Genomic DNA, 55,809 nt, shown 5'->3' with positions numbered 1-55,809 from the left:
GTTGGCGGACTTCTGGCTGAAGCCGTTCTCGCCGTGGAAGACCAGGGGTCCCTCGGCCTCCAGGTCCAACCGGTAGCCGAAGGCAGCGCCGTCATGCGTGGCCTCGGCCACCAGTTCGAGTCGCGACAGGGCATCCCGGTCCGTGTTGCCGACCCGGCTGGCCAGCGTCCAGTCGTCGAGCCAGGCGCGAAAGGGCGCCGCGATGACGCCGGCCTGGTCGTGTTCGGGAGCGCTTCCCTGCGAGCTGCCCCGGGCAAATCGTTCGGCCACGCGGTGGGTGTCGCCCCGGGAGACGGCCATATGGGCCATCCACAGTTGGTCGGCGGCCCAGGGCCCGGGCGCCTCGGGGCGCTCGGCCGGCGGCAGCTGGGCCTGGCGGAACAGGGTCCATTGAATGCCCAGCGGCTGGCCGGTCTCGTCTTCCAGGTTGGCGGTGAGGTACCACCACTCCAGGCGGTAGTCGGGATGGGGCCCATGATCCTCGGGAAAGCGCAGGCGCGTGCCGGGCGTGGCCTGCACGAAGCCGCCGGCCTCGGCGCCCAGTCCCGCGAAGCCCTGGGACGGGGTGGCGGGCGCGTCCCCTTCGCAGCCCGCCAGCAGGGTGGCCAGCAGGGCCACCGCCAACCAGGTCGGCCAGCGCCTCATGTCGCCTCCTCCTCGGCCAGCAGGGTGCGGGGCGGTGTGCGCCACAGCGTCAGGGCCGGCAGGCCGGCCGCCAGCAGCGCCACCCCCAGGGCGGTGGCCAGGGTCAGCGCGACCTCGGTGGGGAAGACATGCAGCGGCAGGCGCCAGCCGAAGGCGGCCACGTTGATCACCGCCACCAGGCAGGCGGTGATGGCGATGCCCAGCGGCACGGCGGCCAGTCCCGTGACCAGCGCCGCCCCGCCCAGCTGCGCCAGCTGGATGCCGGCCAGGCGACCCCGGGTCACGCCCAGCGCCCAGAGCGGCGCCAGCCGGCGGCGGCGCTCCCGGGCCTGGGCCAGCAGGCTGGCGAGCAGCGCCAGGGCCGCCACGGCCAGGGTCAGGGCGTTGAGGGCCCGGGTGATGGCGAATGTGCGCTCGAAGATCTCGGTGGAGAGCGCCTTGACCTCGCGCTGGTCGCGCAGGGTGTCGCGGCCCAGCGAGAAGCGGGCGTCGAGCGCATGGGAGAGCGTCTCGGCCTGGCGTTCTCCCGGCGGGCCGGTGTCGGCGAGCACGATGCCCAGCGACCCCGGTGCGGCGGCGAAGCGCTCCCGCAGCGCGGCCGTGGCCAGCAACACCTCGCCGCGGGGATTGCCGTAGTCGGGGTAGATGGCAGCCACCGTCAGCCGCTGGTGGTCACCCGGCGAGCGCAGCACCAGCCGGTCCCCGGGGGCGATGCCCTGGCCGAGGGCCAGCTGCTCGTTGATGAAGGCTTCGCCGTCTTCCAGTGCCGACCAGGCGGCGTCCCGTCCGGCCCGGGTCTCGAGCAGTGGCCAGGTCGGGGTGAGGCGGGCGCCCGGGGTGATGCCGAACAGCGTCACCGGCACCGCGAGGCGTCGATCGCCGCCCCCGGCCTGCACCTCGATCAGGGTCGACTCGGCGTCGGCGGTGGGCAGCAGCTCGGCGACCTCGTCGCGCTCCTCCAGCCAGGCCTGCACCGTATCGAACTGCCCGGCCGGCGGGCGCAGGTAGAGGTCGGCGGCCAGCCGCTGGTCGAGCCAGTCGAGGAAGGTGAGGCGAAAGCCGCCGACCATGCTGCCTACCCCCAGGTTGGCGGAGAGCGCGATCAGTAGTGCCATCATCGCCAGCGAGAGGCGCGGCAGCTGGAGCTGCAGGTCGGCCAGGGCCCACTGGGTCAGCGGACGAGCTCGGGCGAGCCTCCCCAGGCCGGCCAGTCCGGCCGCCAGCAGCGGCGACAGCCAGAGGGCGCAGCCCAGCATCATCGCCCCGACCAGCACGAAGCCGGCGAGGAGCCCCTCGCCGGCGGGCTGTGCGGCCAGCCAGGCCCACACCGCCAGGGCCAGCAGGGCGGCGAAGGTGCCGGCGATGGCCTGGCCGCGCAGCTGGCGCTGGAAGCCCGCGCGCCACGCCTGGGCCTGGCCGAGCCCCAGCACGCCGAGCCGGGCGGCCCGCCACAGGATGCCGCTGCCGGCGACGAAGAGCCCGCCCAGGGTCACGCCGAGCCCGCCCAGCCAGTAGTGCCAGGGCAGGCGCAGCTGCGCGCCCACCGCGGCACCGTAGAGGCTCTGCAGGGTGGCCGCCACGTCGGGCAGCAGGGCACGGGCCAGCCAGACGCCGCTGGCGATGCCGGCCAGGGCGCCGATCACCCCCAGCAGCGCGAGCTCCAGCGCCAGCAGGCCGACCAGGGTGCGCCCCGGCACGCCCAGGGCGCGCAGGGTGCGCAGCAGCCCCAGGCGCTGTTCCAGCGCCAGCCCCAGTGCCGCCTGGACGATGAACAGCCCGACGATCAGCGCCAGCAGCGCCATGGCGGTGAGGTTGAGGTGGAAGCTCGCGGTGAGCTCGCCGGGGTCGACCAGGGTATCGGCGCGGCCGAGCCGGTAGCCCTCGGGGGCCGACTCCAGCGCGCCGGCCGCGGTCACCAGCCGGCTGAGGGCGGTACCCCGTTCCAGCAGCCGGGCCGCGACGGCGATGTCCACCACCAGGGTATCCGGCGGCAGCGCCGTGGCCAGCACCAGCGGCGGCAGCCGCCGGCCATCGGCCATTGCGGGCTCGGCGCCCGGGGCCGCCTGCCGCTCGAGCCCCAGCAGTGGGACGGTATCCGGGGCCAGCCGGGTCTGCCAGGGCGGGGTGAAGAAGGCCGTCAGCTCGCCGCGGCTGCCCGCCGTGGCGAAGGCGCTGTCGCCGGGCAGGGTCAGCGGGTCGATGCCGATCACCGTCAGGCGCTCGCCCTCCTGCGTGACCACCTGGCCCTCCAGCAGCGGCGAGACGGCAAGGCCGGCGCGGCGCAGGGTCACGAAGTCACTACGATCCAGGGGCTCGCCATCGCGGCGCTCGAGGCGGTCCAGGCCGGTGGTGAAGAGCGCCTCGGCTCGGTCGTAGCTGTCGCGGGCCGAGGCGTTGATCGCCTGCACGCCGCTCCACAGCGCACCCGCCACCCAGAGGCCCAGCAGCAGCATGGCCAGCTGGCCGGGGTGGCGGCGATAGTGGGAGAGCAGGGTGAGCAGGGCGGTGAGCATGGTGCACCGGAGTGGCGAGCCAGCAGGGCCGTGGGGGCCCTCGTGGCGTTATCGTCTCATACAAGCGACAGGGCGGGAATGGCAGGCGCCGGCAAGACGCCTGCGTTTTGCGTTCACGCATTCAGGCGCGCGACGGTTTCCTCGGTGCTCCACAAGGCATTGGCCATGTAGCGGAAGTTGATCAGGGCGGCGAGGTAGCCGTCGCCTTCGGGGAGTTTCGCTGCGGCTGTGGCATCTTTCACTACGACTACCTCGAAGCCTTGTTCCAGCAGTTCGCGCATGTGGGCTTCGACACAGAGGTTGGCCGACATGCCGGCCAGGATGACCTGGTCGATGCGTTGTTTTCGCAGCTGCAGCACCAGATCGTTCTGCTCGGGGCCATAGATCTTATGGGGCGAGGTGATTATGGTCTTGCCATCCTCGATAAACGAGCGGTACTCGGGCATGAAGTCCGCCCCACTGTTGCGCTCGAGTGCCGCCAGGGGATCCGGGCGATCGAACATGCCGATGTTGTGCATCAGCTTTTCCAGTGGTCCGTTGAATTTCCATTGATGGTCAGATGGATAGTAGAAGTGGGGCGAGACGGCCACGGTCATGCCGCGCTGTTTGGCCGCGGCGAACAGGCGCCGGATGTTCTCGACGGTACCGTGTTCCTGCACGCTCTCGCCGACCACTTGCCAGGTGACACCATCAGGGCTCAGAAAATCGATCTGCGGGTCGGTCACCACGAGGGCGGCTCGCGCGAGGTCGAGTTCGAAACCGCCATCCGGTAAGGCGGCTTTTTCGGGTGGGGCGTAGGGGGCGCCGGCATGATCGGCGGCGACGGCATTGCTGGATATGCCACCGAGGGTGGCCGCAGTGATGCCCGCCAGCCCGCCGGCGAGCAGGCGACGGCGGTCCTTGTCGACGACATGGAAGGTCGGCTCGGTGGTAGTAGGATGATCATTGTGATTGCACATGGCGTATTCCTCTGATGATTGAACGGTACGCTGTCAGGCTAGCGCCATGCCCGTGCCATATTGTTCGTATCAGGTGCCATTTCGGCCATTTCCACCCGGGGGCTTCATGCGGGATCAACTGCTAAAGCGCATGACCATCGAGGTGAGATCCTTCGCCGTCTGCGAGGTGCGTCGCGGATGGCCCCTGGAGACGCCCCCCTTGGGTAGCGTCTCGCTGCATTACGTCCTGCGGGGAAAGGGCAGCCTACGAGATAGCTCGAATCAGTCGCTGCCGTTGGCACCGGGCAGCCTGGTGATCTGTCCACCGAACCAGCGGCTGACCGTCAGCGAGACGGTGGGTGATTCCTTCCAGCTGCCGCACTGCGAGCCAGCCAGTGGCACCCTGGAGTGGCTAAGCAGCCAACGGGACGACCGCTTGCCCGGGGTACTGATCCTCTGCGGGATGCTCGATGTCGTGACGCCTGAGTTGGGTGGTTCGCCATTCGACCGTCTGCAGGCACCGGTGCGAATCGCCTCGGCGAACGCGGCCATCTCGCCGTTGTTCGAAGCGCTGTTCGAAGAGCTCACCACCCAGGCGTTGGGCTGCCAGGCGATGATTGATGCGTTGATGAAGCAGTGCCTGGTGCTGCTGCTCAGGGAGCTCCAGGCCAGTTCGGTGCATCCTGCCTGGCTGCTGGCGCTAGAGGATCCCGCACTGGGAGCGGCCGTCTCGGCCATGACCGAGGACCTCGGGCGTCGCATCGGCATCGAGGAACTGGCAGCGCTCAGCCACATGAGCCGCACGACTTTTATCGCCCGCTTCAAGCGGGCCTACGGCTTACCGCCCCAGCGCTTCCTCGCCGAGCAACGTCTGCGCCAGGGGCGTGACCTGCTGGTCGCGACTTCGTTGTCAGTCAAGCAGGTGGCGCTGCGCTGTGCCTACCGCAGTCGAAGCCAGTTCAGCGCCGCCTTCAAGTCGCGTTTCGGGCGAGACCCCGAGCACTATCGGCGCGATCCGCGCGGCGATAGCCGTTGAGCCGCCAGCTGCCGACTACTCCTCTGGCGTCTCGTCGAGGTGCAGCCAGCGGGCCAACCGTGAGCCACGTCGTCGGCTCAGGTACCAGGGCAGCAGGGTCATCACGGCGAGAATCGCGATGGCGGCCGAGATCGAGAGCAGTGGGTGCAGCTCGAAGGCCAGCCCTGCGGCCGCGGTCACCGGCAGGGTGGGAATCGGGCCGACCACCACCGCCAGCATCATCAACAGCAGGAGCAGCAGCGGGCCCAGGCTGCCCTGACTGTTGAATCATCCGGCGATACCGGAGGGGGAGAAGCTCATGGGCAGGCCCAGCTCCTGGAGGAGGCACCAGATACCGGCCATGATGGCCGCCACGGTGGCGATGAGTGCGGCTCTGAAGACCCAGTCGGAGGGGGCAGTCACGGTGTCGGTGTCCTTTCGACGCTGAATGTCCTGCTAGTCGATACGGCCATGGGTGAGGTGCAGGCGTCGGTCTAGCGGGGCGGCCACCCTCGGGCTGTGGGTAACCATCAGCAGCGCGCAATCAGTGTCGCGTACCAGGGCCAGCAGCAGCTCGAGCACCTCGTCGGCGGTACCTTCATCCAGGTTGCCGGTGGGCTCGTCGGCGAGCAGCAGGGCCGGGCGCGGTGCCAGGGCGCGGCCGATGGCCAGGCGCTGCTGCTGGCCGCCGGAGAGCTGCTCCGGGTAGCGCCTCGCCAACCCGGCCAGGCCCAGCCGCTCGAGGAGTTCGGCCGTCCAGTCGGGCCGTTCGCGACCGGCCAGGCGGGCCTGCAGGCGCAGGTTGTCGAGCACCGAGAGGCTCGGCACCAGGTGGAACTGCTGGAACACCAGCCCCAGGGTCTCGCGACGCAGCCGCGCCCGACCCGCCTCGCCGAGCGACGAGATGGTCCGGCCCGCCACCCTGACCTCGCCGCGGTCGGGCAGGTCGAGACCCGCGGCCAGGTGCAGCAGGGTCGATTTGCCGCTGCCCGACTCGCCCATCAGTGCCAGGCTCTCGCCGGCGGCCAGGGACAGGTCGACACTCGCCAGCACCGTGAGCGGGCCCTGGGGGGTGGCATAGGCTTTGTGGACCTGGCGGAGCTCGAGCATGGCGGCCTTCCTGGCGTTTAATCGTCGATCATGGTGGCATAGCCGCCGGCTCAGACGAAGATCCGCTCGAACTCCGGTGAAAAGTCCTGGCTTGCAGGGGCTATGCCGAGCTGATCGGTACTCCAGGCAATCAGGCGTCGGGATGCCTGGAATAGCGACTCGGTGAGTTCATTAAGCAGATTGAAATGCTCGGCGATTTCCGCGTAGTTGGTCGCATATTCATGAGCGGCCATGTTGCGAACTGCGCGGCAGCGTTGCCAGTCGCTAGTGGAGTCGATGACGCCCTGTTTTTCGAAGAAGGCCAGAACCTTGAGAAAACTGTCGGATGACTCACCCGCGAGCAGGGCGCTGTGGCGCATGGCGGAGGCCAGCGAGTCCTGGAGTTTGGCGAATCGCTCGTTGATGGCGGCGAGCGTCTCGAACAGATCGACATCCTTCTTGTGCTTTGTCAGCCACTCGGGATCAATTGCCCAGTCGATCTTTGCCTCGGACTGGTGAAGAAACCAGGCACAGCGCTGAATGGCTTCCAGTAGCTGGGCCAGATGGTGGCGCTGTTCGTCGAGGATATCGAGGGTCATGCCGCATCCTCGGCATCGATAGGCCGCGCCTGTTTCAGTGCGATGGCTTGGAAGGGTGTCGGTTCGGTGCCCTGTGCATAAGTCACGATATCCACCGGTAGGTGGAGGCGTGCCTCCAGGGCCTGTTTCAGTTCGGCGCGGGCGAGGAGCGGGATCGGGCTATCCGAGATCAGCAGCAGATCGAGATCTCCGCCGCGACGAGTATCGTCCAGGCGTGAGCCGAACAGGCGGACCTCCACGTCGTGATCGACGAGTCGCCTGGCGATGGAGAGAATGAGCTGGCGCTGCTCTCTATTGAGACGCATGGGGACATTCCGGGCGTGAAAGGCTCATGAAGAGTCTAGCACTGTGCCGGCAGTGGCCGACAACGCCACCCGAAGGTGGCGTTGGTCGAGTGGCAAGGCGATCGGTCAGTGGTCGTGGCCGTGGCCGTGATCGTCGTGCTCGTGGTCATCGTGCCCATGGTCGTCATGTCTATGGTCATCATGACCCGGCTCGGCCAGGGCGTCGTGCAGGGTGCGGACGTTGTGGCGCATCATGCCGAGCCAGCTGCTGGCCTCGCCGTCGCTTGCCAGGGCGTCGGCATAGAGGGTGCCGGCCACCGGCAGGCCGGTCTCCTCGGCCAGCTGGTCGATCATCGCCGGGCTGGTCATGTTCTCGTGAAACAGTGCCTGGACATTCTCCTCGCGGATTACGTCGATCAGCCGGGCCATATTGGCCGCGCTGGGCTCGGCCTCGGTGGAGAGCCCCTGGGGCGAGAGAAACTGCAGGCCGTAGGCACGGGCGAAATGGCCGAAGGAGTCGTGGCCGGTGATCACGCTGGTGCCTGCGGGAATCTCGTCAAGGTGCTCACGCAGTTCGCCGTCGACGGCGGCGATCTCCTCGAGGTAGCGCTCGGCGCTGGCCCGGTAGGCCGCGCTATTGTCCGGGTCGGCCTCGATCAGGCCCGCGAGAATGTTCTCCACGTAGACCTGACCCATGCCCAGGTCCTGCCAGGCGTGAGGATCGATGGGGCCATGGTCATGGCCGTCGTGCTCGCCGTTGCCCTCATCGCCATGCGCCTCATGCCCGTGATCATGCGCATCGTCGTCGTGGTCGTCGTGGTCGTCGTGGTCGTCGTGGCCATCGTCCGACTGGGCGGAGAGCCGCGCCTCGATGCCGTCGGTGGCCACCACCAGGGGGCCGGTGAAGTCGCTGGCGTCGATCAGCCGCTCGATCCAGCCCTCGAACTGCAGGCCGTTGAAGACCACCAGGTCGGCCTCGGCCAGGGCGCGAGCGTCGGTGGGGCGCGGCGAATAGACATGGGCATCGCTGTCCGGCCCCACCAGGGCGGTCACCTCGACGTGCTCACCGCCGACGTTCTCGATCATGTCGGCGAGGATGCTGAAGCTGGTGACCACCTGGACGCGCTCGGCGGCCAGGGCGGCGGGCAACGCCAGCAGGGTGGAAACCCCGGCGAGCAGGGCAAAGGGGCGGGAGAGACGCATGGCAGGCTTCCTCGGTGGTTGTGTCAGGAGTTGCTGAATCAGTCGTGTTCGGGAGCGCCCAGCGGCGCGGCATGGCGCCGCCAGCGGGCGGTCAGGCTGTGGTGGCGGCCGAACAGGGCGGAGAGCACATAGCCGCCGCCGGCCAGCAGGATGATCGCCGGGCCCGAGGGCAGGCTGAGGTGGTAGGAGAGCAGCAGGCCGCCGGTGCTGGCCACCAGGGCGATGACGATGGCGATGGCGATCAGCCCCTCCAGGCGCTGGCTCCAGAAGCGCGCCGTGGTGGCCGGCAGCATCATCAGGCCCACCGCCATCAGGGTACCCAGGGTCTGGAAGCCGGCGGTGAGGTTGAGCACCACCAGGCCCAGGAAGATGCCGTGCACCACGCCGCCGCGCACCCCCTGGCCGCGCAGGAACAGCGGGTCCAGGCACTCCACCACCAGGGCGCGGAAGATCACCGCCAGGGTCACCACGATCAGGCTGCTGATGCCGGCGATCAGCACCAGGGCGGTGGAGTCCACGGCCAGAATCGAGCCGAACAGCACATGGGTGAGGTCCACGCTGCTGCCGCCCAGCGACACCAGCATGACGCCGGCGGCCAGCGAGATCAGGAAGAAGCTGGCCATGGCCGAGTCCTCGCGGTGGCCGGTCATTTGCGACACGCTGCCGGCCAGCAACGCTATCAGCAGCCCCGAGAGGATGCCGCCCAGGCTCATGATCGGCAGCGAGAAGCCGGCGGCCAGGAAGCCCAGCGCCACGCCGGGCAGGATGGCATGGGCCATGGCATCGCCGATCAGGCTCATGCCGCGAAGCATCAGGAACACACCCAATGGCGGGGCAGCCAGCGATAGCGCCAGGCCGGCCACCAGCGCGCGCCGCATGAAGCCGTACTCGAGGGGGGCCATCAGCCAGGCGTCAAGCAGTGCCAGCATGGGAGGCATCCGGAAAGGTCAGGGGCAGGCGCGGCGCCCGGGGCACCAGGCCGCTGTGGTGGTCGAGCAGGGCGTCGGGGCTGACCCAGCGGCCATGGCCGCCGGCGAGCAGCAGGACATCGTCGGCCAGGCGGCCGAGCTGCTCCATGTCGTGGATCACCACGAGGATGGTGGTGCCGCGCCGGGCCATGTCGCGCAGCACCTCCATCAGCACGTCCACCGTCTCGATATCGACGTTGGCGAAGGGCTCGTCGAGCAGCAGCAGCTCGGCCTCCTGCATCAGGGTGCGGCCCAACAGGGCGCGCTGGCGCTGGCCGCCGGAGAGCTCGCCCAGCGGGCGGTGGGCCAGGTGCGAGATGCCCAGCCGCGCCATGATCTCGCGCCCGCGCCGATAGTGGGCCGCACAGTACCCCTTCAGGGCCCCGTGGCTCGGCCAGGTACCGGTCATGATCAGCTCTTCCACGCTCATCGGGAAGGTGAGGTCCAGCGCCAGCTGCTGGGGGAGCCAGGCGCAACGCTCACGGGGCACCCGGCACTCCACGCTGCCGGACACCGGGGCCAGCATGCCCATGATGGCGGCGATCAGGGTGCTCTTGCCGGCGCCGTTGGCGCCGATCAGGGCGGTGATGGCGCCATCCATGAAGCGGCCGTCCAGGTGCTCGAGGACCGTCTGGCCGCCGCGGGCCAGCTGCAGGTCGTGCAGTTGCAGGCGCGACATCAGCTCCACCACCCCGCGGCCCAGGAGACCGTCAGCCACAGGGCGGCGAGGGGCGCGGCGACCAGCACCAGGCGGCGGGTCGCGGAGAGCGACATCAGCGAGAAATGGCAGGGCCCTTCCGGGCGATGCCGGTGTCGATGGTGAGCCATGGGGAAGCCTCCTGAAAACTGGCGGAGGTTATAACATAACAATAAGGGCGCTGGCCACCGCGAGACGCGATGCCGGGTTCAGCCTTCTGCCTTTCAGTAGTGCAGCGCCACCCCCAGCTGGTTCGGCCCCACCAGGAAGGCGACCTCCCCCTCCAGGTGCACGTCGCCGAATGATACCGCCGCCGGCTGGAAGCGGTTCACCGCCGCCATGGCCTGACCCGGCTGGGTGCGCAGCTGCAGCTCGCTGACCAGCATGCCGGTGGCGAAGTTGATGGCGCCGTCGTCGGGGCGGTCGTCGCCCACGCCGATCACCAGCCCCGCCGCGGTGTTTACGGCGAGCGACCCCAGTCGTGCCTGCCAACTGCGCCGCCGGCGCTCTTCCTCTGCCACCGTCTCCAGCAGCCGTCGGGCGCCTTTGATGTCGTTCGCCTCGCCCGCCTGCAGCGCCCGGTAGGCGGCGGGATGGGGCTGGCGGTCCAGCAGCATGCCGCCCAGCGCCAGGGCTGACTTCACCACGCCCACCCGGCCGTCAAAGCGATCCTCGTCGTTGCTGGCCTCGCTGGCCTGCCAGGCGCTGAGCGCCAGGCTGCCGGCATAGACGGTGGTCCAGCCCGCCTGCCAGAGGTCGGCCTGCTGGGCGCCTCGGGCCAGGGCATCCTCGTAGGCACGGACTTCCGCCTCCCCGGACTGGGCGAGGGCGGTGGCGGACAGGCTCAGCAGGCAGAGGGCGGCGAGCAGCGGTGGGAGGCGGGTAGTCATGGGGGACTCCAGCAGTTGGTCAGGGATAGTTACCTCATTATAAGCATGGCTCAGATCCCCAAGGCGCGGCGCATCATCCATTGTTTGGCCTGAGGAAGCCGTTCGGCGAGGGCCAATCCTGCTGACCCGGCGGAGCGCAGCCCCTCGCCCCCGGTGAAGACGCGATGGAAGGTTTCGGTGGCCGCCATCATGGCCAGAGTCTGGGGGCGCCTCTCCAGCGCATAGCGGCCGATGGAGGCGAGGCCGCCGAGATCCTTGTTGTGAGCATGGGCGTAGGCCAGCCGCTCGGCCAGGGTAATTACGTCCTGGAGGCCCAGGTTCAGGCCCTGGCCGGCCAGCGGATGGACCACATGGGCGGCATCGCCGACCAGCACGACCCGGGAGGCGGTGTAGCGGCGCGCATGCTGGCGCTTGATCGGGAAGCTGGCGCGGCCAAGCACTCGCTCCAGGCCTCCCAGGCGGCTGGGAAATTCCTTCTCGATGGTGGTTCTCAAGGTCTCGTCGTCCATCGCCTCGCGGGCGCGGACCTTCTCCGGGTCGCCATACCAGACCAGAGAAGCATGATGGCCCGTCAGCGGCAGCATGGCCTGGGGCCCTTCTGGCGTGAAGCGCTGCCAACTGACGTCCTGTTGTGGCAGCGCCGTTTGCACGTTGATGATCAGGGCACGCTGGTGATAGTCCGTGACATCGACCCGGATGCCGGCCCGCTCGCGCACTCGCGAACCGGCACCCTCGGCCCCTACCAGCAGCGATCCCGTGAGCAGGCGGCCGTTGTCCAACTCCAGGAGGACGCGGTCGCGGCCGCTAAGCTGGGCAATCGGCGCAGCCTCGCAGAAGCACTCGACATTGGGCATCTCCACAAGGCTTGCCCAGAGGGCATGGCGGATCACACGATTCTCGACAAAGCTGCCGAAATTCTCCAGACCGATGGACTCGGCGCTGAATCGGGTCTCGCCTTGGCCCTGTATATCCCAGGCCAGGATATGCCGAAAGGGACAGCGTCTCTCTTCCGGGATCAGTGACCAGGCACCCACGGACTCGAGCAGCCGCTGGGAGGCCAGATTGAGTGACGAGACGCGCAGGTCGAAGCGGTCGTCGTCGACGGGCGCCGGTGCCTCACCGGCTTCCACCAGAGCGACCTGCAATCGATCCTTGCCGAGGGCCGCGGCGAGCGCAGCCCCGACCATCCCGCCGCCCACGATGATGACATCAAAGTACTCGCGCATGCTGCTTCCTCAGGGTGCCAACTGGCGGCTTTGGAGATCACCATGATCATGGCGATCGAGATTACCAAGGTGGTAGGCACGCGGTCACGCGGCTTGGCGGCAGGGGCTCAGGGAAGGCAGGTCGAGTGTGCTAATCTCGCACGGTCCCCGACCGGCAAGGAGGCCGCGCATGACCGCGACTCGCTCCCTGATGATTCTGCTCGGCTGGCTGGCGCTGGTCGTGCTGGCCGCGCTGACCGGCATCGCCACCCCGCCCGGCGAGTGGTACGCCGGCCTGGCCAAGGCGCCGCTCACCCCGCCCGCCCTCGTCTTCCCCATCGCCTGGAGCACGCTCTACCTGCTGATGGCGCTGGCCGCCTGGCGGGCCACCCTGGCCGCTCCGCCCGCCGCGCGCTGGCACACCCTGTGGCCCTTCGTCGCCCAGCTGGCCGCCAACGCCCTGTGGTCGATCCTGTTCTTCGGGCTGCACTGGATGGGCCTGGCGCTGCTCGACCTGCTGCTGCTGTGGGGGCTGATCGTGCTCACCATCCGCCGCTTCGCCGGGGTCTCGCGCCTCGCCGCCTGGCTGCTCGCGCCCTACCTGGCCTGGGTGAGCTTCGCCGCCTACCTCAATGCCGCCACCTGGTGGCTCAATGGCGGCGGCTAATGATGACCGCGGTCCCGGGTTGGCTCTGGTGGGGCCTGCTGCCGGCGGGACTGGCGCTGTTGCTGCACCTCTTCCATCGGCGGCTGCGCATCAGCCTGGCCGCGCCGCGGGTGCCGGTCATGCGGGGGCTTGCCGAGCACGGCGTGACGGGCGAGAGGGTGACCATCCCCACGCGGAGAGGCAGGACGCTGGCGGGCTGGTGGCTACCCGGTGCCGAGCGGGGTACGGTGGTGATCACCCACGGCTGGGGGGCCAATCGTGAGCTGATGCTGCCGCTGGCCAGGCCGCTGCAGGCGGCCGGCTGGAACGTGCTGCTGTTCGATGCCCGCAACCATGGCGACAGCGACGCCGACAGCTTCTCCTCCATGCCGCGCTTCGCCGAGGATACCGACGCGGCGCTGGCCTGGCTGCGCGCCCGCCCGGGCATGGCAGAGGAACCGGTGGCGCTGCTTGGGCACTCGGTGGGCGCCGCAGCGGTGCTGCTGGCGGCCTCGCGGCGCGACGACATCGCCGCCGTGGTCAGCCTCTCGGCCTTCGCCCACCCGGATGGCATGATGCGCCGCTGGCTGGCCGGGAAGCGGCTACCGTTCTTCCCGCTGGGCTGGTACGTGCTGCGCTATGTGGAGCACGTGATCGGTCACCGCTTCGACGCCATCGCGCCCGTGACCACCCTGCCGCGTGTGCGCTGCCCTGTGCTGCTGGTGCACGGCCGTGACGACGTGGTGATCCCGCCGAGCGATGCCGAATGGCTCCTGGCCAGCCGCGGCGACACCCCGGCTGAGCTGCGCCTGCTGCCTGGCGATCATGACCTCAGCCAGCACATCGATGAGGAGCTGCCCGAGCTGCTGGCCTTCCTCGAGACGGTTTGGGTCGCGGCCACGCCACAGCCGTCCTGAGCCGAGGCCAGGGGCACAGCCCCGGGCGAGGCGCCCGCCAGGCACTCGGCCAGCGTCAGCCTATTCCGTCGAGCGGCCTCATGCGAGGCACTGCCAGCCTGCCGGCGTGTACAGCTCCAGGCCCGCTTCGGTGCGCCGGCACAGCCATAGCCAGCGGTTTCGGACTAGCTTCGCCACGTCGGGCTGGCGTGCCAGCACTCCCTCGATCCGCTCCCGCGGGGCGTCGATCACCACCGTCAAGCGCAGCGGCTCGTGGCGCCATGACGTTCCGTCGTGCAGTGACTGCAGCGGCAGGCCGATGCGCAGCTGCGGTGAATTTCCCTCGATCACCCCGATGTGCCCGCCCACCACCGAGTGAAGCACCTTGTTACCCGCCCCGTAGAGCTTCGGGACGGCCACCGAGGCGTAGTACTGCAGGTTGATCCAGTTGGCCACCAACATGGGTGCGGTCATCAGTGCCTCCAGTGCGGTACCTTCGGGGTCGCACCCGGGGTCATACTCGTGCAGGAAGACCCGTCCATCGAGGTCGAGGCCGCGGCTGGCCTCGCGCGGCGCCAGCAGCAGCGCCGCGTTGTTGGCCAGTCCCCACTCGGGGCGTGGCTGGGACCAGTCGCCGCCGCGGCGCTGCAGGGCCTCGAGACGCTGTGCATCGCCGACGGCCTGCACACCCAGCGCCGTCGCGCGCTCCTCGCGAGTGGCGCGGCCGGCTTGATTCAGGGCCTGCTCGAAGTGCTCCAGCAGGGAGCTCAGTTCCGACGGGACGGCGTCACTATCCAGCAGCGTGACGCGGTCGGTCAGGGTGTCATGGATGGCGGCCATCACATGCGTCGTGGCGGGCAGGGGAGTGCCGCGGAGCGCCAGCTCCCGACGCACCTCGGAGTCGTTGAGCAGTCGAGCGGCGAGCCGGGCGTTCACGCCGCCACCCTGGCCACTACAGGCACCGCAGGCGAGCCCGGCGTGGTGCGGGTTGTTGTCGCTCGCCGAGTCATGCCCCACCAGCACCAGCAGCGGTGCCACCTCCTTGCCCAGTGCGAGGCTGCCGAGCAGCCCCTGGGCGAGGGCGACCCGCTCCGCCAGCGATAGCGGCTCGCCACCCACGGCGTGGAAGGGGCCCTCGATCGGTGTCGGCGATGGCGCGGGGGCGCGGCGAGGCAGGCTGTCCTTCAGCAGCTTCCAGCCCCAGGCCAGGCCGGTGGTCTCGACCAAGGTAAAGGTCGACAGTGCATGGTACTTGGCGTGACGAACGCCCTGGCGACTGGCCTCCTGCCGATAGCGGCGGCGGTGCAGCTCATCGAGTGGCGTCGACTCCGTGGTGCGGTAGCGCGGCGATAGCAGGCCGGGCGCCCGCGGCAGGGCGCGTGCCGGTCCGGCCGGGTCATGGATGATCGGCATACCGAAGAAGCCCGCCACGCCCAGAGTATCGACCGCGTTTGATGCGGCCTCGAGATGGCGCCGCAGGCGCTCGGAGCGCACATCGATGCAGAAGGCCGCCTGAACACTGGCCGGTTCCGGCCGCGAGGCAGGGCGCGTTGCCAGTTTCTTTGACAAATGGCGCTGATAGCCCAGCTCATAGGCGCACTGCCAGCACCACAGGGCCTGGAGATCGCGATCGGCGCCGGGCGTGGCTTGGTGCCACTGGGCCCGCCAGTGGGCGCGGTGCGGCTCATCGAGTTCGGCCAGGCCCAGCCACTCCCAGGCCAGCAGGATGACGACAAGCTCGTCGATGCCGGCATGACGGGTAGCGACGGGCGTGTGCCAGGCCAGCCCCTGGCACCACGAGGCCCAGCCGTTGACGCGTAGCAGCAGGGTGTGGACCAGGGCTTCCAGGGCTTCCGGGGAGAGTGCCAGGTCGGCGAGCAGCGTCTCCCGCGCGGTCGCCGTGTCGGCAGGCAGTGACGCGACTCGCTGACGCTGGGTGGCGCTCAGCCGCCGGTCGTGGCGACTCTGGGTCCGCCACCAGCCGTAGAGGGTCTCGCCCGGCACCGTCTCCCAGCGTTGCTGGTGATGATCGAAATAGCCGGCACACAGCTCCGCTACCGCCTCGAAGCTATCGTCGGTCGTCGCCGGGGCGTCATGGGCGAGCCACTCCCAGGCGCTCGTCCAGCGCATCGCTTGCTGGTCGGGCTGTTTCAGGGCGGCCAGGAGTGTCGCCTCGTCCAGCGGCGAGTCGCACACGGCGATGGCCGCGCGCAGATCTTCGGGTTGAATCCGTCCGTTCTCCCACGCGTCTCGGTAAAAGCCGGCCGGCAGAGTCAGTGTCACGCCTGCGCGCCGGGCGAGCCGTGCCTCGGCCTCCTCGATGGGTAGGTCGCGTAGGCCCCACCAGGGGTTGACGGCGATCCAGCTATCGAGGGGCCAGGTAGGAGCGATTCGCCCGGCGGCAAGGGCCATGGCCTGATGGTGTGCCTCGGTGACGCATGCGATAGGACTGGGGGCGACAGCAGTCATGACCCTTCTCCTTTGACGAGGACCCGGTTGAGGGGAGCAGGAATCGGGTGGTGGTGGCGCATCAGGCGCTCGATGAGGCGCTCCAGCGGCCGATGGGCGTAGAGGCCCTGGCGGAAGTGGATCCGCCAGTATGCGACCGTGGAATGCTGGGGTTTCAGCACGACGATGAGGGCCAGGCTCACCAGCGTTACCAGCACGGCGCTGCCCAGCAGGCCAGTGCCCAGCGTCAACGCATCGCTGGCCCGCGGCAGCGCCGGCGATACCAGGGCATGCAGCAGCGCATAGAGCGGTACCAGCGCCAGGGCCATGGCGACCAGGGCCAGGCGCCGGTCACGGCCGAGCCCGACCGGCATGCCCAGCAGTGACCCGCCCACGGCCAGCATCAGCAGCGCGCCGAGGATCGGGTTGTGGCTGACCAGCCCGGGCCATGCCATCAGCACTGCACCCGCCGTCCCGGTACCGAGGCCGGCCATCGTCAGCCGCTCGCGCAGCGGAGCCGGCGTTAGCCGTGAGACGCTGGCCGCGCGTACCGTGCGGCCGCAGGCGAGGAAGGAGTGGGCCTTGTAGAGGGAATGGGCGAGCAGGTGAATCAGTGCCAGGGTGTAAGCCCCCAGCCCGATTTCCATCAGCATGAAACCCATCTGAGCGCAGGTGGACCACGCCAAGGCGTGCTTGACGGATGCCTGGGTGAGCATGGTCAGCACCGCGACGACGGCGGTGGTGCCACCGATGGCGACCAGCATCAGGTGCCCCGGGGTGATGCCGTCGAACAGCGGATAGAGGCGCAGCCAGAGGTAGCCGCCCAGGTTGATCACCCCGGCATGGAGCAGTGCCGAGACCGGTGTCGGCGCCTCCATTACCTTCATCAGCCAGCCGTGCAGCGGTAGCTGGGCGCACTTGCACAGTGCCGCCAGCGACAGAGCTATCGACGCCGCCGGCAGCGCCCAGCCCTCACCGGTGGAGGCCGCTGCCGCGGCCAGCAGCATCGGCAGCTCGAAGCTGCCGTAGTGGTGGTAGAGCAAACCCACCGCGACCAGCAGGGCGAGGTCGCCCAGGCGACTGACGGCGAATTTCTGCCAGGCCGCACGACGCGCCTCCAGGCGTTGCGGATAGAGGATCAGCAGGTGGTGAAGCGCCAGACTGACGCCCACCCAGGCCACCAGCATGACCAGCAGGTGGTGGGTGAATACCAGCAGCAACACGCTGGCCAGCACCACCAGACACCAGGGCAGGAAACGGGCGCGGCCCGGGTCGCCTTGCAGGTAGACGTTGGCGAAGCGCAGCAGCACGACGCCGAGGAAGCTGATCAGCAGCGCCATCCATACCGCCAGCCCGTCCGGATAGAGGCCCAGGGGGGTGGCGGCTTCCGGCAGCCCGGTGTTCACACCCGCGCTATCGGCGACCAGCAGGCCGCCGATCAGTGCGCTGGCCAGGAAGCTGCCGAGCATCAGCGTCTGTCCGATTCGCCAAAAGCGCTGCTGGCGCCCGGGGTCGCTCAGGCGAATGGACACGCCGGCGAGGATCAGCAGGGCGACCGGCAGTGCCAGCCAGATGGCCAACGACACATGAGTCGCCGTTTCGAGCAGATTCGTCATAGTACGGCTCCTTGGTGAGAACTGGACGCACTATGTCGTTGTCGTTATGTTATTAAAAATAGTTTATAAAGAAGGTATCGTTCGTTTAAAAAGAACAGTATTCCATGTCATCGGGTAGTGGAATGAAGCTCAACTATCACCATCTCTACCACTTCTGGCAGGTCGCCCGGTCGGGGCACCTGACGCAGACCGCCGAGGCGCTTCACATCTCGCAGTCGGCGCTTTCCCACCAGATCCGTCAGCTGGAGGAGCGTCTGGGTCAGAAGCTGTTCATCCGCGAAGGCCGCAAGCTGCGGCTTTCCGAGGCGGGGCGGCTGGCCTTCGACTATGCCAACGCCATCTTTCGTCAGGGGGAAGAGCTGACCGCCTTGTTTACCGAGGGCGGCCAGGCGCATCGCGAGAGCATCCGGGTGGGTGCAGTAGCCACACTGTCACGCAACTTCCAGGAGGAGTTCCTGCGCCCGTTGCTCGACCGCGAGGACATGGAGCTGAGCCTCCAGAGTGGCGGCCTGGACGATCTGCTGCGCCGCCTCTCCGCCCACCGCCTGGATGTCGTGCTGGCCAACCAGTCCGTGCGCGGCGACGACCAGCATCCCTGGCGCTCGAAGCGCCTGGCGCGCCAGCCCGTCAGCCTGATTGGGGCGTCGGGCCTCGCCCCACTACCGGCGTTTCCCGATGGGTTGCGCGGTCGCGGCCTGATCGTACCCGGCCCCGACAGCACCGTGCGCCAGGCCTTCGATCAGCTATGTGACTACCACCGCCTGTCGCCCACGCTCATCGCCGAGGTGGACGACATGGCGATGATGCGCCTGCTGGCACGCGACACGCTCCACCTGGCGGTGATGCCGCCGGTGGTGGTGCGCGATGAGCTGCGCGCCGGTACGCTGACCGACTTCGGCGCCCTGCCGGGCGTCTTCGAGGAGTTCTACGCCATCACCATTCGCCGGCGCTTCGAGTCGCCTCTGCTCAAGCGCCTGCTGGGACAGCCGAGCGAGGCACTGCTGCCGAAGACGCGGGTGTGACGACTTAAGTCTCGGTATCGACCGCTGTCGGCCGGGCCTTGCCCTGGCGAGCCCCGTCGAGCGTTGGGGGTGGGGGCTCAGCGCTTGCGGGCGATGAACTGCACCACGGCCCCCAGGCCGGTATGGCCGCGGCCCTCGACCACCTGGCGGTCGAACTCGCGGCTCGAGAGGATCTCGAACTCGGCAAAGGCGGACTCCAACTCCGCAGCGGTGGGGGTGCGGTCCGGGGTGTCTGGTCCGCCGGTGTCCCGCGGCACCTGGGCCGGGGTATAGGCCTCCAGGATCAGGAACCCGCCGGGCTTCAGGGTGCGCGCCACCTGGCGGTGCAGGTGCGGGCGGCCCGCCTCGGGCACATGGCAGAAGATCGACACCACCGCGTCGAAGGCCTCGGCGGCGAAGGTATGTTCGGTGAGGTCGGCGACCAGGGTCTCCAGCGGCACGCCCTCCCGCTCGGCCAGCCTGGCCGCCTTGCGCAGGCCGACCGCCGAGGCATCCACGGAGAGCACCCGATGGCCGAGCCTGGCCAGGTAGACGCCGTTGCGCCCCTCGCCATCGGCGAGGCACAGCACCTCCCGCGGCGGCTCGCCGATCAGCCCCACCTGTTCGCGCAGGAAGTCGTTGGGCTCGGTGCCGTAGACGTAGTCGTCGGTGTCGTAGCGCTCATCCCACATGGCAGTCCCTCTTGAATAGCTATGGATATAGCCATCGAGAATACCAAGGCTCGGGGACGGCGTCTGCGGCAGGGCGGGGGTGCTACGCTTGAGGTTCGTCACCCGTCACGGATGACCGCCTGCCATGTCCGCCTTGCCCCGCCTTCCTTGCGTTCTTCTGCTGGTCGCCACCCTCGGCCTCGCCGGCTGCGACGGGCCCGGTATCGACATCGCACCACCGCGGTCGGAATCGATGGAGAGCGACTTCTCCGGCGAGGCCATGGTTCGCCAGGCGGATGTCGTTGGTGCCGCACGCCCGGCCGATGGGGTGGGCGAGGCACCCGACACCCGCATCGAGGAGCGCCGCGGCTACCGCCTGCAGTTCGATGAGGCCGATGCCCTGGTAGCCGCCTACCCGCAGAGCGGCAGGAGATGACTAGGAGCCTCCTAGGGAGTAGCGCCAGGTTCACCGAACTCCTCGGTGTCTACCTCCGCCTGCTGGGCCTCGCCGTAGCGCGCCCCCGCCACCTGGTCCGGGGTCATCATGGCATCCAGCCGGGTCATGGTCTCCGGCGCCAGCCGTAGGCGCTCCGCCGCCAGGTTCTCGCGCATGTGATCGATGGCGCGCGAGCCGGGGATCGGCAGGATGTCGTCGCCCTGGGCCCGCAGCCAGGCCAGCGCCAGCTGGCTTGGCGTCACCTCCAGCTCCTCCGCCAGCGCCGTGAACGCCGCCAGCAGGCGCAGGTTGCGGGGATGGTTCTCGGCGCTGAAGCGCGGCATGCCGCGGCGCATGTCGTTCTCCTCGAGGCGCGCGGGATCGTTGACGGCCCCCGCCAGGAAGCCACGCCCCAAGGGGCTGAAGGCCACCAGCGCCGTGTCGGCCTCGCGACAGGCCTCGATCAGGCCGATCTCGGGATTGCGGGTCCACAGCGAGTACTCCGACTGCACCGCTGCGATGGGATGTTCGGCCCGGGCGCGACGCAGGGTGGCCGCCGACACCTCGGAGAGCCCGATGGCGCGCACCTTGCCTTGCTCCACCAGCCGGGCCAGCGCGCCGACGCTCTCCTCGATAGGCACGCCCTTGTCCCAGCGGTGCAGGTAGTAGAGGTCCAGGTGGTCGGTGCCCAGCCGTGCGAGGCTCGCCTCGCACTGGCGATGCAGCGTCTCGGGGCGCCCGTCGATCACCTTGCGGCCGAGTTCCGGGTCCATGGCCATGCCGCACTTGCTGGCCAGCAGGAGCTCGTCTCGTTTGCCGGCGAGCGCCTTGCCCACCAGCCGCTCGTTGGCCGTGGCCCCGTAGAGGGTGGCGGTATCGAAGTGGCGATAGCCCATCTCGAAGGCCTCCTCCAGGGCATGCAGCGCCTCGGGCTCGGGGAGCGGGCTGCCGTAGCCGTGGGAGAGGTTCATGCAGCCCAGGCCGATCATCGGTGAGGCCACTTCCTTGAGGCGGGCGAAGAGCGTCATCATGGGGTCCCGTTTGATTCTTCCATTTCATGGAAAGATATCAGTAAAGAATAACAGCCGTCCGTCGGACGCGGCCATCGCCCGCCGGGTAAGCTGGGCACCGTGATGTCGGCGCCGCTGCTGGGCGCGCGGCCGCCCAGTCAATGCGCCTCGACGACAATAATACGGACTCAGGAGCGCCAGGTTTGGCCAACCCTACTCTTCTCTCTCCGCGCTATCGCGTGCTGCTGGCCGGGCTGTTCAGCCAGCTGCTGTGCGTGGGCGTGGCACGCTTCGCCTATACGCCGCTGCTGCCGGTGATGCAGCAGCAGGCCTGGCTGAGCGACGCCCAGGGTGGCTGGCTGGCCGCCCTCAACTACGCCGGCTACATGCTCGGCGCGCTGGTGGCGGCCTCGATCCACAGCATCCGCCTCAAGGACACCCTCTACCGCCTCACCCTGCTCCTGGCGGTGCTCTCCACCGCCGGCATGGCGTTGGCCGAGAGCTTCTGGCTGTGGGCGGCCATGCGCTTCGTGGCCGGGTTCTCGAGCAGCGGCGCCATGCTGCTGGCCTCGGGGCTGATCCTGCACTGGCTGATCAGCCACCGGCAGCGTGGCGAACTGGGTATCCACTTCGCCGGCCTGGGGCTGGGCATCCTGCTGGCCGCCCTGGCGGTGGAGCTGATGCGGCGCCTCGCGCTGGACTGGCAGGTCCAGTGGTGGGGCTTTGCCATCCTGGCCACGGCGTTGCTGGTACCCGCCTGGGCCTGGCTGCCGCGGCCGGCCAGGCCGCTTCCCGGCGCCGCCGCGGGCGGCCAGCGCAAGGCCAGGCCGCCCACCCGTACTTTCATGCGGCTGATGCTCGCTGCCTACTTCTGCGCCGGCTATGGCTACGTGATCAGCGCCACCTTCATCGTCGCCATCGTCGAGCGCGAGCCGCTGCTGGCCGGCGCCGGCAACTGGACCTTCGCCCTGGTGGGGCTCGCCGCCGCCCCCGCGGTGATGCTGTGGGACCTGATCGCCCGTCGCATCGGCTACCTGGGCGCGCTGATCAGTGCCATGGCCCTGCAGGTGGTGGGGATCGTGCTGCCGGCGCTGACCAATAGCCTAGCCGGCGTGCTGGCGAGCGCCGTGCTCTACGGCGGCACCTTCCTGGGCTGCGTGAGCCTGGTGCTGACCATGGCCGGCCGGCTCTACCCGCAGAGCCCGGCGCGGCTGATGGGGCGCATGACGCTCGCCTACGGCGCGGCACAGATCATCGCCCCGGCGCTCACTGGCATGCTCGCCGAGGCCAGCGGCCACTACGACACCGGCCTGTGGCTGGCCGGCGGCTTCGTGGCCCTGGGTGCGGTGCTGCTGATCTGGCTGCGCCGGGTGGACCAGACGGCGCAACGACTGGATACCGAGGCCAAGCAGGCAGCGGCAAGGTGAGGAGCCTCCATCCATCGAGCGTGAGCCCCGGCTCCTGAAGCTGGCCAAGCCATATACGTAATCTGAATGATTTAATTGCCGAGTGAATAGTCGAGGATCGGCTGGTAGTCGGGTGAATCCGTGATCTCGGTCGGCGTGATCCCGACGCCCCAGGTCAGGCTGGTGCGATCCTCGTCGATAGGTCGGTCGATGACGATCTCGCCCACGGTGTAGGGCGTGCCGTCCTGATGGGTAAAGGCGGTCTCCTCCTCGCGGAAATAGCGGAAGGTCACGGGCGTATCGGGAAACACATCCTTGCCTAAATCATATCGCTGGGTGGCCACGACCATGCGATATCCCTGCGCCGTGGCCAGTGCGGCCGATTGCGGTGGGTAAAGCAACGCGCCGAACAGGTTTCCGTCGGCGTCCAGATGATCATTCCGCTCGGTCAGTTCCTTCAAAAGCCGGGCGCGAAGGCGTTGCGCACCCATATACTCCTGTGCCGAATCGGTCGTTAGCGTCGGCCAGTCGGCAGAATAGCCGTTTTCCATGCGGATCGTGCGCGCCAGGAAGGCCTCGACACTGGCAGGCATGTCGCCGTAGAGGCTGACGCCCACGACATTCTCGAGGAAATGCGCGAATTCGCCGTTCTGCATGGCGCGGTTGATCGGATCGGGCCAGGCGGCGTGGCCGTTCCCGCCCTCGGCACCCGGTGCGCGATAGCCCATCGCGGTATTCTCGCCCCAGCCGGCATCGCCGGGCAGCCGGCGCGGCAGCGCCCAGGTGCTGTCGATGGTCACGCCCACGCCGGACTGGAAGGTTGCCCAGCCTCCGGTTTCGCGCTGCGGCTCATGCCCCGAGTGACAGCCCACGCACTGGGTCAGCTCAGACGGGGTCTGGGCGCGCAGCGCGCCGCCCGCATCCTCGATCCAGCCGGCGAGGATCCAGCCCGCGCCGTTGTCGATCCAGCCCTCGCTGCGGCTGGCATAGGCGGGGGCGCTTTCCTCCTTGATTTCGGGGCCCGCATAGTCGGGGTCGAACCGCCGGATTTTGTACATGTAGCGGATTTCCTTTACCCGGTCGGCGCGGGCGCCGGGGAATCGGCCCGGTGCGCCCTCGCTGCCATCAGCCTGCGTGTCGACGTAATGCAGCGGATGCGCGAACTCGGTACCGACGGGGTATAGGCCTGGTTTGACCGGTTCTGCTGCAGCAGCGCCCTGATACGTGGTAGGCGCGTTCGTAGGCAGGTGATCGGACACCGCCGCGGCCAGCAGATCGAGGTTCGCGGCATAGGTCTCCAGATCGAACCGGCCCGCGGCATCGCGCATGAACCGCTCGGGCAGGCGGATATAGATGCCCGAGACCGACCCTGTCAGCGGGGTGAAGATCCCGTGGGGGACGAAATTGACCGACCGCCAGCCGGTGATCCATCCGCGGCCATCGTTGAATAAGGCGCCTTCTTGGCGTGTGCTGCGCACGAAACCATCCGCGTCGGCCGGCAGGTCGGCGGGCGACAACGCCGGGAACAGGCGGAACGGGTCATCCTCGGCGCCGCTGTCCCAGGCACGGGCATCGCCGGGACGGCGCGCGGCGGCGGCAGACCAGTTGTCCTGCCGGATCCAGGCTTCCATGTCCCATTTGGCCGGGTCATGCCCGGCCTCGGTGACGGCGGCGCGCAGCTTTTCGGGGAACAGCGTGTTCTCCCAGGGGTTGATCGAGCCGTTGGGCCGGAACGGGTAGTTCAGCGCGGCGAAGGCATATTCCGCGGTAAGATCGCCGATGAACGGGGAAGCTCCGCCCTGTGGTGCGTTGTTGCCGAAGCGGCGATTGGCCAGCCCGTCGGTATGACAGACTTGGCAGGGGTTCTGGGTGCCGCCGGCGGTCTCGATATAGCATTGGGCGGGAATATGGGCATAGGGATTCACAAAGCCCGCGCGCGAGATGTAGTCGCCGATCAGCGGCGCGGTGCCGTTCTGTGCTAAGGCGGCAATACTCAGCGCGGCAAGGCCGGCGCCGGTCAAAAGAGCGGGGCGAAGCGGCATACGGTTCATGGCGTGTCACTTGTTCTAGCATGTGAACGTGAGAAAGCCGGGCCCTGTCACAGGCCCGGCCCCGGTATCAGCAGATCAGAGACCTGGCAGACCGCCCAGATAGCCAATATGCGCGTCGAGCTTGTAGTTCGGCGTGCCGTGATCATTGGTGCCGTAAAGCTCGATCGCAGCGGCTTCCAACTCGGCCACCACATCTTCGGGCATCGAGGAAATCCAGTCGCCCTGGTGCTGGTCGTTGGCCATGATGTAGGCGTGGCCGTTCAGGTTATCGACAACCTGCAGGCCAGTGGCCTCGGCGCCCGACGCGTTGCTGAGGATCCGGCTCAGCTTGCCGGTATCGACGTTGTAGGCCCAGAGAAAGTTGTTGACGTGCGTGCCCGAGTCCTCGCCGATGAACAGCGTGCGCATCTCGTCGGAGAAGAACACGTTATCGGGGTTGGCGATCTTGTCCGGGTTGGCGATGTTGCCCAGCGCGTCGACCGGGATATCCTCGCCCAGCAGCGCGGCAGGCACGCGCATCGCGGTGCCGACCCAGTCGGAGTTGATCGCGGCGCCGTTGGTGTCGACGCTGCCACCGTCCAGCGCCACTTCATAGGTCGCGCCGGCCTTGATCTTCTCGACCTGGATGTGGTCCTGCACGGCGCCCGGCTCGGCCTGCATGCCCTTCTCGTTATAGGACATCGCGACGTAAAGGTTTTTCTTCTTCGGGTCGGCGGTCACGCCTTCCATCTTGTTGAAATCGGTCGTGGCGCCGAGATACGCGGCATAGCGGCGCGATTCCAGGAAGGCCGCAGCCTTTTCCATGCCGTCCTTCAGGCGCAGAATCTCGTCGCCCGAATGACCGGCGCGGATCATGCGATAGCCCTGATCGGCCCAGTCCGGGGTGGCTTCAGCGGTGGTTGACTCGAAGATGTCGTCGAAGGTGACGCCGCCGTCGATGATCGCCTTGATCTCGGCGTCGGTGCCATGGCCCAGCTTGACCCAGTCCAGCGTCGCGGCGCCGCCGCCCTGACCGGAAACCTGGTTCCAGCGCGCGGCATAAAGCGTACCGGCGGACAGGTCTTCGGCGGTGTCGGCGACATACATGAACAGCCCGACATGGTCGCCGTCATCGCCGAAATAGGCGGTGCGGCTGTCGGGCATCACGCGGGCCAGTTCCCAGGTGGCGCGGCCCATCGAGTAGTGCTTGACCACTTCGGTGCTGCCGTCGGCCTTGACTGTCACCTCGGGGATGTAGCCATAGTCGTAGGGGTTGGCCTTTTCGCCATCGAGATACATCTCTTCCAGCGCGCGCACCCCTTCGGTGGCCTTCTTGCGGTTCTTCTCCCCCGACACGGCCTGGAAGTAGAGGTCGTAGTCCTCTTCGGATCCTAGATGGGTGTTCCACGGGGTTGGACCGCCGGCGCAGGGGATCCATAGACCATCCACGTCGGAGAAGTCGATCGGCTTGACCGAGGTCGCCTTCAGCGCGCCATCGGTGCCCTGCTCGACCGCAGCCAGCGACATCGACATCGGCATGCGCGAATACCAACCCTCGGCGCGGCGGGCCTCGGCGCCGTTGCCGAGGATCCAGTCGTATTCGTAATGCGTGACCATGAACAGATTGCCGTCGATGTCCAGCAGGCTGTTGGCGTCCGGCGTCTCGGCGATGATCGGATCGCCGTTCATGTCGGCGAGCGGCTCGCCCTTGGCATTGTAAAGCTGCCCGGCCGCCTCTCCACCCACCTTGTCGGTGTTCTTGAACATCGATATGTAGGAGAGCGGGAATTCCTGGGTGGTGCCGTCGCTATAGCGTACGATCGCCGAGGATTTTGAATGCGTCGTCACCATTTCGGCGGCTTCTTTCGGCGCAGGCGTATCGGTGAACTCGACGGCGACAATATCGGCCGCCATGGCAGCGCTGGCCGTCAGAGAAAGTGCAGCCGTGCCGCACAGGAAAATAAGATTTCTCATGTCATTTAGGTCCTTATAATATTGGAATTTACAATTAGAGAAATTATCAGAAGTAGTGGGTCACTTTGATGACCAGTTTATGGCAATATAAATGCCATCTCAGTCATCATTCATTACAGCGGTCAACGGTGGGGATTCGGGCCTCCACAGCGCCCGCCACCCTCTCTCTGTCGAAGTCAAACGCGCAATGCTCCAGCAACTGCCACACCAACACCACCAGGACGACGAGGAGGCGAAGCTAGCAGTCTGTCGGGTTATGGGCCGCGCACGGTGACGACGCTCACTTCTCTCAGTTTTTCGTGTTGGCGCCGGTCGTACATTCGGTGCTCCAGTAGTGGCCTGAGCGCTTGTGGCGGCCCCCTGTCAGGCGAGGGGGAGCTCTCCCCCCAGCCTGATGCCAGGCGGTGCATCCGCTTGATATTCCACGCCAGGGTAGCCAATCGCCACTCACCTCTGACGTTCTCCAGACCACGCAGCGAGAACTGTCGAAACCCCATCACGTGTTTGATGATTTCGAAGACGGGTTCGACCGTAGGCTTGCGTATCGCATACAGCGCTCGGCCCGCCTGCGTCTTCAAGCGGTGTGCCATTTGCTCGACGGGATCCTCGCTTGTCGGGGCCGGCGGCTTGGTGGCCCTGGGTGCGGTGCTGCTGATCTGGCTGCGCCGGGTGGACCAGACGGCGCAACGACTGGATACCGAGGCCAAGGCGGCTGCCGGGTGAGCCAATGCGATAGCGCCGCCTCCTCCCCTTATCTACCCTGACAGGCAACGGCTCCATTCATATGGTTGAAGGATTCCATGCCCGGGCTTGTGGCCCGGGCATGCGAGGAGGGCGAGCACATGTCTCTACCCACGCAGCGGTTGATTCTGTTGTTCGATGGCACCTGGAACGATCCCCAGGATCGCACCAACATCTACCGCCTGGCTCGGGATCTCCATGATTACGATGACCACGGCGTTCGGCAGCGGTTCTTCTACGAGCCCGGGGTTGGTACGCGGCAGTGGGAACGGCTCACCGGTGGCGCCTTCGGCTGGGGGCTGAGTCGCAACCTGCAGAAGGGGTACGACTGGCTGGTGCGTCACTACATGGAGGGGACGGAGATCTTCGTCTTCGGTTTCAGCCGGGGGGCCTACACGGCGCGTAGCCTGGTGGGAATGATCCGCAAGTGCGGGCTGCTGCGGATTTCCACACCGAGCCTGGTGGAGGAGGCCGAGACTCTCTACCGCGACAAGCAGGTTGCGCCGGACGATGCGCGGTGCCGAACGTTCCGCGAGCGCTACAGCCGGCAGGTCGACATTCACTTCGTCGGCGTGTGGGACACCGTCGGCGCGCTCGGCATTCCCGGCACCAACCTGTCGGAGCACGGACGTTTCGCCTGGCACGATACCGAGCTGTCTTCTATCGTGCATCACGCCTACCAGGCGGTGGCGCTGGACGAGCACCGGGCGGCCTATGATATTGCCCTCTGGACGCATCCCGGAGGTGAGAAGAAACCGAGCCAGCTGGAGGTGGAGCAGCGCTGGTTCATGGGCGCCCATGCCAATGTGGGCGGCGGGTACCGGATGGAGGGGGGTGGCTTCGACCCGTTGGCCAGCCTGGCCTATGGCTGGCTGTGCGCCAAGGCGGAGGTGGCGGGGCTGAAGCTGTATCGGCCTCCGCCCCCGGCCGATGCCTACCGCGCCCAGCCGAGGGATTCCTATGAGGAGTTCATGAAGGGGCTCTATCGCTGGTACCGCTCACTGAGGGATCGGGGTGGCGATGGCAGGCATTACCGGGGCTATGCCAAGGACCGCCAGGGCAACCCGGCGGTGGGCGTTAGCGTGGATCCCTCGGTTTGGCGCCGCTGGCAGGAGGATGACGGCTACCGCCCGCCGACGCTGGTGCGTGCGGGGTGCAAGCCGCCGTCCGAGTCGTGATGGCCTCGGCGCGTCATGCTAGAGGGGCTCTTACCCCGATGCCCCAGGGCATCTCCAGGACAGGCATCATCACTGAAAGCCAGGTAGAACCTTCCATGCCGACCATCGCCCAAATATAAGGACATGCGGCGTCTGGTGTTTTACGCCGCGCGATATCCACGACGCCGCTGCTCCCCGCATCCTGTGCCCTGGCACCCCTCCCATGGCGGGCTTCCGGCTCACATTGGCCCTCGCCGGATGCTGTATTCTGGCGCCGGCAGATTTCCAGGAGGTGTTGATAATGCGAAGGGTACACCCCACCCTTGGTAGTACAGCCAACAACCCTGGAGGTTGAGATGAGCGATCTGAAAGAACATAGCTGTGAAGCCTGCAGCCCGGATGCGCCCAAGGCGACCGATGAAGAAAAGCAGCAGTTGCACAAGGATGTTCCGGACTGGGAAATCCGAGTGGTTGAAGGTGAAGAGCAGCTTCACCGGCTTTTCAAGCTCAAAAACTTCGCCAAGGCGCTGGAATTCACCAACAAGGTTGGTGATCTCGCAGAAGCCGAAGATCATCACCCGGTTATCGTGCTGGAATACGGCAAGGTTGCCGTTAGCTGGTGGAGCCACGAAATCGGCGGCCTGCACAAAAATGATTTCGTCCTCGCCGCAAGAACCGACGCGGCCTTTAACGACATGCAATAACCCCAAGCGTGGCGGAACCCGGCTTCCGCCGCGTTTCCCGCGCGAGACTCCAGTCAGCATGATTGAGCGTCGTACAGATCATCCCCTGACCATGAAGCTGGGTCATGAAGAACTGATCATTCGTCGCCGTTACGAGCTGATCAGCATCGTCAACGACTTTTTCATCGCCATCTGGTTCCTGGCAGGCAGCATCCTGTTTCTGTTCCCCGAGTACGAGAAAGCGGCGATCTGGCTGTTCATTATCGGCAGTTTCCAGTTCCTGATTCGCCCTACCATCCGCCTCATCAGCCACATCCACATTCAACGAATTCCCGCCAGTAACTGGGAGAGTTAGAAGCTTTCGTCGACAGGTGACCGGGCAAGACCCGCCTCAGCGGCCTGGCGTGTGGCGAGAGTGAGTAACGAGCGTGGCGGGACTGATCTGCCTCAAGGCGGCCCCATCGGGTGGCAACTACGCTTTTCAAGGCTGAGCCTTGGTTGCGAGCCCATGAGAGGAGATCCGTCATACCATTTCCAATATCGAGCCGTTCGACTTTTCCTACTCACGGTCGTCGTCGTCGGGGAGTTGCCCTTGTCCTGGGTAGCCTGGCCGCAATGGGGGCCACTATGGCCAGCCTGGCCGCGGATCCCGTCAGGCCGGATTTGAGCCCCAAGCTGCAGGGCCTGCTGAAGCAGGAGATGATCCAGGTGGAGCAGGCGATGCAGACGGCCTACAGCGCCATCGTACAGGGTCGACACGCCGTGGTGGCTGAGAAGGGCCAGTCGATTCACGACAGCTTCATTCTCGAGCAGTCGCTGACCGATGCGGATCGTCGGGACCTCAAGGCCGCCGTTCCGCCTGCCTTCCTGAACATGGACGCCTATCTGCATGAGCTCTCAGCGTCACTGGCCGAGGCCGGCCGCGCCGAAGATACCCCTCGGCAGGTGGAACTCTTCGCACGCATGACCGAGTCCTGCGTGGCGTGTCATAGCGCCTACGTCAGCGACCGCTTCGAAGGGCTGGAGGCCTCGAAGGTGCCCGCAGGCTGGGGGCTGGCGCCAGAGGCGTCGGGCGATGGCGCGGAAGGTTGACCTGCCTTGGGTTTTGCGTCAGAACAGGCTGTCCTGCTGGCCCTTCAGCGTAGTGGCTGTCGGGCCGGCTAGCTTGTTCAGCACGGAGGCTAGATCGATGCCCCTTTCTCCCCTTGATCAGGCCCTGGCCGCCCTGGATGCCCTGCACGCGGAGGACCCGCGTCGTGTGGAGGTAAACGGCGAGCCGGTGCCCCAGGAGCTGTGGCACGCCGGGCGCATGAGCGCCTGGCTGGAGCGGCTGCATGACCAGCCCGACGAGCGGGTGCGGCTGGCGGTACGCGGCCAACACCTGCAGCGCTGGCAGGTGCCGCGCACGGACTACCCCGAGGGGCGGGTGGGCTATCTCACCTGGCGGCGCGACCAGGGCCAGCGCGCCGGCGAGACTACCGCGCGGCTGATGCGCGAGGCGGGCTATGGCGAGGAGGACGCCGAGGCGGTGGCGCGGATGATCCGCAAGCAGGGTCTGGGGCGCGACCCGGGTACCCAGGCGGTGGAGGACTGCGCCTGCCTGGTGTTCCTGGAGAACTACTTCGGCGACTTCTCGAAGCAGATCGACCACGACCACCTGATTCGCATCGTGCAGATGACCTGGAAGAAGATGTCGCCGAAGGCCCATGAGCTGGCGCTGGGACTGCCGATGACGGACGAGGCCCGCGGCCTGGTGGAGGAGGCGCTGGCGGGGTAGCGCCGACGCCTCGGGCCAGAAGGCATCGGTCGCATGCTCAGCCGGCCATCGCAACGAGCTATGCCTGGCCGACGGCCCGTGAACTGTACCAGGCGATCATGCGCTCCTCGTCGGTGGGAATGACCCAGGCGCCGACGCGGCTGTCGGCGGTGCTGATGCAGCTGGCATCGCGACGGTTGGCGTCGGGGTCGAGTTCGAGGCCCAGCCATTCGCAGCCCCGGCAGATGGCCTCGCGCACCGGGCCGGCGCGCTCGCCGATGCCGGCGGTGAAGACCAGCTGGTCGAGCCCGCCCAGCGCGGCGGCCAGGCTGCCGATCTCTCGCACGGCGCGGTAGGCGTAGAGCGCCACCGCTTCGCGGGCTTCTTCCGCGGGGCTTGCGAGCAGCTCGCGCATGTCGCCGCTGATGCCGGATACGCCGAGCAGGCCGGAGCGCTTATAGAGAAGCTCGGTGACCTCCTCGACGCTCATGCCCTCCTGCTGGATCAGGTGCAGCACCAGCCCGGGGTCGAGGCTGCCGCTGCGGGTGCCCATGGGCATGCCTTCGATGGCGGTAAAGCCCATGGTGGAGGCGACGCTGGTGCCGTGGCGGATGGCGCACAGGCTGGCGCCGTTGCCCAGATGGGCGACGATTACCCGCTCGCGCGGGGCATCGCCCAGTAGCTGCGGCAGCACCTCGTTGATGTAGTCGTAGGAGAGGCCGTGGAAGCCGTAGCGGATCAGGCCGCGCGCGGTCATCTCCCGCGGCAGGGCAAACCAGCGGGCGACCTCGGGCTGTTCGGCGTGGAAGGCGGTGTCGAAGCAGGCCACCTGGGGCAGCTCGGGGTAGCGCTCGGCGAGCGGCGCCACCGGAGCCAGGCAGAAGGGCTGATGAAGCGGTGCCAGGGATTCGAGCTCGCCCAGCGCGGCGGTGATCTCGGGCGTGAGTACCACCGGCCGGTGGTAGTCACGGCCGCCGTGGACCACCCGATGCCCCACCGCGGCCAGCGACAGGTCCGGGAGGTCATCGAGCCAGCCCAGCAGGCGCTCGGTGGCACCGGGCAGCTCGAGTCGCTCGGATAGCTCGCCCATGTCGACCTCCACGGGATTGCCCTCTCCATCCTTCAGCGTCAATCGGGGCTTGCCGCCGTTCAGCCCGGAAAACTTGCCGCGATAGCGGGGCGCGAGGGTGTCGAGGGATTCGGCACCCGTCAGCGGGTAGAGGGCAAACTTGAGGCTGGACGAACCGCTGTTGAGCGTCAGGACATGACTCATCTCAGGCTCCTTGCTCGGCGTCGGGTAGGCCCTTGAGCTTCTGGTGGTCGGCCACCAGCAGGGCCAGGGCGCAGGAGGCCATGCGGGTGATGGCTTCGTCGGCGCGGCTGGTCAGGATGATGGGGACCCGGGCGCCCAGCACCAGGCCGGCGCCGGTAGCATCGGCCAGGTAGGTGAGCTGTTTCATCAGCATGTTGGCGGCTTCCAGGTCCGGGGCGATCAGGATGTCCGCGCGGCCGGCGACGGGCGAGTCGATGCCCTTGGTGCGCGCGGCGCTCTCGGAGATGGCGTTGTCGAAGGCCAGCGGGCCATCCAGGGTGCCGCCCTGGATCTGGCCGCGGTCGGCCATCTTGCACAGGGCGGCGGCATCCAGGGTGGAGGGGATCCTGGGATTGATGGTTTCCACCGCAGAGAGAATGGCCACCTTGGGGTCGTGATTGCCCAGGGCATGGGCCAGTTCGATGGCGTTGGCGATGATGTCGCGTTTCTGGTCGAGGCTCGGGCTGATGTTGATGGCGGCATCGGTGATGAACAGCGGCCGTGGGTAGGTCGGCACGTCGAAGGCCATCACGTGGCTGATGCTGCGCTCGGTGCGTAGGCCGCCGTCGCGCTTGAGTACCTCGTGCATCAGCTCGTCGGTGTGCAGGGCGCCCTTCATGATGGCCTCGGCGCGTCCCTCCCGCACCAGAGCCACGGCACGTTCCGCGGCGGCATGGCTATGGGGCACATCGATCAGCTCGAATTCACTTATGTCGAGGTCGGCGGCATCGGCCGCTGCGTGGATCTTCGCATTCGGGCCGACCAGCAGGGGGATGATCAGGCCCTGGCGGGCGGCGGCCACGGCGCCGGTCAGCGAGACATCATCCACCGGATGCACCACGGCCACGGGAATGGCGGGCGGGTGGTCGGCGGCGGAGAGGATCTCGTGCAGGCGGCCGCGCTCGGCCAGGCGCACCGTGGGCATCACGGTGCGGGGCCGGCGAATCTTCTCCGTGGGGGCGAGCACCCGCGCCTCGCCCTCGATCACCACCTTGCCCTTCTGGTTCTCGCAGCGACAGTCCAGGGTCAGCTGCGAGCGGGGTTCGTCCTTGGCGGTCACGCGCACGCTGACCTTGAGCTTGTCGCCCAGGGCGACCGGTGCCCGGAAGCTCAGCGTCTGGCCCAGATAGATGGTGCCGGGGCCGGGCAACTGGGTGCCCAGCACGGTGGAGATCAGCGCCCCGCCCCACATGCCGTGGGCGATGACTTCCTGGAAGCGTGTGCTGCGCGCGAAGTCGTTGTCCACATGTGACGGGTTGACGTCCCCGGACATGATGGCGAACAGCTTGATGTCATCCAGGGTGAGGCGCTTCTCGAGGTGTGCTTCGTCGCCCACCTGGATCTCGGCGAAGGTCCGGTTCTCGATATAGCGTTCTTCGTCTGGCGCATCCATGTCAGCAGCTCCGATGGTGATTATTGCATTGCAGCAAACAGTGTCTCCCATCATAGCCTGTCGTTGGTGACATTTCGTAGACCCGGATGGCGCAGTAGCGACTCGAACAATTAGAGACGCGAAAGCCAGCGGGCAGGCCATCTCGAGATGGCCTGCCCGCGTCGTGTCGGCAAGACTCGGTCCGCAGTGAAGGGTCAGGGCACCAGCGTCTGGGCGGCCTCGAGGTAGGCGGTACCGTGGGTGCGCACGCGCTCGTGGTCGACGCTCTCGGAGCCCAGGTGCACCTCCTCCAGGTCCACCGCCATGGTATCGAGCTCCTCGTCGATCTTCGCCATGGCGTTCTCCAGGGTGTAGGTAAGCTCGTGGATGGTGCCGAGGTCGGTGTTGCTCAGCTCGTCCTGGGCAAGCAGCTGGGCCAGCTGGCGGTTGGTCTCCGAGAATTGGGTCACGGCCTCGGCCAGGGTGTCGGCGGCCTCGCCCTCGAAGTGGTCGGGGCGCTCCTCGGCCTGGGCGGTGGAGGCCAGCAGGCCGGTGCAGAGGGCGGCTAACAGCAGTTTCTTCATGGGGGTGTCCTTCATGGTGATGAGAATCAATCGCATAAATGACGCTATCACCCTCCTCAAGAAGTGACAAGACTTATCGCTTGCATCATTGTCGCATTTGACCTGGATCAGGCGCGGCGTGCGATCACTCGGCACCGAACTGCACGGTCAGGCTCTCGTCACTCTCGCAGGGCTTGCCGTGGCGTAGCGTCAGGCGCCGGCGGGTGAGGTTCATCACCACCGAGAACAGCGTCTCCATGCGCTCCTCGGGGGGCTGGTCGGGATTGAAGTGGCGGCAGATGGAGAGCGGCGCGTTGTCATGGTCACTGAGGATGGCGAATAGCTCGCCCTCGTCGAGCTCGCCCTCAGCGGGTAGCCGCTCGCGCAGCAGGCTATCCAGCCGTGCCAGGCGCGGACGGGAGTCGGGGCGCGGGAAGTCCTCGACCTGGCAGGTCGCGGCGCGGGCATAGAGGTGGTTGGTGTGGGTGACCATCCCCTCCTCGGGGGCCAGCCGGCCGGGTTCGCCGGGGTGGACCTCCAGGCCGGCGGCCTGGCCCCCCTCGTTGCTGGCCCGAGCGCTGGCGATCAGGAAGTGGGCGGGCGAGCAGACCCGATCGCGGCTGGCTACGGCCACGGCGGCGTCCATGTCCGGGCTCTCGAGAATCTTGCGCAGGGCAACATGGATCGGCAACCCCTCGCCGCAGGTCCGCGAGCGGATGGCATTGAGGCAGACGCCGATGCCGTGCTCGTTCATGCCGATCTTGGCCACCATGCCGGCCTCGCCGATGCTGATCAGGGCGGGAGCGTCGAGGCCGTCGATCTCCAGGGCCACCACGTTGTGCAACTGGTCGGTGCGCCAGTCCCAGTTCTGGGCCAGCCACTGGGTGGCGTCGCGGTTCAGGGCGAAGGCGGAGCAGCCGCCGCTGGCCTGGGTCAGCGAGATCTCGCTGCGGCAGTTGAGGGTGAGGATGTCCACGAACTCGAGCCCGGCCCCGCGGGCGATGCCTTCCATCTCCTCGAGGATCGCCGGGAAGCTGCGCTCGATCATCGGCAGGAAGCGGCCGGCCGTCTGGCGCGCCTGGGCCCAGTCCAGGCCCACGAAGTCCTGGAACAGCCGGTCGTAGACCTCGAGGCTGCGGGTGATCAGACCGGCATGGGCGCGGCCATGGGCCTCGCCGATCTCGGCCCGGCTGCCGGAAAGGGGGGTTATGTGCATGGTTACAGCACCTCGTCGAGCAGATCCTGAAAGGCCTCCCAGGACTTCTCGTCGGCGCGCTGCTGGTAGCGTTCGCTGCCGAAGACGGTGAAGGCGTGGGGCGCGCCGGAGTACACCTCGATCTGGTAGGTGATGCCGGCGGCCTCGAGCTCGCGGCCGAGGGTGGCGACATCGTCCATGGAGATGGAGCTGTCGGCGCCGCCATGGGCGATCAGGATCGGCGCGGTATCGCCGCCGTAGGACTGGCCCTCGGGGGTCGCCAGGCCGCCATGGAAGGTGGCGTAGCCGGCCACGTCCTCTGCCTCGCCGGAGCGGGCGAGCTCCAGCACCACGGCGCCGCCGAAGCAGTAGCCCATCACCACGGTGGGTTGGGCGGCCCCCTGGTCGCGGGCCTCGGCCAGGCCGGCCAGGTTCAGGCTGCGCATGCGCTCGCGGTCCTCGTAGAGCCGGGCGATCTCGGCCTTCCTGGCCTCGATCTCCGCCGGGCGATTGCCCTGGCCGTAGAGGTCGACGGCGAAGGCGTCATAGCCCTGTTCGGCGAGCATGTCGGCGCGCTCTCGCTCGTAGTCGTCGAGGCCGTCCCAGTCGTGGATGACCAGCACGCTGCCGCGGGCCTCGCCCTCGGCGGTGGCGAGGTAGCCCTCGAAGGCCTCGCCGCCGACCTCATAGGTGATGTCCTGGCCGGCGGGCTCGAAGGCGAAGGCGCTGCCGGTGGCGAGGCCCAGGGCGGCGGCGAGGCTCAGGGTGGCGTGAAGCGGATGGGTCATGGTCTGCCTCCAGGGTCGATGGACGCCTGTCAGTATAGGCGCCGTCTCAGGGAGCGTTGGCCAGGCAGGCTTGTGTTCTGCGGCCAAGCGTTCCAGATTGTGAAGGTGTGTTACTTGAGCAACCTGAGCGAGACGAACAATCATGAAAAAACGCGTACTGGCGATGGCAGTCGCCGCCTCCACGGTGGCCCTTTCCGGCATGGCCCAGGCCGAGGTCAAGATCGGTTTCCTGGGTGGCTTCACCGGCGGGATCGAGAGCCTGACCCCGCCGATCTTCGATGGCGCCCAGCTGGCGGTGAACCAGATCAACGAGCAGGGCGGGCTGCTCGGCGGCCAGATGATCGAGATGCCCACCGGTGATACCACCTGCTCCGACGCCTCCGCGGCCTCCAATTCGGCCGACCGCATGGTCAATACCGAGCAGGTCACGGCGATCGTCGGGGCCCTGTGCACCGGCGCCACCATCGCCGCGGCCAACAACGCGGCCATCCCCGGCGGAGTGACCATGGTCTCGCCGGCCTCCACGGCGCCGGCGGTCAGCGAACTGGACGACAACGACCTGGTGTTCCGCACCGTGCCCTCGGACGCCTTCCAGGGCGAGATGCTGGCCAAGCTGCTGATCGAGAAGGGTATCGACGAGGTGGCGGTGACCTACGTCAACAACGACTACGGCCAGGGCCTCTCCGACGCCTTCGCCACGACCTTCGAGGCCGAGGGCGGCACGGTCGCCGCGAACCTGGCCCACGAGGACAACCGCGCCGACTACCGCTCCGAGCTCGGCACCCTCTCATCCAGCGGTGTGCCGACCCTGGTGGTGCTGGCCTATGCCGACACCTCCGGCCAGACGGTGCTGCGCCAGGCCTACGAGAGCGGCATGTTCACCCAGTACGTGGGGGCCGACGGCATGGTCGGCAACAGCCTGGTGGACGCCGTGGGAGCCGATGTCCTCGAGGGCATGATCGCCACCCGGCCGGGCAGCCCGGACCTGCCCGGTACCGCTCTGTTCGCCGAGGCCGCCGGTGAGGCCGGAGTCGATCCCGATGCGGTATTCGCGGCCCAGGCCTACGATGCCGCCTTCCTGCTGGCGCTGGCCATCGAGCAGAACGGCAGCGCCGAGCGCGAGGGGCTCTCCGCGGCGCTGCGCAGTGTCGCCATGGCGCCCGGCGAGGTGATCCTGCCCGGTGAATGGGAGAAGGCGGTGGAGCTGATCGCCGCCGGTAACGAGATCGACTACCAGGGCGCCTCCGGCACCCATGAGTTCGACGAGAACGGCGACGTGCCGGGCATCGTGGTCGAGATGACCGTCGAGGGCGGCGAGTTCGTGCAGGTCGGCGAACTCGAGTAGGACGCTTACCCGGGCGTTCACGCCCTGACAGCACCTTCTCCTCACAATTCAAGGCCCCGGCGGGCAACCGCCGGGGCCTCGTCTATTATGGGGCACTGCAGGTGTGGGGGAGATGCCCGTTATCCGTGGTGGCGGACCTTCTCCGGCAGCATCCCCTTGGGCGCATAGCGCAGCACCAGGGTGATCAGCAGGCCGATCACGAACACCCGCGCCTGCAGCGCCCGGCTGTCCAGGTTGGTGGGCGCATCCCAGCCGAAGGCGCCCTCGCCGAAGGTGACAGCCAGCTCCATCAGGAACAGCGCCAGCGGCTCGGACATGATCCAGATGATGTAGACCGCGACGGCGCCGAAGATGGTGCCCAGGTTGTTGCCGGGCCCGCCCAGGATGACCATCACCAGCACCAGGAAGGTGTGGTTGAGTGGCAGGTAGCCCTGGGGGTCGAACATGCTGTTGAAGCTGGCCAGGGCCGCCCCGCCGATGCCCATCAGGATGCAGCCCAGCACAAAGATCTCCAGGCGGCGCTTGTTGATGTCCTTGCCCATGGCGGCGGCGGAGATCTCGTTGTCGCGGATGGCGCGGATCATCCGCCCCCAGGGCGCGTGGTAGGCGCGGCTCAGCAGGAAGAAGATCACCGCAATCATGACGGCAGTGACCGAGAGGTAGAGGGCCCGGGCCAGGGTGAAGCCGACCTCGGCCGGGCCCGGCACCGGCCAGGGCAGCGGCGAGACGGTGGCGGTGCCACGGGTCAGCCAGTCGGAGTTCTTGAGGAAGGCCTTGATGATCTCGGCGATGCCCAGGGTGGCGATGGCCAGGTAGTCGCTGCGCAGCCCCAGGCAGACGCGGCCGATGAAGTAGCCCACCCCGCCGGCCAGCGCCCCGCCGACGATCCAGCCGACGCCGACCGGCAGGCCGAGGCCGCCGATGAAGCCGGCACGGGACTCGATCTGGTCGGCCACGCCGCGGAAGGTATTGATCACCACCAGGTAGAGCACCACCCCCAGCACCACGGCGATCAGGGTGCGCAGCTTCTTCGGCACCCCGAGCCGGTCGAGCCGGGTGGCGCCGAACACCACCAGGGCGGCGGCGACCATATAGAACAGCACCAGGCCGAGTTCGCCGGGCAGCTCGCTTTCCCAGAACGCCTCGTTGACCGGGATGCTGAAGAACATGGCACAGAAGCCGCCCAGGGCCACGAAGCCCATCACGCCGGCGTTGAACTGGCCGGCATAGCCCCACTGGATGGTCAGGCCCAGGGCCAGGATGGCGTAGCAGGAGGCCTCCACCAGCATGCGGGTGCTGTAGGCCGGACCCATGGCGGCGTAGACGCCCAGCACGGCCACCAGCACGGCGGCGAAGAGCAGCAGTTCGCGCAGCGGGAAGCGGCCCGGCGCGGCGACGGTATCGGCGCGTTTGGTATCCATCAGATCACCTTGCCCTTGAAGATGCCGGTGGGGCGCCACACCAGGATGACGACCAGGATGAAGAAGGGCACCACGATCTTGTACTCGGTGCCGACGAAGGCCAGGTTGCCGGACTGGGTCAGCCACTCCGGCAGGCTGTCGCGGAAGGGACGCAGCAGCACGCTCCAGTTGAAGACCGCCAGGGTCTCGGCGAAGCCGACCACGAAGCCGCCGGCGACGGCGCCGTAGGGGTGGCCCACGCCGCCGACGATGGCGGCGGCGAAGATCGGCAGCAGCAGGAAGAAGCTGAGGTCGGGCTTGAAGGTCACGTCCAGCGACAGCAGGGTGCCGGCGATGGCGGCCAGCCCCCCGGCGATCACCCAGGTCACGGCGACGATGGTGTTGGTATTGATGCCCGAGGCCTGGGCCAGGTCGGGGTTGTCGGACATGGCGCGCATCGCCTTGCCCAGCCGCGAGCGGCTGAGGAAGAGGTGCAGGCCGACGACCGCGACCAGGGTGATCACGAATAGGTAGAGCTGTGGCTCGGTGACCACCACCGGGGCCCGCACGCCCTCGAAGGGCAGGGCAAGGCGGAAGATCTCCTTGCGGTCATCGATGTAGAGGCTCTGGCCGCTGGTGCCGGCGAACAGCCGGATCAGGCCCTGGAGCATCAGGGTCACCCCCAGCGAGCCGATCACCAGCACGATCGGCTTGACCCCGTGGGCGCGCAGCGGCTTGTAGAACGCCTTGTCGATGCCCACCGCGAGCAGCGCGGTGAGCGCCATGGCCAGTGGCAGCAGGACCAGCGCGGAAGGCACGCCGAAGGCGGCCCCGGCCCCGGGGAAGGCGGTGGTCAGCAGCAGCACCATGAAGGCCCCGAAGGTCATCATGTCGCCATGGGCGAAGTGGGCGAAGCGCATGATGCTGAAGATCAGCGTCACGCCCACCGCGCCGATGGCGTAGATCGAGCCGCTCACGCTGCCGGCGATCACCACGTTGTTGATAAAGAAGACCAGTTCATTCACGTCGGTTCTCTCCCACCTTCTCTTGCCTTCTTGGCTAGCCGCCCAGGAAGCTCTTGGCGACTTCCGGGTCGGCCAGCAGGGCGGCGCCGGAATCGGTGAAACGGTTCTGGCCGGCGGCCAGCACGAAGCCCCGGTCGGCGATGGCCAGGGCCTGCTTGGCGTTCTGCTCGACCATCAGGATGCCCACGCCGGCCGAGTTGACCAGCTTTACCTGCTCGAAGATCTCGTTCATGTAGAGCGGCGAGAGGCCGGCGGTGGGCTCGTCGAGCAGTAGCAGGCTGGGTTCGGCCATCAGCGCCCGGCCCATGGCCACCATCTGGCGCTGGCCGCCGGAGAGCTCGCCGGCGGGCTGATGGCGCTTGTCATGCAGCGGCGGGAAGAAGTCATAGACCTGCTTGAGCATGCGCTTGACGTTGCCCGGCTTGAGGAAGGCCCCCATCTCCAGGTTCTCCTTCACCGTGAGGCTCGGGAAGACGTTCTTCTCCTGGGGTACGAAGCCCATGCCCTTCTGCACCAGCTTGTTGGGGGCCAGGTTGTGGATCGGCTCGCCACGCAGCAGGATCTCGCCCTGGCTGACGTGGAGCAGGCCGAAGATGGCCTTGAGCATGGTGGACTTGCCGGCGCCGTTGGGGCCGACGATCACGCCGATCTCGTCGGCCTCGATGGCCATGTCCACCCCGTTGAGGATGTTCATGCCGCCGTAGCCACCATGCACGTCGCGTGCGTCGAGTAATGGCATTGTCAGACGTTCTCTGCGTTCGTTCTCGTTGTTGGAAAGCGCTGGAATGCGCCGGCCGGGTGCCTGCCCACGGGCGGCTCTCCCGTCAGGACGCGGCGCCGAAGTACGCCTCGATGACCTGAGGGTCGTTCTGGATCTCCTCGATCGAGCCCTCGACCATCACGCTGCCCTGGGCCAGCACGATCACCGGGTCGCAGAGCCGCGCGATCATGTCCATGTCGTGCTCGATGACCAGGAAGGTGTAGCCCATCTCGCGGTTGAGGCGCTCGATGTTGGTCACCAGGTCGCCGAGCAGGGTGCGGTTGACCCCGGCGGCGATCTCGTCGAGCAGCACCACCCGGGCGTCGGTCATCATGGTGCGGCCGAGCTCAAGCAGCTTCTTCTGGCCGCCGGAGAGGTTGCCGGCCAGCTCGTTGCGCACGTGGTGCAGGCCGATGAAGTCGATCACTTCCAGGGCCCGGCGTCGTACCTCGGTTTCCTGCATCCTCACCAGGGCGGGCTTGAACCAGGCGTTGACCAGGCTCTCGCCGGCCTGGGCCGGCGGCACCATCATCAGGTTCTCCAGCGCGGTCATCTGCGAGAACTCGTGGGCGATCTGGAAGGTGCGCAAGAGCCCCTTGTGGAACAGCTCGTTGGCGGGGCGGTTGGTGATCTCCTCGCCGTCGAGCAGGACCCGGCCGCTGTCCAGCGGCAGGGCCCCGGCGATGATGTTGAACAGCGTCGACTTGCCGGCGCCGTTGGGGCCGATCAGACCGGTGATCGAGCCCTGCTCCACCTGGATCGAGCAGTCATTGATGACCCTGAGGCCACCGAAGGCCTTGTGGACGTGCTGAACGTCGATGATGGCTGCCATGTCGGGTTCCGTCGGTTGTTGTTCTTACAGTTCCTGGCGGTCGTCGGCCAGGAAGGTGCGGCCGGCGGCGAAGGCGCCGACGATTACCACGGCGCCGATGGCCGGGATCAGGTAGCCCTCCACCTGCGGGATGCTGCGCAGGAAGACGAAGGCGACCGCGGCAGGGGCCACGAAGCGCACCAGGAAGCGCCAGAGGCGGAACCAGCGCTCGTTGGTGTGCATCTCCTTCATCACCTCTGAGAGGGTCAGCGCCCAGCCGGCGAAGAGCGCGATCAACAGCCCCCCGAGCGGCATGAAGATGTTGGTCAGCAGCTCGATGAAGTCGAAGGCGCTGCGCCCGAAGAGGGCATGGAAGAGGGTGCCCTCGGCCCAGAGGTTGAAGCTGAGCACGGTGAGCAGCCCCAGCGCCCAGCTGGCGATGACCATGACCGCCACGGCCTGGGGCCGGGTCAGGTCGAAGCGCTCGACTAGGAAGGCCGCCACCGGTTCGATCAGCGAGATCGAGGAGCTGATGGCCGCGCCCAGCACCAGGATGAAGAAGGCCCCGCCGACCAGTGCCCCGCCGGGCATCTCGGCGAACGCCAGCGGCAGGGTGACGAACATCAGCCCCGGCCCCTCGCCGGGGTTGAGCCCGGCGCCGAAGACCAGCGAGAAGATCGCCAGGCCGGCGACCATGGCCACCGCGGTGTCGACCACGGCGATGGAGAAGGCGGTGCGGGTCAGCGAGGCCTCGCCGGGCATGTAGGCGCCGTAGGCCATGATCGCGCCCATGCCCAGGCTCAGGGTGAAGAAGGACTGACCCATCGCCTGCAGCCAGCCCTCCAGGCTGAGATCGGCGAGGTTGAAGGTGAACAGGAAGCCGGCAGCGGCACCGAGGTCGCCGATGATGGCGCCATAGCCCAGTACCACCAGCAGGATCACGAACAGCGAGGGCATCAGCACGCGAAGCCCCGCCTCGATGCCCTTGTGGATGCCGAGACCCACGATCAGCGCCGAGGCGGCGATGAACAGGGTGTGGTAGAGCGTCAGCAGCGCGGGCGAGGCGAGCAGGGCATCGAAGCTCTCTCCCACGCCGGCGGCATCCACGTCGACCATCGTGCCGGTGAACATCAGCCCGGTATAGTGGATCGCCCAGCCGGCGATCACCGAGTAGAAGCTCAGGATCAGGAAGGCCGAGACCGCGCCCAGCCAGCCGATCGACTCCCATGCCCGCGAGGTGTGGTGGGTCTGGGTCAGGAAACGCATGCCCATGATCGGGCTGCGGCGGCTGCTGCGCCCCAGCATGATCTCGGCGATCAGGATGGGAATGCCCACCGCGAAGATGGTCAGGGCATAGACCAGGATGAAGGCTCCGCCGCCGTTCTCGCCGGTCAGGTAGGGGAAGCGCCAGAGGTTGCCGAGCCCGACCGCCGAGCCGACGGCGGCCAGCAGGAAGGTGCCCTTGTGGGTCCAGACGTTGTGCGTGCTCATGGGGATCCAGGATTGCCTTGGTTGGCCTTGTGGGCCTGACGCGCCAACTTTGCGGCACAAGGCCCCTTCCTGGCTAGTCGACCTGCGTTTAGGGGCCGTTGGCGGCGGGGATGGTATCCGCGCGCGCAATCACTCCCTGTCCTCCTCCGGGTCACTGGGTTCGGGCTCCAGGGCTCGATAGTTGTCGGGCAGGCGCACGGTGTCGCCGAGGGCGAGCTTGCCGTGGGACTTCATGCGTCGGCCGTTGTCGGCGGCGATCAGCGCCGCCACCTCGCCGATGCTGGTGCCGTCGACCCAGGCCTCCACCTTCATCCGGACGATGGCGCCCTGGTAGCGGGCCGAGAGGATGTCGCCGGGCCGCGGCTCGACGAGCTGCTCGGGATGGCTGGCGAAGTGCGCCAGCACGCTGTCGCGGCCGGGGTCGTCCCACTCCACGTGCTTGTGCATGTCGGGTCTCCTTCGGTAGGGGGAATCCAGCCTCCAGCATAGCCGCCGAGGACGGGAACGGCAGCACGCCACAGGCGGAAACGACAGAGCCCGCCGGATGGCGGGCTCTGGGTGCGGCACGGGCAGCGGACCTTACTTCTTGCTGGCGCGCTTGCGCTCGTTCTCGGTCAGGTGCTTCTTGCGCAGCCGGATGTGGTGCGGGGTGATCTCGACCAGCTCGTCGTCATCGAGGAACTCGATGGCCTGCTCGAGGCTGAACTTCACCGGCGGCGTGAGCACGATGTTCTCGTCGTTGCCCGAGGCGCGCATGTTGTCGAGCTTCTTGCCCTTGGTGGGGTTGACCACCATGTCGTTGGCACGGTTGTTGATGCCGATCAGCATGCCCTCGTAGACCTCGGTGCCGTGATCGATGATCAGCTTGCCGCGCTCCTGCAGGGCATAGAGGGCATAGGCCAGGGCCTTGCCGGAGACCATCGAGACCAGCACGCCGTTGCGCCGCTCGATGGAGGCATCGGGCTTGAGCGGGCCATAGTGGTCGAAGCGGCTGGTGAGGATGCCGGTGCCGGAGGTCAGGGTCAGGAACTGGCCACGGAAGCCGATCAACCCGCGGGCGGGGATCATGAAGTCCAGGCGCACGCGGCCCTTGCCGTCCGGGTTCATGTTGGAGAGCTCGCCCTTGCGATAGCCGAGCTCCTCCATGATGGCCCCCTGGTGCTGCTCCTCGCAGTCGATGATCACCTCTTCATAAGGCTCCTGCTTCTCCCCGTCGATCTCGCGGATGATCACCTCGGGACGTCCCACGGCGAGCTCGAAGCCCTCGCGCCGCATGGTCTCGATCAGCACCGAGAGGTGCAGCTCGCCGCGGCCGGAGACCTTGAACTTCTCCGGGGTCTCGCCCTGCTCGACGCGCAGCGCCACGTTGTGGATCAGCTCCTGCTCGAGCCGGTCCTTGATGTTGCGGCTGGTGACGAACTTGCCGTCCTTGCCGGCGAAAGGCGAGTCATTGACCTGGAAGCTCATCGAGACGGTGGGCTCGTCCACCGAGAGAGGCGGCAGCGCCTCGACGGCGGCCGGATCGCACAGGGTGTCGGAGATCGCCAGGTTGTCGATGCCGGTGATGCAGACGATGTCGCCGGCGGTGGCCTCGTCGGTCTGCACGCGCTCCAGGCCCATGTGGGTCATCACTTGGCCGATCTTGCCCTTGCGGGTGTTGCCTTCCTTGGTGACGACGGTGACCTGCTGGTTGGGCTTCACCGCGCCGCGCGTGATGCGGCCCAGGCCGATGACGCCGACATAGCTGTTGTAGTCGAGCGCCGAGATCTGCATCTGGAAGGCGCCGTCTAGCTCGACCTTGGGCGGCTCGACGATGTCGACGATGGACTGGAACATGGGGGTCATGTCCTCGGCCAGCTCGTCGGGGTCCGGCCCGGCGATGCCGTTGAGCGCCGAGCAGTAGATGATCGGGAAGTCGAGCTGGTCGTCGCTGGCGCCGAGGTTGTCGAACAGGTCGAAGATCTGGTCGATGACCCAGTCCGGGCGGGCGCCGGGGCGGTCAATCTTGTTGACCACCACGATTGGCTTGAGGCCCTGGTCGAAGGCCTTCTGGGTGACGAAGCGGGTCTGCGGCATGGGACCGTCGACCGCGTCCACCAGCAGCAGCACGGAGTCGACCATGGACATGACGCGCTCGACCTCGCCGCCGAAGTCGGCGTGTCCCGGCGTGTCGACGATGTTGATGTGGTAGTACTGGCCGTCGGGGGCCTGCCAGCGGATCGCCGTGTTCTTGGCCAGGATGGTGATGCCGCGCTCCTTTTCCTGGTCATTGGAGTCCATGATGCGCTCCTGCCCCTCGGCCTTGCGGTCGAGCGTGCCGGACTGGCTGAGCAGTTTGTCGACCAGGGTGGTCTTGCCGTGGTCGACGTGAGCGATGATGGCGATGTTGCGAAGATTCTCGATCACGACGGGATCCTGCTGACAAAATTGGGGCCGCATTATAGGGGCAGGGCGATGACGGCTACCAGCGTTGTCGCGGTGAATCTTGCGCTGCCACGGGATATCAGTGGCTTGGGGGGCTCCAGCGGAGCGCCATGTCGACCGCGGCTCAGGCCACCACGGCGCTGACCCTGGCCTGGCAGGCACGCAGGCGCTCGATCAGGTCGGGCAGGGCCTCGGCGTCGAGTGCCGGGTCGCAGCCGCCGATGCGCTCGAACCAGGCCCGCGAGACGCAGAGGGTGTCCGCGGGCGTCTGGTGGCGCAGGCGCTGCCAGAGCTGCACCAGTCGCCCGGTGTTCGAGGTGGTCAACACCACGGCATCCCGGCTGTGCTTGTCGATGTCCTCCAGCGCCTTCGTCAGCCAGCCGACGGGGATGCTGCGCCCCCGGGCCGGGAACAGCAGCACCTGCCCCTGGCAGTGGGCTACGGCCGTATTGAGGCGATCCCCCAGGGGAGTCCCCTCGGTGGCCACGATGCGTATGTCATCCCCGCTTGCCAGGCGCAGCAGGCGCGGATCCTCGGTATCGTCGGCAAGCACCACTTCCAGGCGCAGGTCCCGACGCTGACGGAGCGGCCTGAGGGCTGCCAGGCGGCGGGGGAGGCCGGCACCCGCGGCGCGGGCATCGAGGAGGATGCTGCAGACGATCATGCTCGTGCCGGCTCCAGTGGTAGGTCGTGCGCGGGTCGGGCTGACATGGCGCCATCTCCGGAACCCGCGCCATCGCCGGCCGGCGCCGCCATGTAATTGAGTGTAGTTTTTGGTTGTGAAGCGTATCAATGGGGCGCTGGACTGATATTTCTGCCCGCGAGCCATGACCTTCCGACCGCCCTGAGCATGAGGTGCGCCATCGGCGGGCAAGGCGGCGCCAGGGCGTTTCAATATGGTGCGAAAAGGGGTGTTTGTGCACTTATATGGTGCATATGGGGGCGGGGCATGCCGGGTTCCCGGGGCTCCGGCTGGATGCTGGTGCAGGTGCTTTCTGAAAGACAGGATTGAAAGTTTTTTTAAATCAATTGGATAAGGGGTAAATGGAATGAAACGGTGCAAGGTTGGCACGCTGCCTGCATTGTTCTGGGCAGTGCCATGTTCGTGCATGGCGGTCGTGGGCAGCGCTGCCGCGGCATGCTACAACACGTGCTGGGATCGCCAGCGCCAGTGCATTACCAACAGCCCAAACCTTAGAGCCTAGCTCACAGTGGAGGACATCATGTCTGCCAAGACTCTCGCCCTGATTGAAGAACATGACGTGAAGTGGGTCGATCTGCGCTTCACCGACACCCGCGGCAAGGAGCAGCACGTCACCATCCCGGCCCGTGACGTCGACGAGGAATTTTTCGAGAACGGCCAGATGTTCGATGGTTCCTCCATTTCCGGCTGGAAGGGCATCAACGAGTCGGACATGATCCTGCGCCCGGAGGACGGCACCGCCTTCCTCGACCCCTTCACCGAGGACGCCACCCTGGTGCTGCGCTGCGATATCATCGAGCCGGCCACCATGCAGGGCTACGAGCGTGACCCGCGCTCCATCGCCAAGCGCGCCGAGGCCTATCTGCAGTCCTCCGGCCTGGGCGATACCGCCTTCTTCGGCCCGGAGCCCGAGTTCTTCATCTTCGACGAGGTGCACTGGAAGTCCGACATCGAGGGCTCCATGTACAAGATCACCTCGGAAGAGGGCGCCTGGTCCACCGACCGTCCGGTGGAAGGCGGCAACCTGGCCCACCGTCCGCGGGTCAAGGGCGGCTACTTCCCGGTCCCGCCGGTGGACAGCTTCCACGATATCCGCGGCGCCATGTGCAACACCCTGGAAGCCATTGGCCAGTCCGTCGAGGTGCACCACCACGAGGTGGCCAACGCCGGCCAGAACGAGATCGGTGTGAAGTTCAACACCCTCGTGAAGAAGGCCGACGAGGTCCAGGAGATGAAGTACGTGATCCACAACGTGGCCCACGCCTACGGCAAGACCGCCACCTTCATGCCCAAGCCGCTGGTCGGCGACAACGGCAGCGGCATGCACGTCCACCAGTCCTTCTGGAAGGAAGGCGTCAACCAGTTTGCCGGTGACGAGTACGCGGGCCTCTCCGAGATGGCGCTCTACTACATCGGCGGCATCATCAAGCACGCCCGTGCCCTGAACGCCTTCACCAACGCCTCCACCAACTCCTACAAGCGCCTGGTGCCGGGCTTCGAGGCGCCGGTGATGCTCGCCTACAGCGCCCGCAACCGCTCCGCCTCGCTGCGCATCCCCTACACCGCGAGCCCCAAGGGCAAGCGCGTCGAGACCCGCTTCCCGGACCCGACCGCCAACCCCTACCTGGCCTTCGCGGCGATGTTGATGGCCGGCATCGACGGCATCAAGAACAAGATCCACCCCGGCGACCCCATGGATAAGAACCTCTACGACCTGCCGCCGGAAGAGGGCAAGGCCGTGCCGACCGTGGCCCACAGCCTCGACCAGGCCCTGGAGGCGCTGGATGCCGATCGCGGCTTCCTGACCGAGGGTGGAGTGTTCACCGACGAGATGATCGATGCCTACATCGAACTGCTCAGCGAGGACGTGGAGCGCATCCGCATGACCACGCACCCGATCGAGTTCGACATGTACTACAGCTGCTGATCGAGGGCGGCCGACCGCCCGGGCCTGCCGGTCCGGGGCGGCTCGCCGTCACGCGCGTTGAGCGAAGAAGGGGTTCCGCCATGGCGGAACCCCTTTCTGTCATACACTATCCAAGGAAAGAATGAGCCAAGGACAGGATGAGGCAATCTCTCATGGCCGTTGCCGTCGGGCGGCGGTGGTAACGACGCAGGGGGTAGGCATGAACAAGGCACTCGTGATCCTGGCGCTGGGGCTGTCGGCCAGCCTCGCGGCCCAGGCCCAGACCATCTACCGCACCACCGATGCCCAGGGCAACGTGGTGTTCACCGACAACCCGGAGCGCGGCGGTGAGGAGGTCGTCCTCAAGCCGCTTACCGTGGTGCCCGGCCGCGGCGAGGTCCGCGAGGCCGGTGCGCCGGCGGTTGTTGACGGTGGCGGCAGCGGCAGTGGCGGCGGGGCAGCCGCCGGGCCGGGGCAGCCCTTCATGCCCTACGACAGCTTCGGCATCCTCTCGCCACGCCAGGAGGAGACCCTGCCGACCGGGGCCGCGGGCAACGTCCAGGTGTCCCTCGGCGTCCAGCCGGACCTGCGCGAGGACCATCGGGTGCGCCTGCTGGTGGATGGCCAAGTCAGCCAGACGGCCATGTACACCGATACCTTCATGCTCAATAACCTGGAGCGTGGCGAGCACGTGCTGCAGGCCGAGCTGCTGGATGGCAGCGGCGCGGTGCGCCATCGCACTTCGCCGGTGACCCTCTACGTGCAGCGGGCCAGCGTCAACCTGCCCCAGAACCCCAATAACCCGGGCAGCAATTAGCTTCCCCCTCGCCGGCCACATCGGCCGCTGTGTCCGGACGGCACCCACAGGCCCTGTCGCGAGCCCCCGCCCCGCGACGAGGGTCGCCTCGATGCCTTCGATCATGCTGACCGGGTGGGCGAGGGCAGCGCCTTCGATCACCTGGAACGGTTGCGCGACGACCGGGCCCCACGCCACCACGATGATGAGCGGGGGTGGCCGGCAGCCACGCCCCATCGCCATCCGTCCCACGCCTTCCCGCCCCCGGAGGGACGCTGACCGCCCCGCGCTCGCCCCGTCAGCGCTGCACGACAATGGGCGTTCGATGCCATCATGCACTAAAGTGGTGCGCAATGTCGGTGCAGCCCTGCCCCGATACGGCGCCATGCCGTGCGCCATGGGGTGGCGCGCTTCTTGCAGGAGCTTCTTACAAGAACTTCTTGCAATAGCTCCTGAAAGCGCCTCCTGCGGGAGGCCACAATCGGACCGGGCAGGACCTCCCCATGTACCAACGCTTGATGGAACACCTCACCACGGCGGTGCTGCTGCTCGATGGCGAGCTGCGGCTGCGCTGGATGAATCCGGCCGCCGAGGCGCTGCTGGCGATCAGCCTGAGCCGCTTGAAGGGGCTGCCCCTGCCGTCCCTGGTGGATGGTGGGGAGGAGATCGGCGAGCTGCTGGACAAGGCCCGCGACGAGTTCCACCCCTTCACCCAGCGCGAGGCGCGCCTGACCCTGGTCACCGGCGAGGTGCTGACCGTCGACTACACCGTCTCGCCGCTCTCCGCCGACGAGCTGCTGCTGGAGGTGCAGCCCCGCGACCGACTGCTGCGCATCTCCCGGGAGGAGGCGCTGCAGACCCGCCAGGAGACCATCAAGGTGCTTGCCCGGGGCCTGGCCCACGAGGTGAAGAATCCCCTGGGTGGCATCCGCGGTGCGGCCCAGCTGCTGGAACGCGACCTCGACGACCCCGGCCTGCAGGAGTTCACCCGCATCATCATCGAGGAGGTCGACCGGCTGCGTGACCTGGTCGACTCCATGCTGGGCCCCAACCGGATGATTCGCCACGAGCCGCTCAATATCCACAAGGTGCTGGAGCGGGTCCGCGCGCTGCTGATCGTCGAGCAGCCGGGGGTGTGGATCGAGCGCGACTATGATCCCAGCCTGCCGGACCTCGCCGGTGACGAGTCGCAGCTGATCCAGGCCGTGCTCAATGTGGCGCGCAATGCCGTGGAGGCGATGACCGAGGCCGACATCGCCTCGCCGCGGCTCACCCTGCGCACCCGCGCCCGCCGCCAGTTCACCCTGGGCGCCGAGCGTCATCGGCTGGTCTGCGAGGTGGCGATCATCGACAACGGCCCAGGGATTCCCGAGTCGCTGCGCGAGACCCTCTTCTACCCCATGGTCTCAGGCCGCGCCGAGGGCAGCGGCCTGGGGCTCTCCATCGCCCAGTCGATCCTGCACCAGCACCAGGGGCTGATCGAGTGCGACTCCGAGCCCGGCCATACCCAATTCCGACTGCTGATTCCGCTGGAGAAGCGCCATGACTGATGTCGCACGCGTGGTGGTCGTCGACGACGATCGCGCCATTCGCTGGGTGCTGGAGCGTGCCCTGGCCCAGCCCGACCTCGAGGTCGAGACCCTCGATCGGGCCGACCGTGCCCTGGAGCGCCTGCTCGAGGCGCCGCCGGATGTGCTGGTCACCGATATCCGCATGCCCGGGATCGATGGCCTGGACCTGATGGCCAAGGTGCGCGAGGTGCATCCGGAGCTGCCGGTGATCGTGATGACCGCCCACTCCGACCTCGACAGCGCCGTGGCCTCCTACCAGGGCGGCGCCTTCGAGTACCTGCCCAAGCCCTTCGACGTGGACGAGGCGTTGGCCCTGGTGCGCCGCGCCGTGGCCCATGCCCGTGAGCGGCGTCGTCCGGTCAGCGTGCCCGAGGGGCTGGATGCCGAGATCATCGGCGAGGCCCCGGCCATGCAGGAGGTGTTCCGCGCCATCGGCCGGCTGTCGCACTCGCATATCACCGTGTTGATCAACGGCGAGTCGGGGACCGGCAAGGAGCGGGTGGCCCGGGCGCTGCACCAGCACAGCCCGCGGACCGGCAAGCCCTTCATCGCCCTGAACATGGCGGCGATTCCCAAGGACCTGATCGAGTCGGAGCTGTTCGGTCACGAGAAGGGCGCCTTCACCGGCGCCACCGCCCAGCGTCAGGGACGCTTCGAGCAGGCCGACGGCGGCACCCTGTTCCTCGACGAGATCGGCGACATGCCCGCCGAGACCCAGACGCGCCTGCTGAGGGTGCTGGCCGACGGCGAGTTCTACCGGGTGGGGGGCCACACCTCGGTGAAGGTGGACGTGCGGATCATCGCCGCCACCCACCAGAACCTGGAGACCCTGGTGGAGGACGGCCGCTTCCGCGAGGACCTCTTCCACCGCCTCAACGTGATCCGCGTGCACCTGCCCCGGCTTTCCGAGCGTCGCGAGGACATCCCGCGGCTGGCGCGCCACTTCCTGGCCGAGGCGGCCAAGGAACTCGCCACCGACGTCAAGGTGCTGACCCCCGAGGCCGAGGCGCACCTCACCCGCCTGCCCTGGCCGGGCAACGTCCGCCAGCTGGAGAACACCTGCCGCTGGCTGACGGTGATGGCCTCCGGCCGTGAGGTGCTCGTCGAGGACCTGCCTCAGGAGCTGCGCGAGCCCGGGGCCACCCAGGGCAACACCGGTGACTGGCGCACCGCCTTTCGCGACTGGGCCGACCGGGCGCTGGCCGCGGGCCACACCCACCTGCTCGAGGAGGCCGTGCCGGACTTCGAGCGCATCCTGATCGAGACGGCGCTCAAGCACACCGGGGGGCGCAAGGGCGAGGCCGCCGAGCTGCTGGGCTGGGGGCGCAATACGCTGACGCGAAAGCTCAAGACGCTACTGCCGGCGCTGGCGGAGGGGGAGTAGCCGGGTCGGGCTAGGACGAAAGGCGCATTGTTGAGCGTGACGCCGCTGCCGTAGCGTCGATGCATAAGCAGCCTATCATTCAACAGGATGCCCCCATGTCCGCCGTACCAGAAGCGCTTCCGACGCGTGTCCAGGTCACCGAGGTGGGGCTGCGCGACGGCCTGCAGAACGAGCCCGTGCAGCTCCCCACCGGGGACAAGGCCGGGCTGGTCAGGGCGCTGGCGGCGGCGGGTGTCAGGCAGTTCGAGCTGACCTCCTTCGTCAGCCCGCGGGCCGTGCCGGCGCTGGCCGATGCCGCCGAGCTGGTGTCGGCCCTGCGCGATATCCCGGACCTGCACTTCTCCGCGCTGGTTCCGAACCTGCGCGGTGCCGAGCGTGCCCTGGACGCCGGGGTCGACTCGGTGGTGCTGTTCGTCTCTGCCTCCGCGACCCACAACGCCAAGAACGTCAATTGCCGTATCGAGGACTCCCTGGCGGCCTTCGAGCAGGTCGCCCGCCGCCTCGAGGGAAGCGGCATCGAGGTCCGCGGCGCCATCGCCACCGCCTTCGGCTGCCCCTTCGAGGGGGAGGTCGACGTCCAGGTGGTGGGGCGTATCGCCCGCCACTTCGCCGACCTCGGCGCGACGCGGCTGTCGCTGGGCGATACCACCGGCATGGCCACTCCCCCGCTGGTCAGCGAGCGGGTCCGTCACCTGCGCGAGGTCGTCCCCTCGCTGTCGCCGACCCTGCATTTTCACAACACCCGCGGCATCGGCCTGGCCAACGTCATGCAGGGGCTCTGGCTGGGGATCGACCGCTACGAGAGCGCCATCGGCGGGCTCGGCGGCTGCCCCTTCGCCCCGGGGGCGTCGGGCAACATCGCCAGCGAGGACCTGGTCTACCTGCTCGATGAGATGGGCATCGAGACCGGCATCGACCTCGAGGGCATGATCGAGGCCAGCCGACTGGCCTCCCGCCTAATGGGGCGGCCGCTCCCCGCCCAGGTCTCCAGGGCCGGGCCGCGCCTGGCCCTGGCCGACTGCTCCGCCGTTCCCACCGCAAGAGGCTGAAGATGACCGACCATCAATCCCCTGCCGCGGGTTCCCTCGCGGGCATTCGCGTCATCGACCTGACCCGGGTGATCTCCGGCCCCTTCTGTACCCAGATCCTGGGCGACCACGGTGCCGAGGTGATCAAGGTGGAATCGCCGGGGCAAGGCGACGTCGTGCGCTCCCAGGGCAACATGGTCAATGGCTTCAGCTGGTACTTCGCCCAGTTCAACCGCAACAAGCGCTCCGTGACGCTGGACCTGCGCCAGGAGGCGGGCAAGGCGGTGCTTCACCGGCTGATCGAGGAGGCCGATGTGCTGGTGGAGAACTTCCGGCCCGGCGTGCTGGGCAAGATGGGCCTCGACGACGCGACCCTGCGGGCGCAGTACCCGCGGCTGGTGGTCGGGCGCATCAACGGCTTCGGCTCCAGCGGTCCCTATCGCGACCGCCCGGCCTATGACTTCATTGCCCAGGCCATGAGCGGCTTCATGGGCGTCAATGGCCCGGCCGATGGCGAGCCCATGCGGGCGGCCCCACCGATCAGCGACATGGTGGCCAGCCAGAACCTGGCGTTCGGCATCTGTGCCGCCCTGGTGCGCCGCGAGCGCAGCGGCCAGGGGGACATCGTCGAGACCGCCCTGACCAACGGGCTGATCGGCATGATGGGGTACCTGGCCGCCGAGTTCTTCGCCACCGATCGCGTGCCGGCGCGTACCGGCAACGACCACCCGATGCTCTATCCCTATGGCCTGTTCAAGGCCAGCGATGGCGAGGTGGCCATCGCCCCCAGCAACGACACTATGGTGGAGCGCCTGCTCAAGGCCCTGGGCATGCTGCACCTGCTCGACGACGAACGCTTTGCCGACAATGCCCGGCGCATGGCCAACCGGGAGGCGCTGCGTGAGTGCCTGACGGCGGTGACCGAGACGCGCAGCGTCGCCGCCTGGATCGACCACCTCAACCGGGCCGGGGTGCCGTGCGGGCGCGTCCACGACCTGCGCGAGACCTTTGCCGACCCGCAGGTCCAGGCGCAGCAGATGCGGATCGACCTCGACCAGGGGGAGCTTGGCCGGATTCCCGTGACCGGCTTCCCGGTGAAGATGCAGGAGGCGCCGGCGGCGGTGCACCATCCCGTGCCCCGTCTCGGCGAGCACACCCGCGAGGTCCTGGCGGCGCTCGGCCTCGATGATGGCGAGTTGAAGGCCCTGGAGGCGCAGGGCGTGATTTGAACCTACCCTGCAGAGGGTCCCGGGCCCGGTGGGGCCCGTGGCCATGACAACCGTCGATATAACAACAACCGGAGGATCAACGAGATGCCAACCATGAAGCACGCTACCCGGGGGCTTGCCGCCTCGGCCCTGCTGGGCCTTGGCCTGGTCACCAGCATGCCCGGCCATGCCCTGCCCATCAGCGAGTGCATCGCCCCGGCGGATCCCGGCGGCGGCTGGGACTTCACCTGCCGCTCGGTGGGCAGGCTGCTGCTCGACCTGGAGCTGACGGACGGCCCGGTACAGGTCACCAATATGCCGGGCGGGGTGGGCGCCGTGGCCTTCGCCAACGTCGAGAGCAACCGCGCCGACGACAGTGACCTGATCGTCGCCACCAGCACCGTGGGGGTCACCCAGATCGCCCAGGGCAAGTATCCCGGCGGCGCCGATACCATGCGCTGGCTGGCCATGCTGGGCACCGATGTGGGCGTCATCCTGGTCGATGACGAGAGCGAGTACCAGAGCCTGGAGCAGCTGCTGGATACCCTGGTCGAGGATCCCGGTGCCCTGGCCGTTGCCGGCTCCAGCGGCGCCGGCGGCTGGGACCATATCCGGGCGCTGATGCTGGCCAAGGCGGCCGGCATGCCAGACGACCAGATCGGTAGCCTGCGCTGGGTGCAGTTCGACGGCGGCGGCCCGGCCGTGACCCAGATGATGGGCGGCCACGTGGATGTGGTCTCCACCGACCTGGGGGAGATCGCCGGCTTCATCGAGTCGGGGGACGTGCGCGTGCTGGCGGTGCTCTCCGAGGAGCCGCTGCCCGAGCCCTTCGCCGAGCTGCCCACCGCCGCCTCCCAGGGCTATGACGTGGCGGGCTACAACTGGCGCGGCTTCTACACCGGCGGCGAGGTCTCCGACGAGGACTATGCCGCCATGGTGGAGGACCTCCAGGCGCTCTACGACAGCGAGGAGTGGAAGGAGGTCGCCCAGCAGAACGGCCTGGTCCCGCTATGGCGCGGCGGCGATGAGTTCGACGCCTTCGTCCGTAAGTCCATCGACGAGGTGGAGGCCATTTCCCGGGAGATCGGGGTCATCCAGTGAGTGAGCCCCTGCAGGGCGACGCCGGGCGCGTGCCCGGCGTCATCGGCGATCGCATCGCCGGGGCCCTGCTGCTGGTGCTGGCGGTGGGTGCCTGGTGGCTCTCCCATGACCTGAAGTCGGGCTTCATGCAGCCCATCGGGCCCGGAGAATACCCGCGCCTGATCAGCCTCCCCCTGGCGGCGCTGTCGCTGCTGCTTGTCCTGCGTCCCGGCTTCAACCAGCGCTGGCCGGGGCGCGCCGCCCTGCTACGCCAGGCGCTGACCCTGCTGGTGCTGGCCAGCTACGCCGGTCTGGTCAAGCCGCTGGGTTTCCTGCCGGCCTCCCTGGTGACGGTGGTGCTGCTGATCCGCCTGTTCGGGGCCGCCTGGAAGCCCGCCCTGGCCAGCGGCGCCGTGCTCGCCCTGGCCCTCTACGCGCTGTTCGAATTCGCCCTCGGTATTCCGCTTCCCGACATGCCGGGCCTGGACTGGTAGCGCCGCGACATGGATATCCTCGCCTTCCTTGCCCAGGGCTTTGCCGTGGCCCTGGAGCCCCAGAATCTCTTGCTGGCGTTCATCGGCTGCGTCATCGGCACCTTGATTGGTGCGCTGCCCGGCCTGGGGCCGGTCAACGGCGTGGCGCTGATGATCCCGCTCTCCTTCAACTTCAGCCTGCCGGCCACGGGGGCGCTGATCCTGCTGGTCAGCGTCTACTACGGCTGCATGTATGGCGGGCGCATCAGCTCCATCGTGCTCAACATCCCCGGCGACGAGCCGGCCATGATGACCACCCTGGACGGTTACCCGATGGCGCTGCAGGGACGTGGCGGCGAGGCGCTGGGGCTCTCCGCGGTGGCCTCCTTCGTCGGCGCCGGGGTGGCGACCCTGGGACTGGCGCTGTTCGCCCCCCTGCTGGTGCAGTTCGCCATCCGCTTCGGCCCGGCGGAGTACTTCGCGCTCTTCGTGCTGGCCTTCGCCACCATCGGCGGGGTGACCGGCGGCAGCCTGGTCAAGAGCTTCATCGCCGCCTTCCTGGGGCTGCTGCTGGGCAGCGTCGGCATCGATGCGGTCAGCGGGGTGCCGCGCTACACCTTCGGACTCTACGAGCTCTACGACGGCATCGACTTCATC

At 67.7% G+C, this 55,809-nt stretch carries 54 protein-coding genes and 1 pseudogene (2 of these 55 running past the window's edge); 21 read left to right on the top strand and 34 right to left on the bottom strand.

Features of this window, described 5'->3' with window-relative positions; genetic code table 11:
* The 3 genes from M8009_RS15545 to M8009_RS15535 form a co-directional block, all read right to left on the bottom strand.
* A protein-coding gene (locus M8009_RS15545; RefSeq protein ID WP_250062832.1) for a lipocalin-like domain-containing protein crosses the window boundary here: on the bottom strand, positions 1 to 645 show its 5' portion. 513 nt of this gene lie to the left of the window's left edge; only the first 645 of its 1,158 coding nucleotides appear in the window; its start codon is at positions 643 to 645; the stop codon falls past the left edge of the window.
* Entirely contained in the window at positions 642 to 3,158 is a 2,517-nt protein-coding gene (locus tag M8009_RS15540; RefSeq protein ID WP_250062831.1) for an ABC transporter permease, read from the bottom strand. The genes M8009_RS15545 and M8009_RS15540 overlap by 4 nt, the downstream gene beginning before the upstream one ends.
* A 113-nt stretch (positions 3,159 to 3,271) precedes the next feature.
* Positions 3,272 to 4,117 carry a cysteine hydrolase family protein gene (locus M8009_RS15535; RefSeq protein WP_250062829.1) on the bottom strand — a complete coding sequence of 282 codons (846 nt, stop codon included), beginning with the start codon at positions 4,115 to 4,117 and terminating at the stop codon, positions 3,272 to 3,274.
* Positions 4,118 to 4,223: 106 nt separating this feature from the next.
* Between M8009_RS15535 and M8009_RS15530 the strand changes: the two genes are divergently transcribed.
* Positions 4,224 to 5,132, top strand: coding sequence for a helix-turn-helix domain-containing protein (locus M8009_RS15530; RefSeq protein ID WP_250062827.1), 909 nt, complete (start codon positions 4,224 to 4,226; stop codon positions 5,130 to 5,132).
* A 15-nt stretch (positions 5,133 to 5,147) separates the two neighbouring features.
* On the opposite strand, the gene M8009_RS15525 is transcribed toward M8009_RS15530, so the two are convergent.
* The 11 genes from M8009_RS15525 to M8009_RS15480 form a co-directional block, all read right to left on the bottom strand.
* Positions 5,148 to 5,357, bottom strand: coding sequence for an RNA-binding protein (locus M8009_RS15525; RefSeq protein WP_250062825.1), 210 nt, complete (start codon positions 5,355 to 5,357; stop codon positions 5,148 to 5,150).
* A gap of 42 nt (positions 5,358 to 5,399) precedes the next feature.
* Positions 5,400 to 5,534 carry a hypothetical protein gene (locus M8009_RS19135; RefSeq protein WP_284047862.1) on the bottom strand — a complete coding sequence of 45 codons (135 nt, stop codon included), beginning with the start codon at positions 5,532 to 5,534 and terminating at the stop codon, positions 5,400 to 5,402.
* 33 nt (positions 5,535 to 5,567) lie between these two features.
* Complete coding sequence (locus M8009_RS15520) at positions 5,568 to 6,221, bottom strand: ABC transporter ATP-binding protein (RefSeq protein ID WP_250062823.1); 654 nt, start codon at positions 6,219 to 6,221, stop codon at positions 5,568 to 5,570.
* Positions 6,222 to 6,271: 50 nt separating this feature from the next.
* Complete coding sequence (locus M8009_RS15515; protein WP_250062821.1) at positions 6,272 to 6,799, bottom strand: hypothetical protein; 528 nt, start codon at positions 6,797 to 6,799, stop codon at positions 6,272 to 6,274.
* A complete protein-coding gene (locus M8009_RS15510) occupies positions 6,796 to 7,104 on the bottom strand; it encodes a nucleotidyltransferase domain-containing protein (RefSeq protein WP_250062819.1) in 309 nt (102 codons plus the stop codon). Before M8009_RS15510 ends, M8009_RS15515 begins: the two co-directional genes overlap by 4 nt.
* Positions 7,105 to 7,209: 105 nt before the next feature.
* Positions 7,210 to 8,286, bottom strand: coding sequence for a metal ABC transporter solute-binding protein, Zn/Mn family (locus M8009_RS15505; RefSeq protein ID WP_250062817.1), 1,077 nt, complete (start codon positions 8,284 to 8,286; stop codon positions 7,210 to 7,212).
* Between the two features lie 38 nt (positions 8,287 to 8,324).
* Positions 8,325 to 9,215: a metal ABC transporter permease gene (locus M8009_RS15500; protein ID WP_250062814.1), complete on the bottom strand. Its 891-nt coding sequence runs from the start codon at positions 9,213 to 9,215 to the stop codon at positions 8,325 to 8,327.
* Entirely contained in the window at positions 9,199 to 9,933 is a 735-nt protein-coding gene (locus M8009_RS15495; protein ID WP_250063075.1) for a metal ABC transporter ATP-binding protein, read from the bottom strand. The genes M8009_RS15500 and M8009_RS15495 overlap by 17 nt, the downstream gene beginning before the upstream one ends.
* A complete protein-coding gene (locus M8009_RS15490) occupies positions 9,933 to 10,082 on the bottom strand; it encodes a hypothetical protein (protein WP_250063101.1) in 150 nt (49 codons plus the stop codon). Before M8009_RS15490 ends, M8009_RS15495 begins: the two co-directional genes overlap by 1 nt.
* Positions 10,083 to 10,175: 93 nt before the next feature.
* A complete protein-coding gene (locus M8009_RS15485) occupies positions 10,176 to 10,841 on the bottom strand; it encodes a hypothetical protein (protein WP_250062813.1) in 666 nt (221 codons plus the stop codon).
* A 50-nt stretch (positions 10,842 to 10,891) separates the two neighbouring features.
* Positions 10,892 to 12,067, bottom strand: a complete 1,176-nt coding sequence (locus M8009_RS15480) for an FAD-dependent monooxygenase (protein ID WP_250062811.1) — start codon at positions 12,065 to 12,067, stop codon at positions 10,892 to 10,894.
* 169 nt (positions 12,068 to 12,236) lie between these two features.
* On the opposite strand from M8009_RS15480, the gene M8009_RS15475 reads away from it, so the two are divergent.
* Positions 12,237 to 12,713: a TspO/MBR family protein gene (locus M8009_RS15475; RefSeq protein WP_250062809.1), complete on the top strand. Its 477-nt coding sequence runs from the start codon at positions 12,237 to 12,239 to the stop codon at positions 12,711 to 12,713.
* Positions 12,713 to 13,609, top strand: coding sequence for an alpha/beta hydrolase (locus M8009_RS15470; protein ID WP_250062807.1), 897 nt, complete (start codon positions 12,713 to 12,715; stop codon positions 13,607 to 13,609). Before M8009_RS15475 ends, M8009_RS15470 begins: the two co-directional genes overlap by 1 nt.
* Before the next feature lie 78 nt (positions 13,610 to 13,687).
* Here M8009_RS15470 and M8009_RS15465 read toward each other — a convergent pair whose 3' ends face one another.
* The gene (locus M8009_RS15465; protein WP_250062805.1) at positions 13,688 to 16,057 is read right to left on the bottom strand and encodes a YbcC family protein; all 2,370 of its coding nucleotides are present in this window, start codon (positions 16,055 to 16,057) and stop codon (positions 13,688 to 13,690) included.
* Positions 16,054 to 17,652: an NADH-quinone oxidoreductase subunit L gene (locus M8009_RS15460; protein WP_250062803.1), complete on the bottom strand. Its 1,599-nt coding sequence runs from the start codon at positions 17,650 to 17,652 to the stop codon at positions 16,054 to 16,056. Before M8009_RS15460 ends, M8009_RS15465 begins: the two co-directional genes overlap by 4 nt.
* A gap of 122 nt (positions 17,653 to 17,774) precedes the next feature.
* Here M8009_RS15460 and M8009_RS15455 point away from each other — a divergent pair, with 122 nt between their 5' ends.
* Entirely contained in the window at positions 17,775 to 18,674 is a 900-nt protein-coding gene (locus tag M8009_RS15455) for a LysR family transcriptional regulator (protein ID WP_250062800.1), read from the top strand.
* A 77-nt stretch (positions 18,675 to 18,751) separates the two neighbouring features.
* Here the strand turns inward: M8009_RS15455 and M8009_RS15450 are convergent, their stop codons facing one another.
* The gene (locus tag M8009_RS15450; protein ID WP_250062798.1) at positions 18,752 to 19,345 is read right to left on the bottom strand and encodes a class I SAM-dependent methyltransferase; all 594 of its coding nucleotides are present in this window, start codon (positions 19,343 to 19,345) and stop codon (positions 18,752 to 18,754) included.
* A gap of 124 nt (positions 19,346 to 19,469) precedes the next feature.
* Between M8009_RS15450 and M8009_RS15445 the strand changes: the two genes are divergently transcribed.
* Positions 19,470 to 19,760: a hypothetical protein gene (locus M8009_RS15445; protein ID WP_250062797.1), complete on the top strand. Its 291-nt coding sequence runs from the start codon at positions 19,470 to 19,472 to the stop codon at positions 19,758 to 19,760.
* A gap of 11 nt (positions 19,761 to 19,771) precedes the next feature.
* On the opposite strand, the gene M8009_RS15440 is transcribed toward M8009_RS15445, so the two are convergent.
* A complete protein-coding gene (locus tag M8009_RS15440) occupies positions 19,772 to 20,791 on the bottom strand; it encodes an aldo/keto reductase (protein WP_250062795.1) in 1,020 nt (339 codons plus the stop codon).
* A 182-nt stretch (positions 20,792 to 20,973) separates the two neighbouring features.
* On the opposite strand from M8009_RS15440, the gene M8009_RS15435 reads away from it, so the two are divergent.
* The gene (locus M8009_RS15435) at positions 20,974 to 22,197 is read left to right on the top strand and encodes a YbfB/YjiJ family MFS transporter (protein ID WP_250062787.1); all 1,224 of its coding nucleotides are present in this window, start codon (positions 20,974 to 20,976) and stop codon (positions 22,195 to 22,197) included.
* 71 nt (positions 22,198 to 22,268) lie between these two features.
* Here the strand turns inward: M8009_RS15435 and M8009_RS15430 are convergent, their stop codons facing one another.
* The 3 genes and pseudogenes from M8009_RS15430 to M8009_RS15420 form a co-directional block, all read right to left on the bottom strand.
* Positions 22,269 to 24,227, bottom strand: coding sequence for a hypothetical protein (locus tag M8009_RS15430; protein ID WP_250062785.1), 1,959 nt, complete (start codon positions 24,225 to 24,227; stop codon positions 22,269 to 22,271).
* A gap of 75 nt (positions 24,228 to 24,302) precedes the next feature.
* Positions 24,303 to 26,180, bottom strand: a complete 1,878-nt coding sequence (locus M8009_RS15425) for a PhoX family protein (RefSeq protein ID WP_250062783.1) — start codon at positions 26,178 to 26,180, stop codon at positions 24,303 to 24,305.
* A gap of 407 nt (positions 26,181 to 26,587) precedes the next feature.
* Positions 26,588 to 26,803 (bottom strand): annotated as a pseudogene (locus M8009_RS15420) (transposase); the annotation flags it as partial.
* A gap of 219 nt (positions 26,804 to 27,022) precedes the next feature.
* Between M8009_RS15420 and M8009_RS15415 the strand changes: the two are divergent.
* From M8009_RS15415 to M8009_RS15395, 5 genes are all read left to right on the top strand, one after another.
* A complete protein-coding gene (locus M8009_RS15415; protein WP_250062781.1) occupies positions 27,023 to 28,099 on the top strand; it encodes a T6SS phospholipase effector Tle1-like catalytic domain-containing protein in 1,077 nt (358 codons plus the stop codon).
* 335 nt (positions 28,100 to 28,434) lie between these two features.
* Positions 28,435 to 28,782 carry a 4a-hydroxytetrahydrobiopterin dehydratase gene (locus M8009_RS15410; protein ID WP_250062779.1) on the top strand — a complete coding sequence of 116 codons (348 nt, stop codon included), beginning with the start codon at positions 28,435 to 28,437 and terminating at the stop codon, positions 28,780 to 28,782.
* A gap of 58 nt (positions 28,783 to 28,840) precedes the next feature.
* Positions 28,841 to 29,116 carry a YrhK family protein gene (locus tag M8009_RS15405; protein ID WP_250062778.1) on the top strand — a complete coding sequence of 92 codons (276 nt, stop codon included), beginning with the start codon at positions 28,841 to 28,843 and terminating at the stop codon, positions 29,114 to 29,116.
* Between the two features lie 272 nt (positions 29,117 to 29,388).
* Positions 29,389 to 29,853, top strand: a complete 465-nt coding sequence (locus M8009_RS15400) for a hypothetical protein (protein ID WP_250062777.1) — start codon at positions 29,389 to 29,391, stop codon at positions 29,851 to 29,853.
* Positions 29,854 to 29,950: 97 nt separating this feature from the next.
* Positions 29,951 to 30,538 (top strand): DUF4202 domain-containing protein, encoded by a 588-nt coding sequence (locus tag M8009_RS15395; RefSeq protein ID WP_250062776.1) that lies wholly within the window; start codon positions 29,951 to 29,953, stop codon positions 30,536 to 30,538.
* 58 nt (positions 30,539 to 30,596) lie between these two features.
* On the opposite strand, the gene M8009_RS15390 is transcribed toward M8009_RS15395, so the two are convergent.
* The 5 genes from M8009_RS15390 to M8009_RS15370 form a co-directional block, all read right to left on the bottom strand.
* Positions 30,597 to 31,790, bottom strand: coding sequence for an acetate/propionate family kinase (locus M8009_RS15390; protein ID WP_250062775.1), 1,194 nt, complete (start codon positions 31,788 to 31,790; stop codon positions 30,597 to 30,599).
* 1 nt (position 31,791) lies between these two features.
* Positions 31,792 to 33,222 carry a bifunctional enoyl-CoA hydratase/phosphate acetyltransferase gene (locus M8009_RS15385; RefSeq protein ID WP_250062774.1) on the bottom strand — a complete coding sequence of 477 codons (1,431 nt, stop codon included), beginning with the start codon at positions 33,220 to 33,222 and terminating at the stop codon, positions 31,792 to 31,794.
* Between the two features lie 194 nt (positions 33,223 to 33,416).
* The gene (locus M8009_RS15380; protein WP_250062773.1) at positions 33,417 to 33,785 is read right to left on the bottom strand and encodes a DUF6746 family protein; all 369 of its coding nucleotides are present in this window, start codon (positions 33,783 to 33,785) and stop codon (positions 33,417 to 33,419) included.
* Between the two features lie 124 nt (positions 33,786 to 33,909).
* Positions 33,910 to 34,980, bottom strand: coding sequence for a C45 family autoproteolytic acyltransferase/hydrolase (locus tag M8009_RS15375; RefSeq protein ID WP_250062772.1), 1,071 nt, complete (start codon positions 34,978 to 34,980; stop codon positions 33,910 to 33,912).
* 2 nt (positions 34,981 to 34,982) lie between these two features.
* The gene (locus M8009_RS15370) at positions 34,983 to 35,747 is read right to left on the bottom strand and encodes a dienelactone hydrolase family protein (protein ID WP_250062771.1); all 765 of its coding nucleotides are present in this window, start codon (positions 35,745 to 35,747) and stop codon (positions 34,983 to 34,985) included.
* Between the two features lie 139 nt (positions 35,748 to 35,886).
* On the opposite strand from M8009_RS15370, the gene M8009_RS15365 reads away from it, so the two are divergent.
* On the top strand, positions 35,887 to 37,092 hold the full coding sequence (locus M8009_RS15365) for an ABC transporter substrate-binding protein (RefSeq protein WP_250063073.1): 1,206 nt from the start codon (positions 35,887 to 35,889) through the stop codon (positions 37,090 to 37,092).
* A 119-nt stretch (positions 37,093 to 37,211) separates the two neighbouring features.
* Here M8009_RS15365 and M8009_RS15360 read toward each other — a convergent pair whose 3' ends face one another.
* The 8 genes from M8009_RS15360 to M8009_RS15325 all read right to left on the bottom strand — a co-directional run bounded on the left by M8009_RS15360 (position 37,212) and on the right by M8009_RS15325 (position 45,667).
* Positions 37,212 to 38,513, bottom strand: coding sequence for a branched-chain amino acid ABC transporter permease (locus M8009_RS15360; RefSeq protein ID WP_250062770.1), 1,302 nt, complete (start codon positions 38,511 to 38,513; stop codon positions 37,212 to 37,214).
* Positions 38,513 to 39,517 (bottom strand): branched-chain amino acid ABC transporter permease, encoded by a 1,005-nt coding sequence (locus M8009_RS15355; protein WP_250062769.1) that lies wholly within the window; start codon positions 39,515 to 39,517, stop codon positions 38,513 to 38,515. Before M8009_RS15355 ends, M8009_RS15360 begins: the two co-directional genes overlap by 1 nt.
* 34 nt (positions 39,518 to 39,551) lie before the next feature.
* Positions 39,552 to 40,256 (bottom strand): ABC transporter ATP-binding protein, encoded by a 705-nt coding sequence (locus M8009_RS15350; protein ID WP_250062768.1) that lies wholly within the window; start codon positions 40,254 to 40,256, stop codon positions 39,552 to 39,554.
* An 85-nt stretch (positions 40,257 to 40,341) separates the two neighbouring features.
* The gene (locus M8009_RS15345) at positions 40,342 to 41,109 is read right to left on the bottom strand and encodes an ABC transporter ATP-binding protein (RefSeq protein WP_250062767.1); all 768 of its coding nucleotides are present in this window, start codon (positions 41,107 to 41,109) and stop codon (positions 40,342 to 40,344) included.
* Positions 41,110 to 41,133: 24 nt separating this feature from the next.
* On the bottom strand, positions 41,134 to 42,579 hold the full coding sequence (locus tag M8009_RS15340) for a sodium-dependent transporter (RefSeq protein WP_250062766.1): 1,446 nt from the start codon (positions 42,577 to 42,579) through the stop codon (positions 41,134 to 41,136).
* A 129-nt stretch (positions 42,580 to 42,708) separates the two neighbouring features.
* A complete protein-coding gene (locus M8009_RS15335) occupies positions 42,709 to 43,026 on the bottom strand; it encodes a hypothetical protein (protein WP_250062765.1) in 318 nt (105 codons plus the stop codon).
* Positions 43,027 to 43,158: 132 nt separating this feature from the next.
* Positions 43,159 to 44,985 (bottom strand): translational GTPase TypA, encoded by a 1,827-nt coding sequence (gene typA / locus M8009_RS15330; protein ID WP_250062764.1) that lies wholly within the window; start codon positions 44,983 to 44,985, stop codon positions 43,159 to 43,161.
* Positions 44,986 to 45,127: 142 nt separating this feature from the next.
* A complete protein-coding gene (locus tag M8009_RS15325; RefSeq protein ID WP_250062763.1) occupies positions 45,128 to 45,667 on the bottom strand; it encodes a glycosyltransferase in 540 nt (179 codons plus the stop codon).
* Between the two features lie 559 nt (positions 45,668 to 46,226).
* Here M8009_RS15325 and glnA point away from each other — a divergent pair.
* From glnA to M8009_RS15280, 9 genes are all read left to right on the top strand, one after another.
* Positions 46,227 to 47,633 (top strand): glutamate--ammonia ligase, encoded by a 1,407-nt coding sequence (glnA, locus tag M8009_RS15320; protein WP_250062762.1) that lies wholly within the window; start codon positions 46,227 to 46,229, stop codon positions 47,631 to 47,633.
* A 199-nt stretch (positions 47,634 to 47,832) separates the two neighbouring features.
* Positions 47,833 to 48,429: a DUF4124 domain-containing protein gene (locus M8009_RS15315; protein WP_250062761.1), complete on the top strand. Its 597-nt coding sequence runs from the start codon at positions 47,833 to 47,835 to the stop codon at positions 48,427 to 48,429.
* A 482-nt stretch (positions 48,430 to 48,911) separates the two neighbouring features.
* Positions 48,912 to 49,958 carry a nitrogen regulation protein NR(II) gene (glnL, locus tag M8009_RS15310; RefSeq protein WP_250062760.1) on the top strand — a complete coding sequence of 349 codons (1,047 nt, stop codon included), beginning with the start codon at positions 48,912 to 48,914 and terminating at the stop codon, positions 49,956 to 49,958.
* The gene (glnG, locus tag M8009_RS15305; RefSeq protein WP_250062759.1) at positions 49,951 to 51,363 is read left to right on the top strand and encodes a nitrogen regulation protein NR(I); all 1,413 of its coding nucleotides are present in this window, start codon (positions 49,951 to 49,953) and stop codon (positions 51,361 to 51,363) included. The genes glnL and glnG overlap by 8 nt, the downstream gene beginning before the upstream one ends.
* A gap of 95 nt (positions 51,364 to 51,458) precedes the next feature.
* Complete coding sequence (locus M8009_RS15300; protein WP_250062758.1) at positions 51,459 to 52,412, top strand: hydroxymethylglutaryl-CoA lyase; 954 nt, start codon at positions 51,459 to 51,461, stop codon at positions 52,410 to 52,412.
* A gap of 2 nt (positions 52,413 to 52,414) precedes the next feature.
* On the top strand, positions 52,415 to 53,620 hold the full coding sequence (locus M8009_RS15295; RefSeq protein ID WP_250062757.1) for a CaiB/BaiF CoA transferase family protein: 1,206 nt from the start codon (positions 52,415 to 52,417) through the stop codon (positions 53,618 to 53,620).
* Positions 53,621 to 53,713: 93 nt separating this feature from the next.
* Entirely contained in the window at positions 53,714 to 54,700 is a 987-nt protein-coding gene (locus M8009_RS15290) for a Bug family tripartite tricarboxylate transporter substrate binding protein (RefSeq protein WP_250062755.1), read from the top strand.
* Entirely contained in the window at positions 54,697 to 55,173 is a 477-nt protein-coding gene (locus M8009_RS15285; protein ID WP_250062753.1) for a tripartite tricarboxylate transporter TctB family protein, read from the top strand. Before M8009_RS15290 ends, M8009_RS15285 begins: the two co-directional genes overlap by 4 nt.
* A 9-nt stretch (positions 55,174 to 55,182) precedes the next feature.
* On the top strand, positions 55,183 to 55,809 hold the 5' portion of the coding sequence (locus tag M8009_RS15280) for a tripartite tricarboxylate transporter permease (protein WP_250062746.1). Its footprint extends 870 nt past the window's final position; the window shows 627 of its 1,497 coding nt (coding positions 1-627); it begins with the start codon at positions 55,183 to 55,185; its stop codon lies beyond the right edge, outside the window.

The organism is Halomonas gemina, from assembly GCF_023554995.1.
Classification (GTDB): Bacteria; Pseudomonadota; Gammaproteobacteria; order Pseudomonadales; family Halomonadaceae; genus Halomonas; species Halomonas gemina.
This window is presented reverse-complemented; position numbering and strand designations above follow the sequence as displayed.

Coding starts and splice junctions, on each gene's coding strand:
- M8009_RS15540 (WP_250062831.1), bottom strand. CDS start 3,158: ATGCTCACCGCCCTGCTCACCCTGCTCTCCCACTATCGCCGCCACCCC.
- M8009_RS15535 (WP_250062829.1), bottom strand. CDS start 4,117: ATGTGCAATCACAATGATCATCCTACTACCACCGAGCCGACCTTCCAT.
- M8009_RS15530 (WP_250062827.1), top strand. CDS start 4,224: ATGCGGGATCAACTGCTAAAGCGCATGACCATCGAGGTGAGATCCTTC.
- M8009_RS15520 (WP_250062823.1), bottom strand. CDS start 6,221: ATGCTCGAGCTCCGCCAGGTCCACAAAGCCTATGCCACCCCCCAGGGC.
- M8009_RS15515 (WP_250062821.1), bottom strand. CDS start 6,799: ATGACCCTCGATATCCTCGACGAACAGCGCCACCATCTGGCCCAGCTA.
- M8009_RS15510 (WP_250062819.1), bottom strand. CDS start 7,104: ATGCGTCTCAATAGAGAGCAGCGCCAGCTCATTCTCTCCATCGCCAGG.
- M8009_RS15505 (WP_250062817.1), bottom strand. CDS start 8,286: ATGCGTCTCTCCCGCCCCTTTGCCCTGCTCGCCGGGGTTTCCACCCTG.
- M8009_RS15500 (WP_250062814.1), bottom strand. CDS start 9,215: ATGCTGGCACTGCTTGACGCCTGGCTGATGGCCCCCCTCGAGTACGGC.
- M8009_RS15495 (WP_250063075.1), bottom strand. CDS start 9,933: ATGTCGCGCCTGCAACTGCACGACCTGCAGCTGGCCCGCGGCGGCCAG.
- M8009_RS15490 (WP_250063101.1), bottom strand. CDS start 10,082: ATGGCTCACCATCGACACCGGCATCGCCCGGAAGGGCCCTGCCATTTC.
- M8009_RS15485 (WP_250062813.1), bottom strand. CDS start 10,841: ATGACTACCCGCCTCCCACCGCTGCTCGCCGCCCTCTGCCTGCTGAGC.
- M8009_RS15480 (WP_250062811.1), bottom strand. CDS start 12,067: ATGCGCGAGTACTTTGATGTCATCATCGTGGGCGGCGGGATGGTCGGG.
- M8009_RS15475 (WP_250062809.1), top strand. CDS start 12,237: ATGACCGCGACTCGCTCCCTGATGATTCTGCTCGGCTGGCTGGCGCTG.
- M8009_RS15470 (WP_250062807.1), top strand. CDS start 12,713: ATGATGACCGCGGTCCCGGGTTGGCTCTGGTGGGGCCTGCTGCCGGCG.
- M8009_RS15465 (WP_250062805.1), bottom strand. CDS start 16,057: ATGACTGCTGTCGCCCCCAGTCCTATCGCATGCGTCACCGAGGCACAC.
- M8009_RS15460 (WP_250062803.1), bottom strand. CDS start 17,652: ATGACGAATCTGCTCGAAACGGCGACTCATGTGTCGTTGGCCATCTGG.
- M8009_RS15455 (WP_250062800.1), top strand. CDS start 17,775: ATGAAGCTCAACTATCACCATCTCTACCACTTCTGGCAGGTCGCCCGG.
- M8009_RS15450 (WP_250062798.1), bottom strand. CDS start 19,345: ATGTGGGATGAGCGCTACGACACCGACGACTACGTCTACGGCACCGAG.
- M8009_RS15445 (WP_250062797.1), top strand. CDS start 19,470: ATGTCCGCCTTGCCCCGCCTTCCTTGCGTTCTTCTGCTGGTCGCCACC.
- M8009_RS15440 (WP_250062795.1), bottom strand. CDS start 20,791: ATGATGACGCTCTTCGCCCGCCTCAAGGAAGTGGCCTCACCGATGATC.
- M8009_RS15430 (WP_250062785.1), bottom strand. CDS start 24,227: ATGAACCGTATGCCGCTTCGCCCCGCTCTTTTGACCGGCGCCGGCCTT.
- M8009_RS15425 (WP_250062783.1), bottom strand. CDS start 26,180: ATGAGAAATCTTATTTTCCTGTGCGGCACGGCTGCACTTTCTCTGACG.
- M8009_RS15415 (WP_250062781.1), top strand. CDS start 27,023: ATGTCTCTACCCACGCAGCGGTTGATTCTGTTGTTCGATGGCACCTGG.
- M8009_RS15410 (WP_250062779.1), top strand. CDS start 28,435: ATGAGCGATCTGAAAGAACATAGCTGTGAAGCCTGCAGCCCGGATGCG.
- M8009_RS15405 (WP_250062778.1), top strand. CDS start 28,841: ATGATTGAGCGTCGTACAGATCATCCCCTGACCATGAAGCTGGGTCAT.
- M8009_RS15400 (WP_250062777.1), top strand. CDS start 29,389: ATGGCCAGCCTGGCCGCGGATCCCGTCAGGCCGGATTTGAGCCCCAAG.
- M8009_RS15395 (WP_250062776.1), top strand. CDS start 29,951: ATGCCCCTTTCTCCCCTTGATCAGGCCCTGGCCGCCCTGGATGCCCTG.
- M8009_RS15390 (WP_250062775.1), bottom strand. CDS start 31,790: ATGAGTCATGTCCTGACGCTCAACAGCGGTTCGTCCAGCCTCAAGTTT.
- M8009_RS15385 (WP_250062774.1), bottom strand. CDS start 33,222: ATGGATGCGCCAGACGAAGAACGCTATATCGAGAACCGGACCTTCGCC.
- M8009_RS15380 (WP_250062773.1), bottom strand. CDS start 33,785: ATGAAGAAACTGCTGTTAGCCGCCCTCTGCACCGGCCTGCTGGCCTCC.
- M8009_RS15375 (WP_250062772.1), bottom strand. CDS start 34,980: ATGCACATAACCCCCCTTTCCGGCAGCCGGGCCGAGATCGGCGAGGCC.
- M8009_RS15370 (WP_250062771.1), bottom strand. CDS start 35,747: ATGACCCATCCGCTTCACGCCACCCTGAGCCTCGCCGCCGCCCTGGGC.
- M8009_RS15360 (WP_250062770.1), bottom strand. CDS start 38,513: ATGGATACCAAACGCGCCGATACCGTCGCCGCGCCGGGCCGCTTCCCG.
- M8009_RS15350 (WP_250062768.1), bottom strand. CDS start 40,256: ATGCCATTACTCGACGCACGCGACGTGCATGGTGGCTACGGCGGCATG.
- M8009_RS15345 (WP_250062767.1), bottom strand. CDS start 41,109: ATGGCAGCCATCATCGACGTTCAGCACGTCCACAAGGCCTTCGGTGGC.
- M8009_RS15340 (WP_250062766.1), bottom strand. CDS start 42,579: ATGAGCACGCACAACGTCTGGACCCACAAGGGCACCTTCCTGCTGGCC.
- M8009_RS15335 (WP_250062765.1), bottom strand. CDS start 43,026: ATGCACAAGCACGTGGAGTGGGACGACCCCGGCCGCGACAGCGTGCTG.
- M8009_RS15325 (WP_250062763.1), bottom strand. CDS start 45,667: ATGATCGTCTGCAGCATCCTCCTCGATGCCCGCGCCGCGGGTGCCGGC.
- glnA (WP_250062762.1), top strand. CDS start 46,227: ATGTCTGCCAAGACTCTCGCCCTGATTGAAGAACATGACGTGAAGTGG.
- M8009_RS15315 (WP_250062761.1), top strand. CDS start 47,833: ATGAACAAGGCACTCGTGATCCTGGCGCTGGGGCTGTCGGCCAGCCTC.
- glnL (WP_250062760.1), top strand. CDS start 48,912: ATGTACCAACGCTTGATGGAACACCTCACCACGGCGGTGCTGCTGCTC.
- glnG (WP_250062759.1), top strand. CDS start 49,951: ATGACTGATGTCGCACGCGTGGTGGTCGTCGACGACGATCGCGCCATT.
- M8009_RS15300 (WP_250062758.1), top strand. CDS start 51,459: ATGTCCGCCGTACCAGAAGCGCTTCCGACGCGTGTCCAGGTCACCGAG.
- M8009_RS15295 (WP_250062757.1), top strand. CDS start 52,415: ATGACCGACCATCAATCCCCTGCCGCGGGTTCCCTCGCGGGCATTCGC.
- M8009_RS15290 (WP_250062755.1), top strand. CDS start 53,714: ATGAAGCACGCTACCCGGGGGCTTGCCGCCTCGGCCCTGCTGGGCCTT.